The 57671-nt window shown below is 73.0% G+C and carries 44 protein-coding genes and 1 riboswitch (2 of these 45 cut by a window edge); of the genes, 31 read left to right on the plus strand and 13 right to left on the minus strand.

Translation table 11 applies throughout. The features are described 5' to 3' along the window. Both ACIO92_RS20055 and ACIO92_RS20060 read right to left on the minus strand, forming a co-directional pair. On the minus strand, positions 1-146 hold the start of the coding sequence (locus ACIO92_RS20055) for a hypothetical protein (RefSeq protein ID WP_366444250.1). 484 nt of this gene lie to the left of the window's left edge; 146 of the gene's 630 nt are visible here — the first part of the coding sequence; its start codon is at positions 144-146; its stop codon lies beyond the left edge, outside the window. A gap of 227 nt (positions 147-373) precedes the next feature. Then, positions 374-2557: a RecQ family ATP-dependent DNA helicase gene (locus ACIO92_RS20060; RefSeq protein ID WP_366444251.1), complete on the minus strand. Its 2184-nt coding sequence runs from the start codon at positions 2555-2557 to the stop codon at positions 374-376. A 141-nt stretch (positions 2558-2698) separates the two neighbouring features. Here ACIO92_RS20060 and ACIO92_RS20065 point away from each other — a divergent pair, with 141 nt between their 5' ends. The 7 genes from ACIO92_RS20065 (at position 2699) to ACIO92_RS20095 (ending at position 13137) form a co-directional block, all read left to right on the plus strand. Further along, positions 2699-4168: a DUF4192 domain-containing protein gene (locus tag ACIO92_RS20065; protein ID WP_366444252.1), complete on the plus strand. Its 1470-nt coding sequence runs from the start codon at positions 2699-2701 to the stop codon at positions 4166-4168. Positions 4169-4283: 115 nt separating this feature from the next. Then, positions 4284-6359 carry a glycogen debranching N-terminal domain-containing protein gene (locus tag ACIO92_RS20070; RefSeq protein WP_402282634.1) on the plus strand — a complete coding sequence of 692 codons (2076 nt, stop codon included), beginning with the start codon at positions 4284-4286 and terminating at the stop codon, positions 6357-6359. 109 nt (positions 6360-6468) lie between these two features. Then, positions 6469-7251 carry an NUDIX domain-containing protein gene (locus ACIO92_RS20075; RefSeq protein WP_401241249.1) on the plus strand — a complete coding sequence of 261 codons (783 nt, stop codon included), beginning with the start codon at positions 6469-6471 and terminating at the stop codon, positions 7249-7251. 122 nt (positions 7252-7373) lie between these two features. Further along, complete coding sequence (locus ACIO92_RS20080) at positions 7374-9197, plus strand: ATP-binding cassette domain-containing protein (protein WP_402282632.1); 1824 nt, start codon at positions 7374-7376, stop codon at positions 9195-9197. Positions 9198-9357: 160 nt separating this feature from the next. Then, positions 9358-10242: a FadR/GntR family transcriptional regulator gene (locus tag ACIO92_RS20085; protein WP_401241255.1), complete on the plus strand. Its 885-nt coding sequence runs from the start codon at positions 9358-9360 to the stop codon at positions 10240-10242. A 381-nt stretch (positions 10243-10623) separates the two neighbouring features. Further along, positions 10624-12165: an RNA polymerase sigma factor gene (locus ACIO92_RS20090; protein ID WP_402282629.1), complete on the plus strand. Its 1542-nt coding sequence runs from the start codon at positions 10624-10626 to the stop codon at positions 12163-12165. 153 nt (positions 12166-12318) lie between these two features. Continuing rightward, the gene (locus ACIO92_RS20095; protein WP_402282628.1) at positions 12319-13137 is read left to right on the plus strand and encodes a serine protease; all 819 of its coding nucleotides are present in this window, start codon (positions 12319-12321) and stop codon (positions 13135-13137) included. Positions 13138-13274: 137 nt separating this feature from the next. Here ACIO92_RS20095 and ACIO92_RS20100 read toward each other — a convergent pair whose 3' ends face one another. Continuing rightward, complete coding sequence (locus ACIO92_RS20100) at positions 13275-13505, minus strand: hypothetical protein (RefSeq protein WP_030211728.1); 231 nt, start codon at positions 13503-13505, stop codon at positions 13275-13277. Between the two features lie 432 nt (positions 13506-13937). Between ACIO92_RS20100 and ACIO92_RS20105 the strand changes: the two genes are divergently transcribed. The 5 genes from ACIO92_RS20105 to ACIO92_RS20125 all read left to right on the plus strand — a co-directional run bounded on the left by ACIO92_RS20105 (position 13938) and on the right by ACIO92_RS20125 (position 20318). Then, positions 13938-16055: a DNA topoisomerase IV subunit B gene (locus ACIO92_RS20105; RefSeq protein ID WP_366444259.1), complete on the plus strand. Its 2118-nt coding sequence runs from the start codon at positions 13938-13940 to the stop codon at positions 16053-16055. 97 nt (positions 16056-16152) lie between these two features. Next, complete coding sequence (locus ACIO92_RS20110) at positions 16153-17403, plus strand: histidine kinase (RefSeq protein ID WP_366444260.1); 1251 nt, start codon at positions 16153-16155, stop codon at positions 17401-17403. Then, positions 17400-18122, plus strand: a complete 723-nt coding sequence (locus ACIO92_RS20115; RefSeq protein ID WP_366444261.1) for a response regulator transcription factor — start codon at positions 17400-17402, stop codon at positions 18120-18122. Before ACIO92_RS20110 ends, ACIO92_RS20115 begins: the two co-directional genes overlap by 4 nt. A 106-nt stretch (positions 18123-18228) precedes the next feature. After that, positions 18229-18729, plus strand: coding sequence for a DUF485 domain-containing protein (locus tag ACIO92_RS20120; protein WP_402282625.1), 501 nt, complete (start codon positions 18229-18231; stop codon positions 18727-18729). Next, the gene (locus ACIO92_RS20125; RefSeq protein ID WP_402282623.1) at positions 18726-20318 is read left to right on the plus strand and encodes a cation acetate symporter; all 1593 of its coding nucleotides are present in this window, start codon (positions 18726-18728) and stop codon (positions 20316-20318) included. Before ACIO92_RS20120 ends, ACIO92_RS20125 begins: the two co-directional genes overlap by 4 nt. 142 nt (positions 20319-20460) lie before the next feature. Here ACIO92_RS20125 and ACIO92_RS20130 read toward each other — a convergent pair whose 3' ends face one another. Together ACIO92_RS20130 and ACIO92_RS20135 are read right to left on the minus strand one after the other, a co-directional pair. Next, the gene (locus ACIO92_RS20130) at positions 20461-21153 is read right to left on the minus strand and encodes a response regulator (protein ID WP_366444264.1); all 693 of its coding nucleotides are present in this window, start codon (positions 21151-21153) and stop codon (positions 20461-20463) included. Next, the gene (locus tag ACIO92_RS20135; protein ID WP_366444265.1) at positions 21150-23006 is read right to left on the minus strand and encodes a sensor histidine kinase; all 1857 of its coding nucleotides are present in this window, start codon (positions 23004-23006) and stop codon (positions 21150-21152) included. The genes ACIO92_RS20130 and ACIO92_RS20135 overlap by 4 nt, the downstream gene beginning before the upstream one ends. 885 nt (positions 23007-23891) lie before the next feature. Here ACIO92_RS20135 and ACIO92_RS20140 point away from each other — a divergent pair. After that, the gene (locus tag ACIO92_RS20140; RefSeq protein ID WP_402282620.1) at positions 23892-24953 is read left to right on the plus strand and encodes a CobW family GTP-binding protein; all 1062 of its coding nucleotides are present in this window, start codon (positions 23892-23894) and stop codon (positions 24951-24953) included. Between the two features lie 181 nt (positions 24954-25134). Here ACIO92_RS20140 and ACIO92_RS20145 read toward each other — a convergent pair whose 3' ends face one another. Beyond that, a complete protein-coding gene (locus ACIO92_RS20145) occupies positions 25135-27594 on the minus strand; it encodes a DNA topoisomerase (ATP-hydrolyzing) subunit A (RefSeq protein WP_402282618.1) in 2460 nt (819 codons plus the stop codon). A gap of 181 nt (positions 27595-27775) precedes the next feature. Here ACIO92_RS20145 and ACIO92_RS20150 point away from each other — a divergent pair, with 181 nt between their 5' ends. From ACIO92_RS20150 to ACIO92_RS20165, 4 genes are all read left to right on the plus strand, one after another. Further along, on the plus strand, positions 27776-29122 hold the full coding sequence (locus tag ACIO92_RS20150; protein WP_366444268.1) for a pitrilysin family protein: 1347 nt from the start codon (positions 27776-27778) through the stop codon (positions 29120-29122). Between the two features lie 26 nt (positions 29123-29148). Next, positions 29149-30516 carry a pitrilysin family protein gene (locus ACIO92_RS20155; RefSeq protein ID WP_366444284.1) on the plus strand — a complete coding sequence of 456 codons (1368 nt, stop codon included), beginning with the start codon at positions 29149-29151 and terminating at the stop codon, positions 30514-30516. Between the two features lie 207 nt (positions 30517-30723). After that, positions 30724-30887: riboswitch (cyclic di-AMP (ydaO/yuaA leader) on the plus strand. A gap of 12 nt (positions 30888-30899) precedes the next feature. Then, positions 30900-31670 carry a M23 family metallopeptidase gene (locus ACIO92_RS20160; RefSeq protein WP_366444269.1) on the plus strand — a complete coding sequence of 257 codons (771 nt, stop codon included), beginning with the start codon at positions 30900-30902 and terminating at the stop codon, positions 31668-31670. Positions 31671-31885: 215 nt separating this feature from the next. After that, positions 31886-32569, plus strand: a complete 684-nt coding sequence (locus tag ACIO92_RS20165; RefSeq protein WP_366444270.1) for a GntR family transcriptional regulator — start codon at positions 31886-31888, stop codon at positions 32567-32569. A gap of 510 nt (positions 32570-33079) precedes the next feature. Here the strand turns inward: ACIO92_RS20165 and ACIO92_RS20170 are convergent. Continuing rightward, positions 33080-33361 carry an HPr family phosphocarrier protein gene (locus tag ACIO92_RS20170; RefSeq protein ID WP_366444271.1) on the minus strand — a complete coding sequence of 94 codons (282 nt, stop codon included), beginning with the start codon at positions 33359-33361 and terminating at the stop codon, positions 33080-33082. Between the two features lie 196 nt (positions 33362-33557). Between ACIO92_RS20170 and ACIO92_RS20175 the strand changes: the two genes are divergently transcribed. From ACIO92_RS20175 to ACIO92_RS20190, 4 genes are all read left to right on the plus strand, one after another. Continuing rightward, a complete protein-coding gene (locus ACIO92_RS20175) occupies positions 33558-36593 on the plus strand; it encodes a GNAT family N-acetyltransferase (RefSeq protein ID WP_402282615.1) in 3036 nt (1011 codons plus the stop codon). A gap of 40 nt (positions 36594-36633) precedes the next feature. Further along, positions 36634-37230: a DUF5998 family protein gene (locus ACIO92_RS20180; protein ID WP_366444273.1), complete on the plus strand. Its 597-nt coding sequence runs from the start codon at positions 36634-36636 to the stop codon at positions 37228-37230. Then, positions 37230-38435 carry an alkaline phosphatase family protein gene (locus ACIO92_RS20185; RefSeq protein WP_402058082.1) on the plus strand — a complete coding sequence of 402 codons (1206 nt, stop codon included), beginning with the start codon at positions 37230-37232 and terminating at the stop codon, positions 38433-38435. Before ACIO92_RS20180 ends, ACIO92_RS20185 begins: the two co-directional genes overlap by 1 nt. A 79-nt stretch (positions 38436-38514) precedes the next feature. Next, positions 38515-39156: a thymidine kinase gene (locus ACIO92_RS20190; protein ID WP_366444275.1), complete on the plus strand. Its 642-nt coding sequence runs from the start codon at positions 38515-38517 to the stop codon at positions 39154-39156. A gap of 103 nt (positions 39157-39259) precedes the next feature. Here the strand turns inward: ACIO92_RS20190 and ACIO92_RS20195 are convergent, their stop codons facing one another. Further along, positions 39260-39940, minus strand: coding sequence for a TetR/AcrR family transcriptional regulator (locus tag ACIO92_RS20195; RefSeq protein ID WP_402058080.1), 681 nt, complete (start codon positions 39938-39940; stop codon positions 39260-39262). A 220-nt stretch (positions 39941-40160) separates the two neighbouring features. On the opposite strand from ACIO92_RS20195, the gene ACIO92_RS20200 reads away from it, so the two are divergent. From ACIO92_RS20200 to ACIO92_RS20215, 4 genes are all read left to right on the plus strand, one after another. Continuing rightward, the gene (locus ACIO92_RS20200; RefSeq protein WP_401239015.1) at positions 40161-40775 is read left to right on the plus strand and encodes an isochorismatase family protein; all 615 of its coding nucleotides are present in this window, start codon (positions 40161-40163) and stop codon (positions 40773-40775) included. A 137-nt stretch (positions 40776-40912) separates the two neighbouring features. Continuing rightward, positions 40913-43585 carry a YfhO family protein gene (locus tag ACIO92_RS20205; RefSeq protein ID WP_402282612.1) on the plus strand — a complete coding sequence of 891 codons (2673 nt, stop codon included), beginning with the start codon at positions 40913-40915 and terminating at the stop codon, positions 43583-43585. Positions 43586-43727: 142 nt separating this feature from the next. Further along, complete coding sequence (locus tag ACIO92_RS20210) at positions 43728-44693, plus strand: glycosyltransferase family 2 protein (RefSeq protein ID WP_402282610.1); 966 nt, start codon at positions 43728-43730, stop codon at positions 44691-44693. A 3-nt stretch (positions 44694-44696) separates the two neighbouring features. After that, entirely contained in the window at positions 44697-46073 is a 1377-nt protein-coding gene (locus tag ACIO92_RS20215; protein WP_402282608.1) for a polysialyltransferase family glycosyltransferase, read from the plus strand. A gap of 67 nt (positions 46074-46140) precedes the next feature. On the opposite strand, the gene ACIO92_RS20220 is transcribed toward ACIO92_RS20215, so the two are convergent. Next, positions 46141-46914, minus strand: a complete 774-nt coding sequence (locus tag ACIO92_RS20220; protein WP_366445660.1) for a VOC family protein — start codon at positions 46912-46914, stop codon at positions 46141-46143. 172 nt (positions 46915-47086) lie between these two features. Here ACIO92_RS20220 and ACIO92_RS20225 point away from each other — a divergent pair, with 172 nt between their 5' ends. Beyond that, a complete protein-coding gene (locus ACIO92_RS20225; protein WP_366445659.1) occupies positions 47087-47914 on the plus strand; it encodes a sulfurtransferase in 828 nt (275 codons plus the stop codon). Between the two features lie 503 nt (positions 47915-48417). Here ACIO92_RS20225 and sepH read toward each other — a convergent pair. Beyond that, on the minus strand, positions 48418-49470 hold the full coding sequence (gene sepH / locus ACIO92_RS20230) for a septation protein SepH (protein ID WP_366445658.1): 1053 nt from the start codon (positions 49468-49470) through the stop codon (positions 48418-48420). A 455-nt stretch (positions 49471-49925) separates the two neighbouring features. Here sepH and ACIO92_RS20235 point away from each other — a divergent pair, with 455 nt between their 5' ends. Next, complete coding sequence (locus ACIO92_RS20235; protein ID WP_402282605.1) at positions 49926-50879, plus strand: hypothetical protein; 954 nt, start codon at positions 49926-49928, stop codon at positions 50877-50879. 4 nt (positions 50880-50883) lie between these two features. Here ACIO92_RS20235 and ACIO92_RS20240 read toward each other — a convergent pair whose 3' ends face one another. After that, positions 50884-52230 carry a D-arabinono-1,4-lactone oxidase gene (locus ACIO92_RS20240; protein ID WP_402282603.1) on the minus strand — a complete coding sequence of 449 codons (1347 nt, stop codon included), beginning with the start codon at positions 52228-52230 and terminating at the stop codon, positions 50884-50886. Next, positions 52163-53434 (minus strand): MFS transporter, encoded by a 1272-nt coding sequence (locus ACIO92_RS20245; protein ID WP_366445655.1) that lies wholly within the window; start codon positions 53432-53434, stop codon positions 52163-52165. Before ACIO92_RS20245 ends, ACIO92_RS20240 begins: the two co-directional genes overlap by 68 nt. 172 nt (positions 53435-53606) lie before the next feature. On the opposite strand from ACIO92_RS20245, the gene ACIO92_RS20250 reads away from it, so the two are divergent. Both ACIO92_RS20250 and ACIO92_RS20255 read left to right on the plus strand, forming a co-directional pair. Continuing rightward, the gene (locus ACIO92_RS20250; protein WP_366445654.1) at positions 53607-54734 is read left to right on the plus strand and encodes a ferrochelatase; all 1128 of its coding nucleotides are present in this window, start codon (positions 53607-53609) and stop codon (positions 54732-54734) included. Positions 54735-54752: 18 nt separating this feature from the next. Beyond that, positions 54753-55571: an inositol monophosphatase family protein gene (locus ACIO92_RS20255; protein WP_402282701.1), complete on the plus strand. Its 819-nt coding sequence runs from the start codon at positions 54753-54755 to the stop codon at positions 55569-55571. A 173-nt stretch (positions 55572-55744) separates the two neighbouring features. Here the strand turns inward: ACIO92_RS20255 and ACIO92_RS20260 are convergent, their stop codons facing one another. Beyond that, a complete protein-coding gene (locus ACIO92_RS20260) occupies positions 55745-55921 on the minus strand; it encodes a hypothetical protein (RefSeq protein WP_366445667.1) in 177 nt (58 codons plus the stop codon). 370 nt (positions 55922-56291) lie between these two features. Here ACIO92_RS20260 and ACIO92_RS20265 point away from each other — a divergent pair, with 370 nt between their 5' ends. Then, positions 56292-56945 (plus strand): response regulator transcription factor, encoded by a 654-nt coding sequence (locus tag ACIO92_RS20265; protein ID WP_351793715.1) that lies wholly within the window; start codon positions 56292-56294, stop codon positions 56943-56945. A gap of 4 nt (positions 56946-56949) precedes the next feature. After that, on the plus strand, positions 56950-57671 hold the 5' portion of the coding sequence (locus ACIO92_RS20270) for an ATP-binding protein (protein ID WP_366445653.1). Its footprint extends 520 nt past the window's final position; only the first 722 of its 1242 coding nucleotides appear in the window; the start codon lies at positions 56950-56952; its stop codon lies off the right edge, out of view.

Raw genomic sequence — 57671 nt, forward strand, 5'->3', positions numbered from 1 at the left:
CCACCGACGACCTCGCGCGGGTTGCGCAGCAGGGGGATCCCCGCCGCGCTCCACTCGGAGGGCTCGAGTATCCGAGAGAGGCGGCTGGCGGACTCGGACGAAGATCTGAACGAGGTGGCTGTGGGCGGAGCGAATCCGAGGGTCACGGTCCTCCCTTCGGATACGCGCCCGCACGGCGGGCGAGGTCGGGTGAGGGCGCACCACGGCACAGTCCTTCAGGGCCGCTGAGGGCCGTGCGGGGCGGTTTCCCAATTCTTGCTGGCCCGTGCGCGGGCGGCAACGAGCAATTGAGGTCGCTGACAGGAATGCGGGGGTATGCCTCTCATATCCCTGCCCAGTTGCCCATTGTTCACTCCCCGTTTCCCCTCCTGTTTCACCCCTGGACGGCGAGTACCAACGGAAACACCCCGTCCGCTCCGGCTCGCCGCAGCAGTCGTGCCGACACCGCCAGGGTCCAGCCACTGTCCGACAGGTCGTCCACCAGCAGGACCGGCCCGTCCACCTCGGCCAGTCGACCGGCCAGCTCGGCGGAGACCGTCAGGGTCCGCTGCAGCCCCACCACCCGCTGGGCGCTGTTCGTCCGGGACAGTCTGAGGTCCTCCGCCTCCGGCACGTACTCCACCGAACCGAGCAGGGGCATCCTGCCGATCTCGGCGATCCGCTGTCCGAGCGAGCCCACCAGCCGAGGTCTGCGGTGGGAGGCCACCGTGACCACTCCGGCGGGTCTGGCCGGGGCCTCCGGCGCCCCGGAGGCCCAGCCGCCGGGTCCCTTGGCCCAGTCGGCGAGCACATGCACGACCGCCTGCACGACATCGTCCGGCACCGGCCCGTCGGCGGCCCCGTCGGCGAGCAGCGGACGCAGCCGGTTGCCCCAGCCGATGTCCGAGAGCCGTCCCAGGGCCCGTCCGCCGAAGGACTGCTCGCCCGGTGGGATGCGGCCCTTCAGGTCGACCCCCACGGCGGCGAGCCCCGTCGGCCACATCTTCCGCGGCTCGACCTCCACGCCCGGACGGCCAAGCTCCCCCTTCGCCGCGTCGAGCGCCGCGTCGGACACCTTCGGATCGAAACGGTTCCCCGCGCAGTTGTCGCAGCGACCGCACGGAGCGGCCTGCTCATCGTCCAACTGGCGTCGCAGGAACTCCATGCGGCAGCCCGTCGTCGCCGCGTAGTCGCGCATCGCCTGCTGTTCGGCGGCCCGCTGCCGCGCCACCCAGGCATACCGCTCCGTGTCGTACGACCAGGGCTGCCCGGTGCTCTCCCAGCCGCCCTTCACCCGGCGTACCGCACCGTCCACGTCCAGAACCTTGAGCATCGTCTCAAGACGTGTCCTGCGCAGCTCCACCAGCGGCTCCAGGGCGGGCAGCGACAGCGGCCGACCAGCCTGCGCGAGCACGTCGACGGTCCGCCGCACCTGCTCCTCCGGAGGGAAGGCCACCGAAGCGAAGTAGCGCCAGATCGCCTCGTCCTCCTGTCCGGGCAGGAGGAGCACCTCCGCGTGCTCGACCCCGCGCCCCGCACGGCCGACCTGCTGGTAGTAGGCGATCGGGGAGGACGGTGACCCGAGGTGGACGACGAAGCCGAGGTCCGGCTTGTCGAAGCCCATGCCGAGGGCCGAGGTCGCCACGAGCGCCTTCACCCGGTTCGCCTGCAGGTCCTCCTCCGCCTGCTGCCGATCCGCGTTCTCCGTGCGGCCCGTGTACGTGGACACGATGTGCCCGCACTGACGCAGATAGGCCGTCACCTCGTCCGCCGCCGCGACCGTGAGCGTGTAGATGATCCCGGAGCCCGGCAGCTCACCGAGGTGGTCCGCAAGCCAGGCCAGCCGGTGGGCGGCGTCCGGCAGTCTCACCACGCCCAGGCTCAGGCTCTCCCGGTCCAGCGGCCCCCGCAGGACCAGGGCGTCCGTGTCGACGCCCGTACCGAGCTGCTCGGCCACGTCGGCCGTCACCCGGGCGTTCGCCGTCGCCGTCGTGGCGAGGACCGGAACGCCCGGGGGCAGATCGGCCAGCATCGTGCGCAGCCTTCGGTAGTCAGGCCGGAAGTCGTGCCCCCAGTCCGAGATGCAGTGCGCCTCGTCGACCACCAGCAGCCCCGTGGCCGCCGCGAGCCGGGGCAGCACCTGATCGCGGAAGTCGGGATTGTTGAGCCGCTCCGGACTCACGAGCAGAACGTCCACCTCACCCGCGGTCACCTCCTCCTGGACGGTGTCCCACTCCTCCGTGTTGGAGGAGTTGATCGTGCGGGCGCGGATGCCCGCCCGCGCCGCCGCCTCCACCTGGTTGCGCATCAGCGCGAGCAGGGGAGAGACGATCACGGTCGGACCGCTGCCGCGCTCACGGAGCAGCGAGGTCGCCACGAAGTAGACCGCGGACTTGCCCCAGCCCGTCCGCTGCACCACCAGGGCCCGGCGCCGGTCGGCGACCAAGGCCTCGATGGCCCGCCACTGGTCCTCGCGCAGTCTCGCGCGGCCCGTCGGGTCCGAGACGAGACGGGCGAGCACGGTGTCGGCGGCGGTTCTGAGGGCGGCGCGGTCTTCCGGGGCAGCTGAGTGGGTCATGACTCCATGCAACCCGATGCCTCGGACATCGCGCGAACGAGGCACCGGATCTGTGGACAACCCTGCGGGCGGCGAAAGCCTCGTCCCGGAAGTTATCCACAGGGGTTTCGGAATTCGGGAGATCACGAGACGGTCCTGACCATGAACGCGAATCATCACGAAACCAGCGGACCCACCCGTACCCAGCAGATCACCCTGCGCGGCCCGGCCGAGCTGGCCGACGCCCTGCCGTTCGTGCTGGGCTTCCACCCCACCGACTCCGTCGTCCTGGTCGCCCTCCACGGCGAGCGAGGCCGCTTCGGCGGCCGGGTCAGGCTCGGCATCCCCCGCTCGCCCGGCGAATGGGAGTCGACCGCCGACCACCTCGCCGAATGCCTCGTCGAAGGGGACGCCAGGAGCGGCGGCACCCGGCCGGACGGCATCGTCGTCTTCCTCTGCCAGGACCCCGGGCCCGGCGAGACGGGCCGCCGGGTCATGGAGCGCCTCCGCCCCTTCGCCCAGCGGCTCCGCACCGCCTGTGGGGCCCTGGACATCCCCGTCTACGAGGCCCTCTGCATCACCGACGGCCTGTACTTCTCCTACTGCTGCCCGGACGCCCGCTGCTGTCCGCCCGACGGCACCCCGCTCGCGCTCAGCGGGACGACGGTGATGGCCGCCGCCGCGACCTACGCCGGAGTGCGGGTGAGGGGCTCCCTCCGGGACATGGAGAACCGGTTCAGGCCGTCTGAGGAACCCGGTGAGGAAAGGCAGCGGGCGGCGCTCGACACGGCCGCCGCCTCGATCGTCCCGAAGATCCTCACCGACACCGGAGGCGGGGGACGGGAACAGGTGCGCGAGCGGACACTGGCACTCGCCCGTGAGATCCTCCGCCGATTCGCCGGCCCGAAGGACGAAGAGAGCGCGAGCGCGGCGAAGCGCGCGGGGGGCCCGAAGGTTCCGGCGGGCCCGACCGCCCTGCCGGGTACGGGGACCCCGCCGGGCACGGGCAGGCCCGGCGGCGGCACGGCGGAGCGGGACGCGGCCGACGAGGCGCTCGTCGACGCCGAAGAGGCCGCCGCGCTCGTCCTCGGCCTCCAGGACCGCGTCACCCGGGACCGCGCCGCCGAGTGGATGGAGGGCTGGGAGGGGGCCGCGGCCCTGCGCCTCTGGCGCGTGCTCGCCCGGCGCTGTGTCACCCCCTACCAGGAACACGCCGCCGCCCCTCTCACGCTCGCCGCCTGGACCGCCTGGTCGACCGGCGACGAACCGACCGCCCGGGTCGCTCTCGGCCTCGCTCTCGACGCCGACCCCGAGTACGTCTTCGCACGCCTGCTGCACCAGGCGTGCAACGAGGGCCTCGATCCGGAGTCGCTCCGCTCCTGCCTGCGGGCCGAACGGGACTCCCGGTCCGCTGTGCAGGAGCCCGAGCCGTCCGCCGTGAGGGGAACCCGCTTCCCCGCGCACACGGCCCGTCCCAGGGGCACCCGCCAGACCCTCGCCAAGCCGGGGCGACGGACCGGGGGAGTGCGCCGCCCCGGCGCCGGGGTCAGGCCCGGCGGCCCCGCCGCCACCCGCCCCGGGAGCGGCACCGCGAAGCCCGACGGGCAGCGCGGCAGCAGGAGCGGACGGTGACGACCGTGACCCTGCCGCCCACCGACGCGTTCAGCTCTCTGGCGGAGCCGTCGCAACGGGCCCGCCGACGCCCCGCCGGCCGCCCGGTCCGCACAGAGAGCACCCTGCACCCGCCATGGCCCTCAGCCCCGCCCCGGCCCCCGGCCGCCCCACCGGACACCCCCTCGGCCCCCCGCCGGGCCGCCCCCCGGGTGGCGCCGCCGCGCCCCCGCACACGGCGGCCCGTCCCACGGAACTCCCCTCGGTGCACGGCGCGCTCCTCTGCGTCGCCCTGCCCGCCCTCGCCGTCTGCCCCGAACACGGCCAGCTCACCGGCGAAGGACCCGACGGCGTGTACGCGGCGGGCAGACGACTCCTCTCGCGGTGCGTCCTCCGGGTGGCGGGGCGCGAGCCCGTCGCCCTCCAGGGCCGGATGGCGACGGCGGACCGCGCGGTCTTCACCGGTGTCCTGCGCGCCCCCGGAGCACCCGGACCCGACCCCGGCATCACCGTCGAACGCACCCGGAGCGCCGACGGGACCGAGCGCATCACCCTGCGCAGCGCCGTCCTCCGCCCCCTCCGGCTCCCGGTGGAAATCGCCCTGGGCACGGATCTCGCGGACCTGGGCGCGGTGGCGTCCGGACAGCAGGGACCCGAACTCCCCGCGACCGTGCACGGCACCGGACTGCGCTGGACGGGAGCCGACGGACGGTCGGTCGCCGTCACGGCGGACCCGCCGCCCATGGACGCCCTGGCGGCGGCCGGAGTCCTGCGCTGGGAGGCCGAACTGGCCCCGGGAGCCGCGTTCACCGTCCGGCTGCGACTGCGCGACGAGTCCGGCCGGTCCAGCGGAGCACCGGGAGCGGGCGCCGGACGACCCGGCGGACACCTCCTCGCCGAGGCCCGCGCCGAGGGCGACGACCCGCGCCCCGGAGAGCTGCTGCGGACCTCCGTCGAAGATCTGCGGGCCCTGCTCCAGCGCGACCCCGCCCACCCGGCGGACGTCCACCTCGCGGCCGGAGTCCCCTGGCGCTGCGGACCGGTCACCGCCGAGGCCCTCTGGGCCGCGCGCATGGCGCTCCCCCTGGGCACCCGGCTCGCCGCCACCACCCTCCGCGCCCTCGGACGCACCCAGATCCCCGGCGAAGGGCCGGACTCCGGACGCGTCCAGGGCCCCCTCAGGGACGCGGGCCCCTACCTGCCGCCCCGCTGTACGGGCATCGAGTCCACCCTCGCCTTCCCCGCAGTGCTCGCCGAGGCCCGCCGGTGGGGACTCCCGGCCACGGACCTGGAGGAGCTGCTGCCGGTGGCGGAGCGGTGCCTCGGCTGGCTGCGCCGCGCGACAGGCGGGAGCGGCCTGGTGCCGGATCCGGGCCCCGGCGGCCCCTGGCGGGCCGAGACCCAGGCCCACGCGCACCGCGCGGCCCTTCTCGGCGCGGACCTGCTCGACGCGTGCGGCCGGCCGGGAGGAGACGCGCTGCGGGAGACGGCGGGCAGACTGCGCGAGCGGTTCCGGCACGAGTTCTGGCTCGACGACCCGGCCGGAGGGCGCCCCGCCGCGGCCCGCACGCCCGAGGGCCGGACCTGGACCCAGCTGGGCGGTTGGGCCGCGCACCTGCTCGACACCGGACTGCTCGGCGGTGGCCGGTACGCGCCGGGTCTTCTCGACGAGACCCGGACCGGCCAGGTGGCCCGACTGCTCGGCACCCCCGCCCTCGACTCAGGTTGGGGCCTGCGCGGTCTGGGGACCAAGGAGCCCGGCCACAACCCCTTCGGACACCGGGCGGGCGCGGTGCGCGTCCACGAGACGGCGGTCGCCGTCGCCGGGCTCGCCGTCGCCGGACACGAGAAGGAAGCCGCCTCGCTGCTGCGCGGGCTGCTCGACGCGGCGGAGACGTTCGACCGTCGACTGCCCGAGATGTACGCGGGGGAGCAGCGCACGGCGGGCACCCGGCCGGTACCGCACCCGGCGGCCTGCCGTCCGGCGGCCGTCGCGGCGGCAGGCGCGGTGCACGCCCTGCTGGCCCTCGCGGGAATCCGGCCCGACGCCCCGGGCCGGTCCGTGTCGACGCATCCGATGCGCTCGGCCCCGTGGGGCTCGATCCGTTTCTCGGGGCTCGTGGTCGCGGGCGAACCCTTCGCCGTACGCGTGGGCCGACTGGGCCTCGGAATGGTCGAGGAGGCCGCCGAGGGCCTTCAGCTGGGGGTGTGAGGGAATGCCGGGAACGGACACGAGGCAGGCCCCGGGACACGGTGGGGAAGTCCTCGCCGGTGCCCCCACCAGGCGTGTTTATCGTCAGGAAGACGACTATGATCGGCGCATGTCTCCCTACGACCCGTCGGCTTTTCCGCCCTTCGCCGTCACCGTCGATCTGGTCGTGCTCACCGTGCGGCACCACGCGCTCTGCACCCTGGTCGTGCGTCGGGGCGAGGAGCCCTACGAGGGGCACTGGGCACTGCCCGGAGGCTTCGTACGGGCCGAGGAGGACCTCGGGGCCGCCGCCGCCCGCGAACTGGTCGAGGAGACCGGGCTCCGCGCCCACGACCCCGCCGCCCCGCCGCCGGTTCCGAGCAACGGCGCCCACCTGGAGCAGCTCGCGACCTACGGGGCGCCCGACCGGGACCCGCGGATGCGGGTGGTGAGCGTGGCCCACCTGGCTCTCGCGCCCGACCTTCCCGCACCGAGGGCGGGCGGAGACGCGGACAGCGCCCGCTGGGCGCCCGTCGAGGAACTGCTCGGCGGCGCGGACACGGTCGGAGTCGCCGGAGCCGAAGGGGCCGGAGCCGCAGGTGCGCTCGCCTTCGACCACGGCCGGATTCTCGCCGACGGTGTGGAGCGCGCCCGTTCCAAGATCGAGTACTCCTCGCTCGCCACGGCCTTCTGCCCGCCGGAATTCACTGTCGGAGAGCTGCGGCGCGTCTACGAGGCCGTCTGGGGGGTGTCCCTGGATCCCCGCAACTTTCACCGGAAGGTGACCGGCACGCCCGGCTTTCTCGTTCCGGCCGGAGGTACCACGACCCGTCAGGGCGGGCGCCCCGCACAGCTCTTCAGGGCAGGTGGGGCCACCCTCCTCAACCCGCCGATGCTGCGGCCCGAGGTCTGACGGACGGGCGCATCCGGCACCCCAAGGCATCAATCCTGCGCTGAAAGTCCGAAATGTAGCGTTATCTTGCTGCGGTAGCGCCGCCCTGCCGCGGAGCGGTGTCACCTACCGCGAGAGAAGCGATGCTCCAGGCAATCGGACTGACCAGCCTTCCCCGCCGCGATCGCCCGGCCGCCGTGGACGATCTGACCTTCGAGGCCCGGCCGGGCGCCGTGACGGCTCTCCTCGGCCCCCGGGGCTCCGGCAAGACCACCACTCTCCGCCTCATGCTCGAACTCGAGCCGGGCCGTGGGACCACCTACTTCCGAGGGCGTCCGCTGCATCGGATCGCCCATCCGCAGAGCGAGGTCGGCGTCCTCCTCGGAGACGTCCCCGGACACCCGTCCCGCACGCTCCGAGGCCAGCTCCGGATGCTCTGCGCCGCCACCGGGGTCCCGGCCTCGCGGGCCGACGAACTGACACGGACCGTGGGCCTCACCGGCCTGGAGCACCGGAGGATCGGCACGCTGCCGGTCGGCGCCGACCGCCGACTCGGCATCGCCTCGGCCCTGTTGGGCGCCCCCCACACCCTGCTGCTCGACCAGCCGGGCGCAGGGCTCTCCACCTCCGAGGGCGCGTGGCTGCACGAACTGCTGCGTTCCCACGCCTCCGACGGAGGAACCGTCCTTTACACGACGGACGACCCCAAGGACGCGGCCCGCAACGCCCATCGCGTCGTCACCCTCGACCGGGGCAGGCTCGTCGCCGACCAGGACGCCGTCGAGTTCGCCCGCACCCGGCTGCGCCCCCGGGTAGCCGTCCGCACCCCCCAGGCCGCCCGGCTGGCCGCCGTGGTCACCCAGGAGGCCAGGGCGGCCCGGCGTCCGGTCGAGGTCGTCGCCGAGGAGGGCAACCGGCTCTCCGTGTACGGGAGCGACTGCGCGTCCGTCGGCGACACCGCGTTCCGCCACGGTGTCCCGATCCACCGGCTCACCGCCGAGACGGGGGACGCCGGCCCCCTCCGGCGGACTTCCGGGACGACAGCCCCCGAGGCGCCGGGCTCCGGTCCCGCTCCGGACCGCGCCTCCGCCGCTTCCCCCGGGGCGGGGTCACCGTCCGCCGGTACGGGTTCGTCGTCCCGGCGGGTCTCGGTCGGGTGCGCTCCCCGAGGCGCGTCCGTCGCGCGACGGCCCGTCCGCTCACCCCTCCGTCCGCTCCGGTACGAGCTCCACCGCCTCCTGGGAGTGCCCTCCACGCCACTCGTCGTCGGCGGAGTCCTGCTCGTCTCCGTGACGCTGGCCCTGCTCCTCGGGCGAGGTGGCCGGGTCGCCCTGCCCGCCGTCCTGACCGGCTGGCCGGGCATCTCCCCGCTGCCGCCCGCCGCTCTCGGGGCGGGACTGCTCGGCGCCTTCTCGTTCGGCGAGGAGTACCGCCATCCCGCGCTGACCACGGGGCGGGGGGCCGTGCCCCGCAGATCCGGCCTGCTGCTGGCGAAGCTCGCGGTCTCGGCCCTCGTCGCGCTGCTGATCGGAGTGCTCGTGGTGGTGGCGGACCTGGAGGCCCTGAGGCTCGTCCACGGCGCCGAGTTGATCCCCGTACCGAAGAACTGGCCTGCTCTCGGAGCGAGTTGGCTGGGTCTGCTGGTCGGATGCGCCTGGGCCGGATTGCTCGGGGCGGGGGTGTTCCGCGCGGCGGCGGCCGGGGTGGCCGCCGTGCTCGCGGTGCCGGTCGCCCTCGTCCCGCTGCTGCAGAAGGTGCTGACGGGGTCGACGGTCCGGTCCGCCGCCGGACTCCCCGCGCGGCTGCGCGAGTTCGCCGGACCGCAGTGGTCCCCGGGTGCGGAGCGCTGGCTCGCGGGGGCGCTGCGCGTGCTGGGGCAGCCCGCCGGAGTGGCGCTCTCGCTCACGCTGACAGCGCTGTTCTGTGCCTATGTGTTCACGGGCCTTCGTCGTAAGGCTCGTTGGTGACCGTATGTGGAGTGAAATAGTCCACTCTCGCTTCAACTTCCCTGGAATATGCGACTTATGTCCGACTAATCGTCAATTGTGTAGGGGGTGGCGATCACCCTTTCGTGTGCTTTTCACCAAAGACCTCAAGGGTCACTGAAGCAACGCCGACAAAGGATGCGTGAGTACCCTTGCGCACACCATGATGACCGCCGCCCGCCCCGTCGACTCCGGTATCGGAGCCCCGGGCGAGCTCGACCGCTACCCCTACGTGGAGGCTTCCGCCGCCGGCCGCGTGGGCCCGCCCTCCTGGGAGGGGGTGGACACCGACCTGGGCCGGGTCGGCCGCCGGAGTGGCAGCCGGGGCCGCGGCCTGCACGGGCAGCTCGTCCAGCAGCTCGGCCAGATGATCGTCTCCGGCGACCTCGGGGCCGACCGCCCGCTGGTCCCCGAGGAGATCGGTCAGCGGTTCGAGGTCTCGCGCACCGTAGTGCGCGAGTCGCTGCGCGTCCTGGAGGCCAAGGGGCTCGTCAGTGCCCGCCCCAACGTCGGCACCAGGGTCCGGCCCGTCAGTGACTGGAACCTCCTCGACCCGGACATCATCGAGTGGCGTGCCTTCGGCCCGCAGCGCGACGACCAGCGCCGCGAGCTGAGCGAGCTCCGTTGGACGATCGAGCCCCTGGCCGCGCGCCTCGCCGCCGGGCACGGCCGGGAGGACGTTCAGCAGCGGCTCGCCGACATGGTCGAGATCATGGGGCACGCGTTCGCCCAAGGGGACGGCATCACCTTCTCCCGTGCCGACGCGGAGTTCCACTCCCTCCTCATCCAGCTGGCCGGGAACCGGATGCTGGAGCACCTCTCCGGGATCGTCGCTGCCGCGCTCCAGGTGTCCGGCGGCCCCGTCACGGGCTGCGACCGCCCCAGTGAGGCGGGCCTCTCCCACCACGCCCGGATCGTGGACGCCCTGGCCGCCGGGGACGCGCTCGGCGCCGAGACGGCCATGCGGCAGCTGCTCCTGGTCCACCCCGAGGTGGACCGCGTCGTTCCCGCTCCCCGCGAGCACTGACCGGCGGGTCGTGGCCGGGAGCCTCGGAGGCATGGGCACCGCCCGCCGCCGGACGCGCGTGCCACCGGGGGGAGCCCGTGAGGGATTCCCCCGGGTGGCGCCGGGAATCTACTCGCGAGAATGTACGCTTATCTACTCCTCTGCGTCATATGCCCCACATGAGGTGTGACTCGGGCCACGAAGATTGGGCGTAACACTCCTCCGGGCCGTGCGATGACCTAAGAGGTGACGGTCGAGGAAGGAATACAGCAGCCGATGGAGGCGCTGTGCAGTTCCCCGGTCCAACCCGCGCCGTCGACACATTCCCCGTCGACGGTCGTCGGCTCCAACCCGATCCCGGGTGGGGCCGGAAGCCGTTTCCATCGTTCCGAGAGGTTGTTCGTGTCGGCCAGCACATCCCGTATGCTCCCGCCGGAGATCGCCGAGTCCGAGTCTGTGATGGCGCTCATCGAGCGGGGAAAGGCTGATGGGCAGATCGCCGGCGATGACGTGCGTCGGGCCTTCGAGGCTGACCAGATTCCGCCAACCCAGTGGAAGAATGTTCTGCGCAGCCTCAATCAGATCCTCGAGGAAGAGGGTGTGACGCTGATGGTCAGTGCAGCGGAGTCGCCGAAGCGCGCCCGCAAGAGCGTCGCAGCGAAGAGCCCGGTCAAGCGCACCGCCACCAAGACCGTCACCGCCAGGACGACCGTGACGAAGACCACCGTCTCGGCCACGACCGTCGGTGCTGCCGAGGGCGTCGACCCTGACGAGGCCGGTTCGTCCGCCAAGAAGGCGGCTGCGAAGAAGACCGTCGCCAAGAAGGCGGTGGCCAAGAAGACCGTCGCCAAGAAGGCGACGGCCAAGAAGGCCACGTCCAAGAAGGACGCCGACGACCTGGCCGAGGGCGAGGAGCTCGAGGACGTCGCGCCCGGCAAGGGCGAGGAGGAGGAGACCGAGGGCGAGAGCAAGGGCTTCGTCCTGTCCGACGAGGACGAGGACGACGCACCGGCCCAGCAGGTCGCCGTCGCCGGTGCCACCGCCGACCCGGTCAAGGACTACCTGAAGCAGATCGGCAAGGTCCCCCTGCTCAACGCCGAGCAGGAGGTCGAGCTCGCCAAGCGCATCGAGGCCGGGCTGTTCGCCGAGGACAAGCTCGCGAACTCCGACAAGCTCGCGCCCAAGCTCAAGCGCGAGCTGGAGATCATCGCCGAGGACGGCCGCCGGGCCAAGAACCACCTCCTGGAGGCCAACCTCCGTCTGGTGGTCTCTCTGGCCAAGCGTTACACCGGCCGCGGAATGCTCTTCCTGGACCTGATCCAGGAGGGCAACCTGGGTCTGATCCGCGCGGTCGAGAAGTTCGACTACACCAAGGGCTACAAGTTCTCCACGTACGCCACCTGGTGGATCCGTCAGGCCATCACCCGCGCCATGGCCGACCAGGCCCGCACCATCCGTATCCCGGTGCACATGGTCGAGGTCATCAACAAGCTCGCCCGTGTGCAGCGCCAGATGCTCCAGGACCTGGGTCGCGAGCCCACCCCGGAGGAGCTGGCCAAGGAACTCGACATGACCCCCGAGAAGGTCATCGAGGTCCAGAAGTACGGTCGTGAGCCGATCTCCCTCCACACCCCGCTGGGTGAGGACGGCGACAGCGAGTTCGGCGACCTGATCGAGGACTCCGAGGCGGTCGTCCCGGCCGACGCGGTGAGCTTCACGCTCCTCCAGGAGCAGCTGCACTCCGTGCTCGACACCCTCTCCGAGCGAGAGGCGGGCGTCGTCTCGATGCGCTTCGGTCTCACCGACGGCCAGCCGAAGACGCTGGACGAGATCGGCAAGGTCTACGGCGTGACCCGTGAGCGGATCCGTCAGATCGAGTCGAAGACGATGTCGAAGCTGCGCCACCCGTCGCGCTCGCAGGTGCTGCGCGACTACCTCGACTGATCCGTCCCGCCGTCGGGCGAGGCACGGAGCGGTACGCGGAAGGGCCCGGTTCCCCCAGGGGAGCCGGGCCCTCCGGCTGTCCGCGCGGGTGCACGCCGCGGGCGCGTGGTGGACGCTGGGTGAACCGACATCACCGGAGAGTCAGGAGACTCCATGCGCGGTTCCCTCCCCCGAGCTGTGACGGGCGCCCTGGGCGTGATCGCCGTGGCGGCCGGGCAATTCGCCTCCGCCGCCCCCGTCGCAGCCGACAGCGTCGTGGTGGGGGGCCGTGAGGCCCAGATCACGGAAGCGCCGTGGGTCGTGGCGCTCTCCAGCCGTGACCGGTTCGGAGGTACGCGCGCGGGGCAGTTCTGCGGAGGCGTGGTCGTCGCGCCGACCAAGGTGCTCACGGCGGCCCACTGTGTGGGCCGTGAGGCGCTCGGCGGCGAACCGTGGGAGGTGCGGGACCTCGCCGTCATCGCGGGCCGTACGGCGCTGCGCGGGCAGGGCGGCGAGGAGGTCCGGATCTCGGACACCTGGGTGAACCCGGACTACGACCCGACGACCAACGCGGGCGATCTCGCAGTGCTGACGCTGGCGAGCCCGCTGCCGCAGTCGTACGCGATCGGCGTCGCCCGTGCGGGGGACGCGGCGGAGGCTCCGGGCACCGAGGCCGACGTGTACGGCTGGGGGGACGTGAGCGGCGACGGGGCCTACTCCTCCACCCTGCGGACGGCGCGCGTGCAGGTGCTGCCGGACAGAGCGTGCGAACGGGCGTACCCGGACGGCTCCGGCGCCGGGTACCGGGGCCGGACGATGTTGTGCGCGGGTGATCCGGGGGGCGGCAAGGACGCCTGCCAGGGCGACAGCGGCGGGCCGCTGGTGGCCCGGGGCGTGCTCATCGGCCTGGTGTCCTGGGGGAACGGCTGCGGGCAGGCGGAGAACCCCGGGGTGTACACGCGGGTCTCGGCGGTGCTTCCGGCACGCTTCTGAGCGCTCGGGCCGGGCATTTCTGAAGGGCGCCGCCAGGAGCGGACACGAGAGCGGGCGGTCACCCCCCTGGAACTTCGGGGGTGACCGCCCACCGTCCGGTCATTGGCCGGATCTGAGCTCGTCGTGGTTGCGAAGCGTCAGTGCTCGTCGCCCACCGTGCGGGCCGGCACATCCGTCAGCCGGTCCGTCTCATCCTGTATCTCAACGGCGATCTTCTTGAGTTCCGGCTCGAACTTGCGTCCGTGGTGGGCGCAGAAGAGCAAGTCACCTCCGCTGGTCAGGACGACACGCAGGTATGCCTGGGCGCCGCAGCGGTCGCAGCGGTCAGCGGCCGTCAGGGGGCTCGCGGGGGTCAGAACAGTAGTCACGTCGCCTCTTCTCTAGCTCGACGAGCTGTCGTACCAGGGTCAACATCCAACCAGGCCGAAAACGTTCCCGCTCGCGGCTTTTCCTCGAAACTTCTTCCTAGGTGGCTGTTTGCTGCCGGTTGGCGGCGAATGAGCCGTATTGCTTCGCTCTACGGATTTCGCGTTGCTTGTGTGGGTCGGCCCTCCCGGCGCGGTTGCCGGTTGTTCATGAGGACGTGCCCGGAGCCTAAATGGTTCATGCCTGGAAGGGAACGTGATGTTCGCGTCACCCCCTCGAGGGATCGAACATTCATACGACTCTGGACTAGCATGAGGAATCGGGGTGGGTGGCGTGACAACGGCTCTACCAGGCATCGGTACCCTCTGACCCGTGAGCGACGCCGGGCCCTACCCCACGGGGCCCGATTTCAAATTCAGCGAGGAGCGAACCGCGTGACCGCCGAAACGTCCGTGCCGTCCAGTGCGCTGCTGACCGCAGACCGTGACGCTTCCAACTACACCGCGCGGCACCTGCTCGTACTCGAAGGGCTCGAAGCGGTCCGCAAGCGCCCCGGTATGTACATCGGGTCGACCGACAGCCGCGGCCTGATGCACTGCATCTGGGAGATCATCGACAACTCCGTCGACGAGGCCCTCGGAGGCTTCTGCGACCACATCGACGTCGTCCTCCACGACGACGGCTCCGTCGAGGTCCGGGACAACGGCCGTGGCATCCCGGTCGACGTCGAGCCGAAGACCGGCCTCTCCGGTGTCGAGGTCGTCATGACCAAACTGCACGCCGGCGGCAAGTTCGGCGGCGGGTCGTACGCGGCCTCCGGCGGTCTGCACGGTGTCGGCGCCTCCGTGGTCAACGCCCTGTCGGCGCGCCTCGACGTCGAGGTCGACCGGAACAGCGCCACCCACACCATCAGCTTCCGCCGCGGCGTCCCCGGAGTCTTCACCGAGCAGGGCCCCGACAGCCCCTTCGACCCGGGCAACGGCCTTCGCAAGAGCAAGCGCGTACCCAAGAACCGCACCGGCACGCGCGTGCGCTACTGGGCCGACCGGCAGATCTTCCTCAAGGACGCCAAGCTGTCCCTGGAGACGCTGTACCAGCGCGCCCGGCAGACGGCCTTCCTCGTGCCCGGCCTCACCATCGTCGTCCGCGACGAGCGGGACCTCGCGGGCATCGGCAAGAGCGAGGAGACGTTCCGCTTCGACGGCGGCATCAGCGAGTTCTGCGAGTACCTCGCGCAGGACAAGGCCGTCTGCGACATCCAGCGCCTCACCGGACAGGGCACGTTCAAGGAGACCGTGCCCGTCCTCGACGAGCGCGGGCACATGACCCCGACCGAGGTCACCCGTGAGCTGGCCGTCGACATCGCCCTCCGCTGGGGCACCGGCTACGACACCGCGGTCAAGTCCTTCGTCAACATCATCGCCACCCCCAAGGGCGGCACCCACGTCTCGGGCTTCGAGCAGGCCGTCACCAAGACCGTGAACGAGGTGCTGCGCTCCGCCAAGATGCTGCGCGTCGCCGAGGACGACATCGTCAAGGACGACGCCCTCGAAGGGCTCACGGCCGTAGTGACGGTCCGCCTCGCCGAGCCGCAGTTCGAGGGCCAGACCAAGGAGGTCCTCGGTACGTCCGCCGCCCGGCGGATCGTGGCGAACGTGGTCGCCAAGGAACTGAAGGCCTTCCTCACCTCGACCAAGCGGGACGCCAAGGCGCAGGCCCGCGCCGTCCTGGAGAAGGCCGTCGCGGCGGCCCGCACCCGGATCGCGGCGCGCCAGCACAAGGACGCGCAGCGCCGGAAGACCGCGCTGGAGTCCTCCTCGCTCCCGGCGAAGCTGGCCGACTGTCGCAGCGACGACGTGGAGCGCAGCGAGCTCTTCATCGTCGAGGGCGACTCCGCCCTCGGTACGGCCAAGCTTGCCCGCAACAGCGAGTTCCAGGCGCTCCTGCCGATCCGGGGCAAGATCCTCAACGTGCAGAAGTCGTCCGTCTCGGACATGCTCAAGAACGCCGAGTGCGGCGCGATCATCCAGGTCATAGGAGCGGGCTCGGGCCGCACCTTCGACATCGACGCGGCCCGTTACGGGAAGATCGTCCTCCTGGTCGACGCCGACGTCGACGGCGCGCACATCCGCTGCCTGTTGCTGACGCTCTTCCAGCGGTACATGCGGCCCATGGTCGAGGCCGGGCGCGTCTTCGCCGCCGTGCCCCCGCTGCACCGCATCGAGCTCGTCCAGCCCAAGAAGGGCCAGGACAAGTACGTCTACACGTACTCGGACAACGAGCTGCGGCAGACCATGCTGGAGTTCCAGCGCAAGGGGGTCCGCTACAAGGACTCCATCCAGCGGTACAAGGGCCTCGGAGAGATGGACGCCGACCAGCTCGCGGAGACCACGATGGACCCCCGCCACCGCACCCTGCGCCGGATCAACATCGGCGATCTGGACGCGGCGGAGCAGGTCTTCGACCTCCTGATGGGCAATGACGTGGCGCCCCGCAAGGAGTTCATCACCGGCTCGGCGGCCACTCTCGACCGCTCGCGCATCGACGCCTGAGGCCTCCACCCGTGGGTGGATCCGGACGCTCCACCCACGGGCCGATCACACCGCAGTCGACCCTCCGTAGCATGGTGATGACGGAGGGGGACGGATCATGGTGGAAACGCTCGACCGGGAATCGACGGGGAACGGGCTGGTCAAAGGGGCTCTCTGGGGGGCCTGGCCGTCGCGCGAGGCGCTCACCCGGGTCGGGGTGCCCCGAGGGCGCATCGTCCTCGACCACTTCCTGATCGCGGCCCTGAGCGTCTGGGTGCTGGCCGGCTGCTACACCTCGGGGGCGTTCGACGGCTGGTACGCGCTGGTGCCTCCGATCGCCTTCGGGCTCTGCGTGGTGGCGGCGCTCGGCTACCACCACACGACCCTTGACCACCGGGCGGCGTCGTCGCTGGGTCTGCTCGCGGTCATGGCCCTCTGTGGTCTGGGGGCCTATACGGCCGGAGCGCCGACGTCGGCGACCGTGTTGTGGATAGTCGTCTCGGTCATGGCGATGGAACGGCTGCCGCTCCGGATGGGCCTGGCCGCCGTGGCGGTGCTCGTCACCGGCTTCGTCGAGGCCGACGAGACCGGACTGCTCGGTGCGGGCGTCACCACGGCGGCCGTGCTCCTCGCGGGGTACTCGCTCCGGCTGGACGCCCAGGCCAGAGGTGCGGGGTTCCAGCTGCTGGCCCAGGAACGGCTCGCCCGGGAGGCCGAGGCCGCGTCGGCGGCCCTCGCCGAGCGGGCCAGGATCGCCAGAGAGATACACGACGTGCTTGCCCACAGCCTCTCCGCGCAGATGGTGCACCTGGAGGTCGCCCGGCTCAAGATCGAGTCGGGGGCGGAGCGGGCCGAGATACTCAAGCTCGTGACCTCCGCGCGCGCCATGGCCAGGGAGGGCCTCGCGGAGACCCGTCACGCCCTGTCCGCGCTACGCGGGGACATGGTGCCGGTCGAGGACTACCTGCGTGACCTGGCGCGGGAGGGCCGGACCCTGGTCGAGGTCACGGGGGAGCACCGGGAACTGCCCGCCGAGGCCTCCCAGGCGGTACGGCGGGTGGCCCAGGAAGCCCTCACCAATGTGCGCAAACACGCCCCCGGGGCCCGTACGAGGATCCTGCTCGCCTATGAGACGGACCGGATCTCCCTGGAGATACGCGATTCAGGGCCGCCGCCTACGGTGACGGCCGACGAGGACGGAGGCAGGCGTGACGGGGACGGGGATGACGGGGGCGGGCTCGGGCTCGGTTCCTCCGGCTCCGGGTACGGGCTGCGCGGTATGAGGGAGCGCGCCGAACTGCTCGGAGGCAGTCTGGACGCGGGGCCCGAGGGAGCCGGGTTCGCGGTGCGGCTGCGGGTACCGGCATGAGCGCCACGGAGCGGACCGACAGTGGCCGGGCGGAGACGCCCGGACGGGAGGGCGCGGACGTCCCCGCACTGCGGGTGGTTGTCGCCGACGACCAGGCCGTCGTGCGGGAGGGGATCGTGATGCTGCTGGGGTTGCTCCCCGGGGTGGAGGTCGTGGGGGCGGCACGGGACGGCGAGGAGGCCGTCGCGCTCACCGCCGAGGTCAAGCCCGACGTGGTCCTGATGGACCTGCGGATGCCCCGGTGCGACGGGGTCGAGGCCACCCGCAGGATCCATGAGGGGCACCCGGGGACGGAGGTCGTCGTGCTCACCACGTACGCCGACGACGACTCGCTGTTCCCCGCGCTGCGGGCCGGTGCGCGGGGCTATCTCACCAAGGACGCGGGAGGAGAGGAGATTCTGCGGGCGCTGCGGGACGTGACCGACGGGCGGGCCGGGCTCTCGCCCACCGTGCAGCGGCGGCTGATCGAGCAGCTCCTGGAGGCCCCGGCGGGGCCGTCCGTTCCACGGGCGGAAGGGCTCACCGAACGGGAGACGGAGGTGATCGCGCTGGTCGCGGACGGACTTTCCAATCAGGAGATCGCGAGCAGACTGCGGATCTCGACGGCGACCGTGAAGACCCACATCAACAATCTCTTCGCGAAGACCGGAGTGCGGGACCGGGCGCAGGCGGTGCGATACGCATATCAGCACGGTCTGGTCAGGCCCCCTGGGGGATGAGTCACCTGATGGGGTGAAGACGGAGGGGAGAAGAGTCCGGGATGTTCCCGCTCTGTCCATCCTTGGCACGCGGCCGAAACGGTTCGCTGACAAGGAGAGTTGGTCGGTGGAGCAGGTGGACGAACAGGAGGGGCTCGACGCTTCGGCGGTACGGGTCGAGGACACCCCCTGGCACGAGGCGGCGCCCCCCGGCCGGGGCGCGTTGTCAGACGGCACCGGGATGCCCGGCGCGGTCGGTCCGGGACGACCGGACACGGTGCCGGGGCAGCGGGTCCACAGTGCGGCGGAGATCTATCTGGAGGTCCAGCGGAGCCCCGCCTTCCAGGAAGTCCGGGGCCGCTACCGAAGGTTCGTCTTTCCGGCGACCGCCGCGTTCCTCCTCTGGTACCTCGCCTATGTGGTGGCGGCGACCGTCGCGCCGGGGCTGATGGCCCGGCCGCTCGTCGGAGTGGTGAACGTGGCGATGGCCGCCGGACTCGGACAGTTCCTCACCACCTTCCTGCTGACCTGGGCCTACGCGCGGCACGCACGGCTCCGCAGGGACTGGGCCGCGCTCCAACTGCGCTGGGACACACAGGAGATGACGAGAGGAGCGACGCGGTCGTGATCCGTGACCACCAGACCCTGGCGATCGTGCTGTTCAGTGTCTTCGTCGCCGTCACGCTGGGCATCACCACCTGGGTGAGCCGACACCGGCACGGCTCGGTGGAGGAGTTCTACGCGGGGGGCAGGCTGTTCTCCCCTCTGGAGAACGGGTTCGCCATCGCGGGCGACTACATGTCGGCCGCCTCGTTCCTCGGGATCTCCGGGCTGATCGCGCTCTACGGCTACGACGGGATGCTCTACTCCGTCGGGTTCCTCGTCGCCTGGCTGGTCGTGCTGCTGCTCGTGGCTGAACTCGTGCGGAACTGCGGACGGTTCACGCTCGCCGACGTCGTCGCCGCGCGGATGGCCGAACGGCCGGTGCGGATCGCCGCAGGAACGTCCTCGGTGGCCGTCTCCGTGCTCTATCTCGTCGCCCAGATGGTGGGCGCGGGAAGCCTGGTCGCGCTGCTCCTCGGCGGGACCGGCGAGGCTGCCCGGTCCTGGACGGTCGTCGGTGTGGGCGCGCTGATGGTGATCTACGTGTCGCTCGGCGGTATGCGGGCCACCACCTGGATCCAGATCGTCAAGGCGGTCCTGCTCATGGCGGGGACGATCGCGCTCACCGTCCTCGTCCTGCTCCGCTTCCACGGCGACGTGAACCAGCTGCTGTCCACCGCCGCCGAACGCAGCGGCCACGGAATCGACTTCCTCGCACCGGGACTGCGCTACGGCGGGGACTGGACGGCCCGGCTGGACTTCATCAGCCTCGGGCTCGCCCTGGTGCTCGGCACGGCCGGGCTGCCGCACATCCTGTCCCGCTTCTACACCGTGCCCACCGCGCGGGCCGCCCGCCGGTCGGTCGTCTGGTCCATCGGGCTCATCGGGAGCTTCTACCTGATGACCATCGTGCTCGGCTTCGGGGCGGCGGCCCTGATCGGCTCCGACGAGGTCCGCGCGTCCAACGCGTCGGGCAACACGGCTGTACCCCTGCTCGCCCTCGACCTCGGCGGGGGAGCGGGGTCCACCGGTGGCGCCGTGCTCTTCGCGGTGGTGGCCGCCGTCGCGTTCGCCACCATCCTCGCGGTCGTCGCGGGGATCACCCTCGCCTCCTCGGCCTCGGTGGCCCACGACCTCTACGCCTCGCTGCGTCGGCGGCACGGGAAGCCGTACCGCGAGGTGACCGTGGCGCGGTTCGCGGCGGCGGGCATCGGCGCCGCCGCCATCGGTCTCGGACTGCTCGCCCGTGACCTCAACGTGGCCTTCCTCGTCGGCCTGGCCTTCGCGGTGGCCGCCTCCGCCAATCTGCCGGTGCTGCTCTACTCGCTGTTCTGGCGGAAGTTCACCACCCGGGGCGCGGTCTCCTCGGTGTACGGCGGGCTGATTCCCGCCGTACTGCTCGTGCTGTTCTCGCCGGTGGTCTCCGGCAGCCCCGAATCGCTGTTCCCCGGTGCGGACTTCCACTTGTTCCCGCTCCAGAACCCCGGGCTGGTCTCGATCCCGCTCGGATTCCTCGCGGGCTGGATCGGGACGGTCCTGTCGCCGGAGCCGCCCGACGAGGCACGGCACGCCGAGACCGAGGTGAGGTCGCTGACCGGAGCGGGGGCCGTCTGACGGGCCCGGCCATGCCGTCGGCCATCCGGTCACGCCACCCGTGGACCACCCGGCAGGGCAGGCGCGCCAGCCCCATGGCACCCGGTCGGGCCCGCCGCCTCCGGCCCGTGGAATACCCGTTCCCGTCAGGCGTGGGCCCGTTTCAGCCGGTGGCGGGTGGGGAGGCGGCCCAGGCGTACCGGTGTTCGGGGCGGCCCGTCTCGCCGTATCGGAGCGAGAGACGCACCCGGCCGGTGCGTTCGAGGAGCTTCAGATAGCGCTGGGCCGTCTGTCGGCTGACGCCCGCGCGTTCGGCTATCTCCTGCGCGGAGAGCGGGCCCTCGGCGGCGAGGAGGACCTGCCGGACCAGTTCCGCCGTGGTGGGGGAGTGCCCCTTGGGCAGGTCGGGGGCGACGGAGCCCGCCGACAGGACACCGAAGATCCGGTCCACCTCGGCCTGCTCCGCCTCGCCGCCGCTCTCCAGGGTCCGGCGGAGCGTCGCGTACGCCTCCAGTTTGGCGCGCAGCCCGGCGAAGTTGAAGGGTTTCACCAGGTACTGCAGGGCGCCGTGCCGCATCGCCGCCTGCACGGTGGCGACGTCACGGGCCGCCGTCACCATGATCACGTCGCACTGGTGTCCGCGCGCGCGGAGCTCCCGTACGGCGGCGAGTCCGTTCTCGTCCGGCAGGTAGTGGTCGAGGAGGATCAGGTCCACCGGCTGACCGTCGAGGGCGGCGAGCGCCTCTGCGGTGGAGTGGGCGGTGGCGGCGACCCGGAAGCCGGGCGTCTTGGTGACATAGGCGGCGTTGATCCGGGCGACCAGTACGTCGTCGTCCACCACGAGCACGTCGATCATCGTGTCTCCTCCACGGGCCCCGTCGCCGCGCCGTCGGGCCAGGTGGCCTGTCCGGTCGGGGCGTCCGGGGCGTTCGGATCGATCAGGGTGCCGGGCCGGGGCAGACCGTGCGGCCGGTTCGGGTCGGCCGGGTCGACCCGGTCGGTCGGGGAGTACCGCCCGGCCAGGGAGCGATATCCGGTCAGAGGGTCGTGCGCGGTCGGAGAGTGACGCCCGGTCCGGGAGTCGGGTTCGGTCAGGACGTCCGGGAGGACGACGGTGAACGCGGCTCCGCCGTCGGGCCCGTCGGTCACCCCGGCGGAGCCGCCCCGCCGCTCCGCCAGCCGACGGACCAGGGGCAGCCCGATGCCCCGCTTGCCGTGGGACGGGAGGGCCTTCGTCGTCCAGCCCTCGGTGAAGATCAGCTCCCGGTGCTCCGCCGGGACGCCCGGACCACTGTCCGTGACCCGCAGCACGACCGTACGGCCCTCGGCGCGGAAGGCGATGTCGATCCGGGCGTCATGGGTGCCCGCGACGGCGTCCAGGGCGTTGTCGACCAGATTGCCGACGACGGTGACCAGCTCGCGGGGCTCGACGAGCCGGTCGGGCAGCAGCGCGTCGGGGGTGAGGCGCAGGGAGACGCCCCGCTCGGCGGCGACGGTGCCCTTGCCGACCAGGAGCGCCGCGAGCAGCGGATCGTGGACCTTCTCCGTGACCTGCTCGGCGGTGGCCCGGTGCACCCCGACCACCTCGGTGACGAACTCGACGGCCTCCTCGTGCATCTCCAGTTCGAGGAGGCCGAGAAGGGTGTGCATTCGGTTGGCGTGCTCATGATCCTGGGCGCGGAGGGCGTCGATCAGGCCCCGGGTGGAGTCCAGCTCGCGTCCGAGCCGTTCCAGTTCGGTGCGGTCGCGGAGGGTCGCCACCGCGCCGCCGTCGTCCGTCGGCATCCGGTTGGCGATCAGCACCCGCTGCCCCCGTACCGTGAGCAGGTCCTCGCCCGTCACCCGGCCCGCGAGGACATCGGCGGTACGGCCGTCGCCGAGGAGTTCGTCGAGTGGCCGTCCCGCCGCCTCGGGGCCGAGCCCGAGCAGTCGCTGGGCCTCGTCGTTCATGAGCCGTACCGAGCCGCGCTTGTCCAGGGCGACGACCCCCTCGCGGATGCCGTGCAGCATCGCCTCGCGCTCCGCGAGCAGTGCGGAGATGTCGGAGAAGGCCAGGTCATGGGTCTGCCGCTGGAGGCGCCGGGAGATCAGATACGCGGCCAGGGCGCCGACGGCGAGCGCCCCGCCCGCGTAGGCCAGAAGCCCGGGAACGGCGGCCACGACCCGGTCGCGGACGCTCTCGTACGCGATGCCGACCGAGACCGCCCCGACGATCCGCCCGTCCGCGTCGCGCAGCGGCATCTTGCCGCGCGCGGAACGGCCCAGGGTGCCGCTGTCGATCTCCATCACCTCGTGCCCGGCGAGGACGTCGCTCGGGTCGGTGGAGACGAGCCGGCCGATCTCACCGGGGTCGGTGTGCGACCAGCGCACCCCCCGGGTGTCCATGACCACGACGTACTCGGCTCCGGTGGCGTTCCGGATGCGTTCGGCCTCCCTCTGCACCGGGCCGAGCGCGGACGCCGGTGTGCCGGTCAGGTCGGCGGCGAGCCGGGGAGACGCGGTGGTCCCGGCGATGGCCAGGGCCCTTCGCATCGCCTGGTCGTCGAGCAGGGCGCTCAACGGCGCCAGGAAGAGTCCCGTCGCGAGCACGGTCACACCGGTGGCGATGAACAACTGCATCAGCAGGACCTGCGAGAACACCCGCCGGGGCCAGCCGAACCGCCGTGGGCGCGTCCGGGGGCGCGGAGGGGTGGTCTGTGCGGGGCTCATGCCGGAAACGGTAAGCGGACGCGCCCCGGGACCGGAAACGCGTCCGAGGCGGAACGGCGGCGCGGGGCGGAGATACGGGTCACAAAACCCGCCCTGTCGGGAGGTGGGCCCGGGGGCGAGAGCGGGGTTCCGGGCCGGTTCCGGGCGGAGCGGGGCGGGTGCCGCGTTCGGCCGGGAGCCGGGAGCCGGGAGTACGGCCCCTGGGCGGTGAGCAGGGTCTCTGGGGCGAGGAGCGGAGCCCCTGGCCGGTTCGGAGCCAGCCCGAGGCAGTCGTACGTCCCTCGGAAGCCAGCCCGGACGCCGGGCCGGAAGGCGGAGGAGGCCCCCGGGAGCGAGGGGCCTGTCAGGCCCGTCAGCCCGTCAGTACGTGCGGGCCTTGTACCTACTGGCGGGAAGCGGGCCGAGAGGGCGGGGGGCGGGCAGGAGGCTCCGGAAGCGGGGGCCGGACCTTCAGGCCAGGGAGGCCTTGGTTCTACCGGCCTGGACCGGCTTGGACACCGGCCTGGACCGGCTTGGACACCGGCTTGGACACCGGCTTGGACACCGGCCTGGACCGGCTTGGACACCGGCTTGGACACCGGCCTGGACCGGCGAGGACTGGCCTGGACCGGCCCGAGGCAGCTGAATTCCTTCGGGTGGTCCCGCCCTCTCTTTGGGCGGGACGCCCGAGAGGCGGGGGCGGCCGTGGCCCGCTCGCCGGACCGCCACAAGTCCGATGCGCGGCCCGGGGCCGCGCGGTGTGGCGGCCTCCGGTCGGACCGGGTGGAGTCCGGCTCCGACCGGCGTGCCCGGACCAGGGGCGCGGGAGCCGTGGGCGGGCGGTGCCTATGGTGGAGCCTTCCCACGGACGTGGGGCACGCACGCAGGAAACCGGAGGCACGTCCCTTGAGTACGCAGCAGATCCCCGTCGTCGTTCTGGCCGGGTTCCTCGGCGCGGGGAAGACCACGCTCCTCAACCATCTGCTGCGCAGCGCCCGGGGCACCCGTATCGGCGTGATGGTCAACGACTTCGGCGACATCGGCATCGACGCCATGAGCGTCGCCGGGCAGGTCGGTTCCACGGTCTCCCTCGGCAACGGCTGTCTGTGCTGCGCGGTCGACGCGAGCGAGCTCGACGAGTACCTGGAGGTGCTCACCCGCCCCGAGTCCCGGCTCGATGTGATCGTGATCGAGGCGAGCGGCCTCGCCGAACCCCAGGAACTGGTCCGCATGGTCCTGGCCAGCGACAACACCCGGATCGTCTACGGCGGGCTCGTCCAGGTCGTCGACGCGGCCGAGTTCTCCGCCACGCGGCAGCGGCACCCCGAGACCGACCGGCACCTGCCGATCGCCGACTTCGTGGTGGTGAACAAGGCCGACCGGGTCACCGGGGCCGAGCTGCGGGCCGTCCACCGGACGGTCGGCGAACTGGCGGGCAGGGCCGTGGTGGTCGAGGCCACGCACGGGCGGATCGACCCCGAGCTGCTCTTCGACCGGGTGGTCCCGGACGGGGAGATCGAGGGCCAGATGTCCATCGAGGACATCCTGTACGGCACGGACGGCGACGACGGTCCGCACGCCCACCCGCACACCGCGTACGAGACGGTCTCGCTGAGCGCCGCGCGACCGCTCCATCCGCGTCGGCTGATGGCCTTCCTCGACGGACGGCCCGAGGGCCTCTACCGGATCAAGGGCTTCGTCGACTTCGGCACCGCCGACCCGGACAACCGCTACACCGTGCACGCGGTCGGCCGCTTCCTGCGCTTCTACCCGGAGCGGTGGCCCGAGGGCGAGGAGCGGCTCACCCAGCTCGTCCTGATCGGCTCGGGCGTCGACGCGGCCGCCCTGCGCAAGGAACTCGCGGCCTGCGAGCTCGACGGGCCGGGGGACGCCCCCGACGAGCACAGCATGTGGGGCGTCCTGCGGTACGTGCCGCAGACGGAGGAGGAACCGGAGACCCGCGACTGAGGCGGGACCGCAGGTCCCCCACCGAGGCGGAGCAGGACGCCCGCCACCGTGGCGGGGCCGGACACCGCGCCCGAGGCCGGGCAGCGGATCCGTACCCCCGGCAGGGCCGGACACCGCCACCGTGGCGGGGCCGTGGAGCCGGAGAGCGGCACCCCGTCCGGGGGCCGCACTCCGGCTCCCGTCAGCTCGCCGGGCCCGCCACCACGTCCACCGGCTGGGCGAGCGGCGTGCCCGAACCGTCGCGGCGCGGGTCCGTCTCGGGCAGCGCCACCGGGGCGCCACTCTTCTGCGCGGCACGGGCCGGGGTGGCGCCCGCCCAGGCCAGGATCAGCAGGTCCTCGCCCTTCAGGAAGCGCTGGCAACGCACGCCGCCGGTCGCACGGCCCTTGCGCGGGTACTGGTCGAAGGGCGTCAGCTTCGCCGACGTACCCGCCGAGGAGTCCAGGGTCCCCGTGGCGCCCGCGACGGTGAAGACCACGGCTTCCGTCGCCGGATCGACGGCGGAGAACGCGATCACGTCCGCGCCCGCCGTCAGCTTGACGCCCGCCATGCCACCGGCGGGGCGGCCCTGCGGCCGTACCTGCGCGGCCGGGTAGCGCAGCAGCTGGGCGTCGGAGGTGATGAACACCAGGTCCTCCTCGCCGGTCCGCAGCTCGGTCGCGCCGACGATCCGGTCACCGTCCTTGAGGGTGATGACCTCCAGCTCGTCCTTGTTGGCCGGATAGTCCGGGACCACCCGCTTGACCACGCCCTGGAGCGTGCCGAGGGCGAGGCCCTGCGAGGACTCGTCGAGCGTGGTGAGGCAGACCACGGTCTCGTCCGCCGCCAGGGACAGGAACTCGGAGAGCGGCGCGCCGCCCGCCAGGTTCGGGGTGGCCGCCGTGTCCGGCAGCCTCGGCAGATCGATCACCGAGAGCCGCAGCAGCCGTCCGGCCGAGGTCACCGCGCCGATGTCGCCGCGCTGGGTGGCGGCCACCGACGACAGGATCAGGTCGTGCTTGGCGCGGGGCGCGTCCGGGTCCACCGGAGGCAGCTCCGCCGTCGCCGTGCGCGCCAGGAGCCCGGTGGAGGACAGCAGCACCCGGCACGGGTCGTCCGCGACCTCCAGGGACACCGCCGTGACCGGGGCGCCGGCCGATTCGAGCAGGACCGTGCGCCGGTCCGTGGCGAACTTCTTGGTGACCGAGGCCAGTTCCGCCGAGACCAGCTTGCGCAGCTCCGCGTCCGAGTCCAGGATCCCGGTCAGCTCGTCGATCTCGCCGTTGAGCCGGTCGCGCTCGGACTCCAGCTCGACGCGGTCGAACTTGGTGAGACGGCGCAGCGGGGTGTCCAGGATGTACTGCGTCTGGATCTCGCTCAGCGAGAAGCGCTCCATCAGGCGCTCCTTGGCCTGCGCCGAGTTCTCGCTGTCCCGGATCAGCCGGATGACCTCGTCGATGTCGAGGAGCGCGACGAGCAGGCCCTCCACCAGGTGGAGCCGGTCGCGCTTCTTGCCGCGACGGAACTCGGAGCGCCGCCGGACCACCTCGAAGCGGTGGTCGAGATAGACCTCCAGGAGTTCCTTGAGGCCGAGGGTGAGGGGCTGTCCGTCGACCAGCGCCACGTTGTTGATGCCGAAGGACTCCTCCATCGGCGTCAGCTTGTAGAGCTGTTCGAGGACGGCCTCGGGCACGAAGCCGTTCTTGATCTCGATGACGAGACGCAGGCCGTGGGTGCGGTCGGTCAGGTCCTTGACGTCCGCGATGCCCTGGAGCCTCTTGGAGCCGACCAGGTCCTTGATCTTGGAGATGACCTTCTCGGGGCCGACCGTGAAGGGCAGCTCGGTCACGACGATGCCCTTGCGGCGCGCCGTGACGGTCTCCACGCTGGTCGTGGCGCGGATCTTGAAGGTCCCGCGGCCCGTCTCGTACGCGTCCTTGATGCCGGACAGGCCGACGATCCGGCCTCCGGTCGGCAGGTCGGGGCCGGGCACGAAACGCATCAGCGTCTCCAGGTCGGCACCGGGGTGGCGGATCAGGTGGCGGGCGGCGGCGACGACCTCGCCGAGGTTGTGCGGGGGCATGTTCGTCGCCATGCCGACCGCGATTCCCGAAGCGCCGTTGACCAGCAGGTTCGGATAGGCGGCGGGCAGGGCGACCGGCTCCCGCTCCTGTCCGTCGTAGTTCGGGCTGAAGTCGACCGTGTCCTCGTCGATGGACTCGGTCATCAGGAGTGCGGCGGGCGCCATCCGCGACTCGGTGTACCGCATGGCGGCCGGCGGGTCGTCGTTGCCGAGGGAACCGAAGTTCCCGTGGCCGTCGACGAGGGGCAGCCGCATGGAGAACGGCTGTGCCATGCGGACCATGGCGTCGTAGATGGAGGCGTCGCCGTGCGGATGCAGCTTGCCCATCACCTCGCCGACGACCCGGGCGCACTTGACGAAGCCGCGCTCGGGCCTGAGCCCCATCTCGTTCATCTGGAACACGATGCGGCGCTGAACGGGCTTCATGCCGTCGCGGGCGTCGGGCAGGGCGCGCGAGTAGATCACCGAGTACGCGTACTCGAGGAAGGAGCCCTGCATCTCGTCGACGACGTCGATGTCGAGGATTCGCTCCTCGAACGCGTCGTCCGGCGGCGGTGTCTTCGTGCTGCGGCGGGCCATCGCGGCTGCGGCTCCTTCACCAACAAGGTTGATCTGACGCGGACCATTGTGGACCGTGCCACCGACAACGCCGACCGCGACCCGGACGAGGGACATCTCGAACGGGCGGGAACTTCGCCAGGTGTCGGCGCGCTTGCATACAGTGGCAGGACCTTTTCACATCGCGATCGAAGGGACGTACATGCCCATGGGTCACACGGCCACGGCCGAGGCCGGCTCCGGCGGGCTGACGGCGACCGAGCACCGGCTGCCGAACGGTCTGCGCGTGGTGCTGTCCGAGGACCACCTGACCCCGGTCGCCGCGGTCTGCCTCTGGTACGACGTCGGCTCGCGCCACGAGGTCGAGGGCCGCACGGGCCTCGCCCACCTCTTCGAGCACCTCATGTTCCAGGGCTCGAAGCAGGTCCACGGCAACGGGCACTTCGAGCTGGTGCAGGGCGCGGGCGGTTCGCTCAACGGCACGACGAGCTTCGAGCGCACCAACTACTTCGAGACCATGCCCACCCACCAGCTGGAGCTCGCGCTCTGGCTGGAGGCCGACCGCATGGGCTCGCTGCTCGCCGCCCTGGACGACGAGTCCATGGAGAACCAGCGGGACGTCGTCAAGAACGAGCGCCGCCAGCGCTACGACAACGTGCCGTACGGCACGGCCTTCGAGAAGCTGGTCGCCCTCGCGTACCCGGAGGGCCACCCCTACCACCACACGCCGATCGGTTCCATGGAGGACCTCGACGCGGCCACCCTGGAGGACGCGCGGAACTTCTTCCGCACGTACTACGCCCCGAACAACGCGGTGCTGTCCGTGGTCGGAGACATCGACCCGGAGCAGACCCTCGCCTGGATCGAGAAGTACTTCGGCTCGATCCCGTCCCACGACGGCAAGCGGCCGCCGCGCGACGGTTCGCTGCCCGAGGTCATCGGCGGGCAGCTGCGCGAGGTCGTCGAGGAGGAGGTCCCGGCGCGCGCGCTGATGGCCGCCTACCGGCTGCCGCACGACGGCACGCGCGCGTGCGACGCGGCCGACCTGGCGCTGACCGTGCTCGGCGGCGGCGAGTCCTCGCGGCTGCACAACCGGCTGGTCCGCCGCGACCGCACGGCCGTCGCCGCGGGCTTCGGTCTGCTGCGGCTCGCCGGTGCTCCCTCCCTCGGCTGGCTGGACGTCAAGACCTCCGGGGGCGTCGAGGTCCCCCGGATCGAGGCGGCCGTCGACGAGGAGCTGGCCCGGTTCGCCGCCGAGGGTCCGACGCCCGAGGAGATGGAGCGCGCCCAGGCCCAGTTGGAGCGCGAGTGGCTGGACCGGCTCGGCACCGTCGCGGGCCGTGCCGACGAACTGTGCCGCTTCGCGGTGCTCTTCGGCGACCCGCAGCTCGCCCTGACGGCGGTGGACCGCGTCCTCGACGTCACGGCCGAGGAGGTCCGGGCCGCCGCCGCGGCCGCCCTGCGCCCCGACAACCGCGCGGTGCTCGTCTACGAGCCCCTGGCGACCGAACAGAGCGACAGCGACGAGGAAGAGGGGGCGGACCAGTGACCGACGCTGCCGCGTCTTTGACGAGCATGGACTTCCACCCCCGGCCCGCCCCCGGCGTGGCCCGGCCCTGGGCCTTCCCGGCCCCGGACCGCAGCACCCTGGACAACGGTCTGACGCTGCTCACCAGTCACCGTCCCGGCCAGCAGGTGGTGGCTGTGGAGGTCTTCCTGCCCGCCCCGCTGGACGCCGAGCCGGCCGGTCTCGACGGCGTCGCGACCATCATGGCCCGCGCGCTCTCCGAGGGCACGGACCAGCACGGCGCCGAGGAGTTCGCGGCCGAGCTGGAGCGCTGCGGCGCCACGCTCGACGCGCACGCGGACCACCCGGGCGTACGGGTCTCCCTGGAGGTTCCCGTCTCCCGGCTGTCCAAGGCGCTCGGGCTGCTCGCCGAGGCGCTGATCGCCCCGGCGTTCCTGGACACCGAGGTCGAGCGGCTGGTGCGCAACCGGCTGGACGAGATCCCGCACGAGTCGGCCAACCCGGGCCGCCGCGCCGCGAAGCAGCTCTCCAAGGAGCTGTTCCCGGCCGAGTCCCGGCTGTCCCGGCCGCGCCAGGGCACCGAGGAGACCGTCGAGGGGATCGACGCCGCCGCGGTCCGCGCCTTCTACGAGGCGCACGTCCGGCCCGCCACCGCCACCGCCGTGGTCGTCGGCGACCTGACGGGCATCGACCTGGACAAGGTCCTCGCCGAGACGCTGGGCGCCTGGACCGGCGAGCGGGCGGAGCCGCTGCCGATGCCGCCGATCACCGCCGACGACACCGGACGGGTCGTCGTCGTCGACCGTCCCGGCGCCGTCCAGACCCAGTTGCTGATCGGCCGGATCGGCCCCGACCGGCACGCGCGTGTCTGGCCCGCGCAGGTCCTGGGCGCGTACTGCCTCGGTGGCACGCTCACCTCGCGGCTCGACCGGGTCCTGCGCGAGGAGAAGGGCTACACGTACGGCGTGCGGGCCTTCGGGCAGGTGCTCCGTTCCGACGCGGGGGGCAACGGCGCCTCGATGCTCGGCATCAGCGGTTCCGTGGACACCCCCAACACCGGTCCGGCCCTCGAAGACCTGTGGAAGGTGCTGCGGACGCTGGCCGCCGAGGGGCTCACCGACGCGGAGCGCGAGACGGCCGTGCAGAACCTGGTGGGGGTGGCGCCGCTCCGGTACGAGACGGCCGCCTCGGTCGCCGGGACGCTCGCCGACCAGGTCGAGCAGCACCTCCCGGACGACTACCAGGCCCAGTTGTACGCGCGGCTCGCCGAGACCGGCACCGTCGAGGCGACGGCCGCCGTGGTCAGCGCCTTCCCGGTGGACCGGCTCGTCACCGTGCTGGTGGGTGACGCGGCGGTGATCGCGGAGCCCGTACGGGCGCTCGGCATCGGTGAAGTGACGGTCGTGACGGGCTGATTCAGGCCCGCTCCACCCCCGATCCGGCAGGGAGAACCCCGACGGCACCGCCCGTCGGGGTTCTCTTTTTGTCCGTATTGACGGAAAGAATGACTGTATGCCCTGTGGTAAGTCTTACAAAAATCGCGTCCAGTTGGTGATCGACAGGCGATCCGCATAGCGTCGGTGCGGCTGTTCGTCAGTTGCACCCGCCGCACCCGCGGCATCGGACAGTCATCGCCGAGTCCCCGTCAGGCGCGAGCCTGGGGAGCCGGGGACCCATACGTAGTCCCTGGGGTGAATCGGACGCCTTCGCCGTGCGGAGGGGCCCGTAGGAGACCTTCCTGCTCCGAACCCGTCAGCTAACCCGGTAGGCGAGAAGGAAGGAAAGGACCAGCCACTTCATGGCGTTCACCCGTGCCACCGGGAAGCACCGTGCTCCGAGCCGGACGGCGCGCCGCGGCGCGGGCTTCGCCGGAGCGGCGACGCTCGCCACCACCGGCGTCATCGGAACCCTCGCCTCCCCGGCGCTCGCCGCCGACGCGGAGCCCCGTTCCCCCGAGGACACCGGCCTCACCCGGGTGATCACCGAGGAGTCCCTCGTGGACCGCCTCAACGCCCAGGCGGCCGCCCAGGAGCGGCAGGCCTTCGAAGCCGTCGCCAAGGCGAAGGCGCAGGCCGAGGCGAAGCGCAAGGCCGAGGCCCGCGCCAAGGAGATCCGCGAGGCCGAGGAGCGCGCCGCCCGCGACGCCGAGCGACGCCGTCTGGCCTCCTTCCAGCTCCCCGTCGCCGGGACCTACGTGTCGACCGGCTACAAGACCGGCGGCTCCCTGTGGTCCTCCGGCAGCCACTCCGGCATCGACTTCCACGCCGCCTACGGCAGCACGGTCGTCTCCGTCGGCTCCGGCACCGTCGTCGAGGCGGGCTGGGGCGGCGCGTACGGCAACAACATCGTCATCCGGATGCACGACGGCACGTACACCCAGTACGGCCACCTGTCCTCCATCGGCGTCCACATCGGCCAGACCGTCGAGCCGGGCCAGCGGATCGGCGTCTCCGGCTCGTCCGGCAACTCGACCGGCCCCCACCTGCACTTCGAGGCGCGCACCAGCGCCGACTACGGCTCCGACATCAGCCCGGTCTCGTATCTGCGCGCCCGAGGCGTCCAGGTCTGACCCGGGCGTCCGCGCCGCGACCGCCAGGACGCGGCGCGGACCGCACGTCGCAAAAGCCCCGGCTCGTACAGAGCCGGGGCTTTTCCCATGGCCGTTCCGGTCGGCATGTTCCGGTGGGGCATCGGAAATTCCGGCGTACTGCAATAGAGTCGCGGAGAGTGCGCGAGAAAAGCGCCGCTCGAATTGTCTCGAAGCGACCAAGGCGGAGGTCGGACATGCGCATTCCCGCGCACTCGGTGTGCACGGCGATCCGGGACGACATCGTTTCCGGGGTCTTCGGGCGGGGGAGCCGGCTCACCGAGGACCAGCTCGCCCGCCGTTACGGGGTCTCCCGCGTCCCGGTCCGCGAAGCCCTGCGCACCCTGGAGTCGGAGGGCTTCGTCGTCACCCGCAGACACGCGGGCGCGCAGGTCGCCGAGCCCACCGAGCGGGAGGCCGCCGATCTGCTCGACATGCGGGCGCTCCTCGAACCGCTGGGGGCCGCACGGGCCGCCCAGCGGCGCACGGAGGCCCATCTCAAGGTCCTCAGGGGGCTGGTGAGGCTGGGGCGGGAGCGGGCCGCGCACGGCCAGGTCGAGGATCTGCGCGCGCTGGGGGGCTGGTTCCACGAGACGCTCGCACAGGCTTCCGGGAGTCCGCCGCTGACGACGCTGCTGACCCAGCTCCGGCACAAGATCGCCTGGATGTACCTGGTCGACGGGCCGGAGCGGCCGGTGGAGGCCTGGGACGCGTACGGCGCGATCGTGGACGCGGTGGCGCGCGGAGACGCCGAGCGGGCGCGGACGCTGACGGCCCTGCACGCGGAGCGCTCGCGTCCGCTGCACCGGCTCAAGCGGCCGGACCGGGGGCGCGTGAGGGTTTCGCAACATGCCGTCAACACGGCGAGTGCCCGGAATTAACGCGGGCGCCCTACAAAAGGGAGAGGAATTCCGTCCGGGGAATTTCGTGCCGGGGATTGGCCGGGCGGGTTCGCCCGGAGCGTTCGGTCTGCCGTGTTCCGGGTGCGCTGTCCGGCGTTTCGAGTTTCGCCCGCACTGTTCGACCCGCCGGATCTCGTGGCGCCCGGCGCCGTCTTTTCCGTCCGCCGTCCGCCGGGGACGGCCGACGCTCTCCCGGAGCCTCCGCGGGCCGGGCGGGCGCCCGTGGAGCGTGGGACGAGATCCCGGACGGAGCCGGAGCCGGAGGCGTACGACGCGAGAGTCGGACAGCGTGGGCCGGACAGTGAGAGCCGGACAGTACGAGGGCCGGGCGGCATGTGAGCCCGGCAGTGCGAGAGGCCGGACCGGGCGGGAGGCGCAGGGACGACACGGGGGACAGGGACGACACGGGGGACAGGGACGACGCGAGAGGCCGTGCCCACCGGATCTCCGGCGGGCACGGCCTCTCGTCGTACGGAGTGCCGCCCCGGGTCAGACGGTCTCGGGGAGCTCGTCCAGACCCTCGGCGACCAGCTTCGCCAGGCGCTCGAGCGCGGCCTCGGCGCCCTCGGCCTCGGACGCCAGGACGACCTCCTCGCCGCCCTGCGCGCCCAGACCGAGCACCGCGAGCATGGAGGCGGCGTTCACGGGGCTGCCGTCGGACTTGGCGATCGTCACCGGAACGCCGGAAGCCGTGGCGGCACGGACGAAGATGGACGCGGGGCGGGCGTGCAGGCCCTCGGCCCAGCCGACGTTGACGCGGCGCTCAGCCATGGTGTTGCCCTTCAAGTCTCAAGCGGTTGTCTAGACCAGTCTCTCACGGGTTGTTCCGCGCGCGCACCGACCTTGGGCCCGGATCGGACCGGTCTTTCGGCCCTTCGCGGGGTGCCCGGCACGTTCCCCACCTTGCACGGCCGTCCCCCGCCGCGCGACCGGTGCCACCGGCGTGTCGCGGCCGTAGGCTGACCTCATGCACAGCGCGTCGGAGCAGTCGGAAGCGGCGGACCAGCCGACACCACCGGCGCGTCCGGGGCCCCCGGACCACAGCTACCCCGACCACTGGGAAGCGGACGTGGTGCTCCGCGACGGCGGCACCGCGCGCATCCGGCCCATCACCGCCGAGGACGCCGACCGGCTGGTCAGCTTCTACGAGCAGGTCTCGGACGAGTCCAAGTACTACCGCTTCTTCGCCCCCTACCCGAGGCTCTCCGCCAAGGACGTCCACCGTTTCACGCATCACGACTTCGTGGACCGGGTGGGCCTCGCGGCGACCGTGGGCGGCGAGTTCATCGCCACCGTGCGCTACGACCGCATCGACGACCGGGGACTGCCCGCCTCAGGCTCCGCCGACGAGGCGGAGGTAGCCTTCCTCGTCCAGGACGCCCACCAGGGACGCGGGGTCGCCTCCGCCCTGCTCGAACACATCGCGGCCGTCGCCCGCGAACGCGGCATCAGGCGCTTCGCCGCCGAGGTGCTCCCCGCCAACACCAAGATGATCAAGGTGTTCACGGACGCGGGCTACACCCAGAAGCGCAGCTTCGAGGACGGCTCCGTACGGCTCCACCTCGACCTCGAACCGACCGACCGCTCCCTCGCCGTCCAGCGCGCCCGCGAGCAGCGGGCCGAGGCCCGCTCCGTACAGCGCCTCCTCACCCCCCGCTCCGTCGCCGTCGTCGGCACCGGCCGGGCACCCGGCGGCGTCGGCCGGACGGTGCTCCGCAACCTCCTGGGCACCGGATTCACCGGACGGGTGTACGCGGTCAACGCCGCGCTCACCGGGACGGCCGACGGGCCCGCCTCGCTCGACGGCGTCCCCGCCCACCCCTCCGTCGGCGCCATCGGCGAACCCGTCGACCTCGCGATCGTCGCCGTGCCCGCCGAACGGGTGCCGGAGGTCGTCGCGGACTGCGGCGAACACGGCGTTCGCGGTCTCGTCGTCCTCTCCGCCGGTTACGCCGAGAGCGGGCCGGACGGACGGGAGCGGCAGCGCGCCCTGGTCCGGCAGGCCCGCTCGTACGGGATGCGGATCATCGGCCCCAACGCCTTCGGGATCATCAACACCGCCGCCGACGTCCGCCTCGACGCCTCCCTCGCCCCGCAGATGCCCGCCGCCGGACGCATCGGGCTCTTCACCCAGTCCGGCGCCATCGGCATCGCGCTCCTCGCCGGGCTCCACCGGCGCGGCGCGGGCCTCTCCTCCTTCATCTCGGCCGGCAACCGCGCCGACGTCTCCGGCAACGACTTCCTCCAGTACGGGTACGACGATCCCGGCACCGATGTCGTCCTCCTCTATCTGGAGTCCATCGGCAACCCCCGGAAGTTCACCCGGCTCGCCCGCCGCACCGCCGCCGTCAAGCCGGTCGTCGTCGTCAAGGGCGCCCGGCACAGCGGCAGCGCCCCGCCCGGCCACCGGGTCCCCGTCACCCGCATACCCCACGCCACGGTCTCCGCGCTGCTCCGCCAGGCGGGTGTCATCCGGGTCGACACCGTCACCGAACTGGTGGACGCCGGACTGCTGCTCGCCGCCCAGCCGCTGCCCGCCGGGCCCCGGGTCACGATCCTCGGCAACTCCGAGTCGCTCGGCCTCCTCACGTACGACGCGTGCCTCACGGAGGGGCTGCGGCCCCTGCGGCCGCTCGACCTGACCACGGGGGCGGTGCCCGCCGACTTCCGCGACGCGCTCGCGGCGGCGCTCGCCGACGAGGCCTCGGACGCGGTCGTCGTCACCGCGATCCCCCGGGTGGGGGAGGACGGGGCCCCCGAGTTCGGCGACGGCGAGGTCCTCGCCGCCGCCCTGCGCGAGGCCGTCGCCTCCGCGCCCCTCCCCGCCAAGCCGGTCGTCGTCGTGCACGTCGAGATGGGCGGTCTCGCGGAGGCCCTGGCGGTCGCGACCAGCACCCGCCCGACGGCTCCGGGCCGCCCCACCGGGACCGCGCCGGACCCCCGCCCGGCCGGAACGCCCCCCGGCCGGGCAGCCGCACCGGACCGGGACCAGGGCGGTGACCGGAACCAAGGCGGTGACCGGAACCAAGGCGGCACGGGCACGCCCACCACCACGCCCACCACCGTCACACCCGCCACCACCACCGGCACCCTCCAGGAAGCCCCCGCGCCGGACGGTCCCGCCGCCGTTCCGGCCATCCCCGCGTACCCGGCCGCCGAGCGGGCCGTACGGGCCCTGGCCGAGGCCGTGCGGTACGGGCAGTGGCGGCGGCAGGCCGCCGAGCCCGGACGGGTGCCCGAGTACGACGACATCGACGAGGCGGGGGCCGCCGCCCTCGTCGAGCGGCTGCTCGGCGGCGCCGAGGCCGACGCCCGGGGTGTGACCCTCGACACCCGGCAGGCCGGTGAACTCCTCGCCCGGTACGGCATTGCCGTCCGCCCGGCCCTGCCCGCGCCCACCCCCGACGCCGCCGCCGCGGCCGCCGCCCGCCTCGGCTACCCGGTGGCCCTCAAGACGACCGCTCCGCATCTGCGCCACCGCCCCGACCTGGGCGGAGTCCGGCTGGACCTGGCGACCGAGGGACAGCTCAGGACCGCGTACGCCGAGCTGACCGAGGTCCTCGGCCGGGCGGCCGAGCTCCAGCCGGTCGTCCAGGCCATGGCACCCCGGGGCGTGGACACCGTGGTCCGCGCCGCCATCGACCCGGCGGTCGGCGCCGTCCTCTCCTTCGGCCTGGCGGGCGCCGCCTCCGAACTGCTGGGCGACGTCGCCCACCGGCTGGTCCCGGCCACCGACCGGGACGTCGCCGAGCAGGTCCGTTCCCTGCGCACCGCACCCCTGCTCTTCGGCTGGCGCGGGGCCGCGCCCGTCGACACCCCGGCCCTCGAAGAGGTGCTGCTGAGGGTCTCCCGGCTCGTCGACGCCCACCCCGAGGTGGTCGCCGTCTCCCTGGAGCCGGTGGTCGTGGCACCGCACGGCCTCTCCGTCCTCGGCGCCACCGTGCGGCTGGCCCCACCGGCCCCCCGCACCGACCTCGGCCCCCGCAGCCTGCCGAGGTACTGAGGGACCTGAGGGGCCCCCACCGCCCCGTAGAATGGAGTCCATGGCAAAGAGCGGTACGACGACCCAGGGGCTGCGCGCGGCGATCGAGCGCAGCGGCTACTACCCGGCCCTCGTGGCCGAGGCGGTGGAGTCCGCCGTCGGCGGCGAGGCCGTCGCGTCGTACGTGGTGCACCAGGAGACCACCTTCGACGCGAACGAGGTCCGTCGCCACGTCACCGTCCTCGTCCTGACGCCGCACCGCTTCATCGTCAGCCACACCGACGAGCAGACCGCCGACAGCAGCTCCCCGACGCCGTACGCCACGACGTCCACCGAGTCCGTGAAGCTCGACCGGATCTCGTCGGTCGTCGTCAGCCGGGTGGTAGCCAACCCCGAGTCGTACACGCCGGGCACCCTGCCCCGCGAGGTCGTGCTCACCATCGGCTGGGGCGCCGTCTCCCGGATCGACCTGGAGCCCGCCGCCTGCGGCGACCCCGACTGCGACGCCGACCACGGCTACACCGGCAATTCCACCGCCGACGACCTCAGCCTCCGGGTGAGCGACGCCGGGGACGGCCCGGACACCGTCCGGCAGACCCTCACCTTCGCCCAGGCCCTCTCCGAAGCCATCGCGGCCACCGCCGCGCCCACCCGCTGATGGCGCATCCGAGCACCGTGGCCCACGGCTGGCCCGACGATCCGGTCCCGCTCGCGCCGGAGACCGCGCCGGTCCCCGAGTACTCCTCCGGGGCCCTCGGCGACCTGCTGCCGACGCTCGTCGCCGGGCAGGGCGTGCCCGGCTTCGAGGCGCGGATCGCCGAACTCGCCCCGGCCGACCGGAACTGCGTCTTCCTGATCGACGGGCTCGGCTGGGAGCAGATCAAGGCCCATCCGGCCGAGGCCCCCTATCTGACCTCGCTCCTCGGCTCCTCCCGGGGCGGTACGGGACGGCCGGTCACCGCCGGTTTCCCCGCGACGACCGCGACCTCGCTGGCCTCCGTCGGCACCGGCCGCCACCCCGGGACCCACGGGCTGCCCGGATACACCGTGCGCAACCCGGAGACCGGCGAGCTGATGAACCAGCTGCGCTGGAAGCCGTGGACCGCGCCGCAGGCCTGGCAGCCGTACCCGACCGTCTTCCAGCTGGCGCACGAGGCGGGGATCCACACCGCGCAGGTGTCGTCCCCGATCTTCGCCCAGACGCCCCTGACCCAGATCGCGCTGAGCGGCGGAACGTTTCACGGGCGGCTCTCCGGCGACGAGCGCATGGACCTCGCCGCCGAGCAGCTCGCCGGGGGCGACCGCTCGCTGGTCTACACCTACTACAGCGAACTCGACGGCGCCGGGCACCGCTTCGGCGTCGACTCCGACGCCTGGCGCGGCCAGCTGATGTGCGTCGACCGGCTGGTGCGGCGGCTCGCGGAGCAGCTGCCGCCCCGCTCCGCGCTGTACGTCACGGCCGACCACGGCATGGTGGACGTCCCCTTCGACGAGCAGCACCGCATCGACTTCGACGAGGACTGGGAGCTGCGCGCGGGCGTCGCCCTCCTCGGCGGCGAGGGGCGCGCCCGGCACGTCTACGCGGTTCCCGGTGCCGAGACGGACGTCCTCACCTGCTGGCGCGAGGTGGTGGGCGAGCAGTTCTGGGTGGCGAGCCGCGACGAGGCCATCGCCCTGGGCTGGTTCGGCGCGGAGATCGACGAGCGGGTGTACGGCCGGATCGGTGACGTGGTCGTCGCCGCCCACGACGACGTGGCGATCACCGCGTCCGTCAACGAGCCGAACGAGTCCGCGATGGCGGGTATGCACGGCTCCATGACCCTGGCGGAGCAGTTGGTCCCGCTGCTCGAAGTGCGCACCTGACCCTTCCGGGACCCCTTCCGCCCCCGCCGCCTCCCCAAGACCGACTTCCCCCCACGACCTGAAAGGTCCCCGACCCGTCATGCCCGAGCTGGTGTTCTTCTCCGGAACCATGGACTGCGGGAAGAGCACCCTCGCTCTCCAGATCGGGCACAACCGCTCGGCCCGGGGCCTCCAGGGCGTGATCTTCACGCGTGACGACCGGGCGGGCGAGGGCAAGTTGTCCTCACGCCTCGGGCTGGTGACGGAGGCGGTCGAGGCCGGCGAGGACATGGACCTGTACGCGTACCTGGTCGCGCAGCTCTCGAAGGGCGGCCGGGCGGACTACGTCATCGTCGACGAGGCCCAGTTCCTCGCGCCCGAGCAGATCGACCAGCTCGCCCGCATCGTCGACGACCTCGACATGGACGTCTTCGCCTTCGGCATCACCACGGACTTCCGTACGAAGCTCTTCCCCGGCTCCCAGCGCCTGATCGAGCTGGCGGACCGCATCGAGCAGCTCCAGGTCGAGGCCCTGTGCTGGTGCGGCGCCCGCGCCACGCACAACGCGCGCACGGTCGGCGACGTCATGGTCGTCGAGGGCGAGCAGGTCGTCGTCGGGGACGTGAACCGCCCGGCCGAGGAGATCGGTTACGAGGTCCTCTGCCGCCGTCACCACCAGCGCCGGATGACGGCCGCCTCGGCCCGCGCCGGAGTCCTGTCCCCGGACGTCCTGCCCGTCTAGCCCGTGTTTCGATGTCCCGTCTGCCTGGCGGGCGGACGGCGCCACTTTCGAAACCCGCCCTGGCCGACCGGGCCCGTCGGGGTCCGGTCCTGTCGGCCGGTCGTCAGGACCCGTTCTCCGGGTGCGGTGGGCGGGACGGCCGGTCGAGGTCCGCGGTGCCCGGGGGCTCCGCACCGGTGAGGGTGTCGAGCAGGGCGCGGGCCAGGGCGGTCGCGGTGCCGATCCGGGTGTCCTCCGGTTCGTCGCCGGTGACCCGGCCGATCACCGCGTCCCGTACGGCAGGTGAGACGTCGGCGCCGCCGAACCGGTCGGGGAACGAGAGCGCCATCATGCACACGCCCACGTTGGCGGAGAGGATCGCCCGACCGGCGAGTTCCGGTGCCGTCCTGAGCCGTCCGGCGTCCCTGCAGCGTTCCACCGCCGTCAGGAGGATGGCCTGCGCCTCCGCGATGGCGGCCGGTCTCGCGTCGCCGGTCGGGGTGAACATCAGGCGGTAGAGGTACGGGTTGCGGAGCGCGAAGGCGACGTGGCTGTCCCAGGCCGTCCGCAGGTCCGCCACCGGGTCGTCGGTGAGCGGGTTCCGCCGCTTCTCGGCGAGGAAACGCGCGAAGCCGATGTCGGCGACGGCGGTCAGCAGCCCCTGCTTGTCGCCGAACTGGCGGTAGATCTCGGGCATTCCGACCTTCGCCCGGTCACAGATCGCGCGGGTCGAGATCGCCAGCGCGTCCTTGGTGGCGAGGAGTTCCCCGGTGGCTTCCAGGATGCGCTCTCGTGCCGTCGACATGCCCTCCACGATAACAGCGCTAACAGCCCGGACCTGGGCCGATTCATGGGGGAGGGGATGCCCCCGAAAGGGTTGGGGGAAAGAGTGACGATCTTCGATGTAATCAACGATTACGTGGTGTGTTAGCGTTGAAAACATCGGAGCCCGCGCCGCCTCCTGCGCACCCGAGAACCACCCCGTACGCGCCGGGAACCACCCCGCACCCATCGAAAGGAACCCCGTGACCGCCTCCACCACCCTCCGCGAGGTCATCGGCCTTCCCCGGGAACTGCCCGGCCTGGCCGCGTCCGCCCTGGTCATGGTCGACTTCCAGAACACCTACCGCTCCGGTGTCATGCGGCTCGACGGGGCGGAGCCTGCCCTCGCCGCCGGTGCCCGGCTGCTCGCCGCCGCCCGCGCCGCGGGCGTCCCCGTCGTCCATGTCGTCAACGACGGCGGCGAGGGAACCCCGTACGACCTCCGGGCCGAGACGGGCGCCATCAGCGACGAGGTCGCCCCGGTCGAGGGCGAGCGGGTCGTCGTCAAGCAGTTCCCCGACGCCTTCCACGGGACCGGGCTTGAGGAGGTGCTCAGGGGCCTCGGCCGGACCGACCTCGTCATCGCGGGATTCATGACGCACATGTGCGTCCTCTTCACCGCGCAGGGAGCCTTCCACCGGGGCTACCGCCCCACCGTCGTCGCCGAGGCCACCGCGACCCGCGCCCTGGCGGACCCCGACGGCACGGTCGTCCCCGCGCGGACGCTCCAGGCCACGGCCCTGACGACGGTCACCGACCTCTTCGGCACGGTGGCCCGCACCGTCGACGAGCTGGTGGCCCCGGCGCGGGCCGACTGACTCCGGGAGTTCACCCGGGGTGTACCGGAAGACCGTCCGGAGATCGGTCAGGGGTCGCCCGGTTCGGCGGTAATGGCGGTCGGCCCGTGATCGTTCCGCCCCGGGCGTTCCCGTTCCGTGCGCCCCCTGGAGGACGTGTGCCCCCCGCCGAGACCGTCCCCGACGAGGCCGGGGACCACCGTGCCGGGGGCCACCACACCGGGGACCACCGTGCCGAGGGCGGGGCGACCACACGCGATGCGGCCGAGGGAGGGACGGGCGCGGCCCACCCGGCGCCCCCACCCGACGACACCCCCCGGCTCGACACCCCCCGGTCCGACGACACCCCCCGGCCCGGCACGCCCGGCCCGTCCGGCCCGCGCCCCCACCGCACCCCGCTCGCCCCCGCCGGCCCGCTCGCCGCCGCCCTGCTCACCGCCGTCCTGTTCTGCCTCGCCACCCGGCTCGCCCGCAGCCACCCCTTCGGCCCGGTGACCAGGAACACCGTGGACCTCGGCCAGCAGTACCTGCCGTTCCACGCCTACTGGCGCTCCTTCCTCCTCGGCGAGACCCACGGCGACGCCTTCCTCAACTGGAACTCCGGCTTCGGCACCAACTTCCTCGGTGACATCGGCACCTACCTGAGCAGCCCCTTCGCCCTGCTCGTCGTGGTCTTCCCGGCCGACCACGCCGAACTCGCCCTGTACGTCGTCACCGCGGCCAAGATCACCGCCGCCGGTGCCGCCATGACCTTCCTGCTGCTGCGGCTCCGCCCCGGCCCCTGGCCCGTCGCCGCCGTCCTCGGCACCGCCTACGCGCTCTCCGGCTGGACGTTCGACTACGGCGCCACCGTGCCCATGTGGCTCGACGGACTCGTCGCCTTCCCGCTGCTCTGCCTGGTCGGCGAGTGGGCCCGCACCGCGCGCCGTCCGGTCCTCGGCCCGCTGGTCGTCGCCCTCGCCTGGACCGCCAACTTCTACACCGCGTACATGGCCACGCTCGGCGCCGCCGTCGTCCTCGCCGTACGGCTCCTCACCGCCGAGGAGACCGCCACCGCCCGGCAGCGGCTCGCCGGAGCCCTGCGCGCCGCCCGAGGGGTCCTCCTCGGCGTCGGGCTCGCCGCCCCGCTCGTCACCGTCGTCTTCCTCGCCACCCGGGCCGCCGACCCCACCCCCGTGACCACCTTCGCGCCCGCCCCCTGGACGGACCTCCTCGCCCGCTTCCTGCCCGCCACCGCGAGCGTGGCCAGCCCCGCCCTCTTCATCGGCACGCCCGCCCTCGCCCTCGCCCTCACCCTGCCCTTCAACCGGTCCGTCGCCCCGCGCGTCCGGGCCGGCTGGACCCTCGCGATCGTCCTGGTCGCGCTCTCCCTCCAGTGGGAGCCCACCCACCTCCTCTGGCACGCCGGAGCCTCACCCAACGGCATCCCGTACCGTCAGACCTTCGTCCTGTGCGGTCTGCTGCTCGTCGCGGCCTGGCTCTCGGTCTCCCGAGGGACGCCCCGGCCCGCCGCGCTGCTCGGCGGCGGCGCCCTGCTCGGCGCCCTCGCGTGGGCGGCCCGGGGCAGCGCCGACATCGACCGGTGGACCTACCCCGCCTTCGGCGCCGCCGCCGTCCTGGCGCTCGCCGCCGTCGCGCTCGCGCCGTCCGCCCGCCGCCGCGCCCCCCGGCCCCTGGCCGCGCTCGCCGCGCTCCTGCTCCTCGCCGCCCAGGCGGGCGAGACGCTCGTCACCGGCGAGCGGATCGTGGAGCAGCAGCGCGCCGAGGTCTCCTGGTCCCCCCGGATCGGCCCCTGGCACACCTCCGTCGCCGGGGCGACGGCCCGCGCGGACGCCTGGCCCCGCCACCGCACCGACCCCGGCGAGGTCCCCGGCGGCAACGACGTCCTGCTCGTCGGCGGGCAGGGCCCCGACTACTACAGCAGCCTCACCGCCGAGACGACCTCCCGCACCCTGGACGGCCTGGGCTTCGGCCACTACGCCAAGGGCCGTCACCCGGTCACCCTCGACAACCCCGTGACGGACGCCCTGTTCTCCATCGGCACCCGGGTCCGCTCCCGGCCGACGGAGCCGGTGCGCCAGGACGCACCGCCCCGCGCCACCGTGACCGTCACCACCACCCCCGTACCGCCGCTCGTCACCGTCCGCCCCCCGGGGAGACCGCCCGTCCCCGCCGGGGACTCCGCCTTCGCCGCCCAGCAACGCCTGCTCGGCGCCCCCGTGTACGAGCTGCCGCCCGTCACCCGAGCCGGACAGGTGCTCACCGCCCGCTGCCCGGCCGGGACCCAGGTCTGGTTCTGGGCGCCCGAGTACCGGGGGACGGCGGCCCTCGCCGGACGGCCGCCGGTGGGCTTCGAGGGGAAACCGCCGTCCGTCCGCGCCCCGATGCGCACCCTCGGCACCACCCCCGCCACCGGCGAGGTCCGGATCGACCTGGCCCCCGGGGCACGGCCGAAGCTGCCCCGGCAGCCGGTCGGCTGTCTGGTGCGCGCCCGCCTCGACACCGCCGTACGGGAACTGACCGCCACCGGCGCCACCCGGGTGGCGGCCGACGGGCACGGACTCACCGCCGAACTGCCCCCGGGCAGCACCGGGACCGCCGTCCTCGCCGTCACCCGCACCTCCGGCTGGCGGTGCGCCGCCGGGGACGAGCCCCCGCGCCCCGCCCGCGCGTACCAGGGCCTCCTCGCCGTCCCCCTCGACGGGCGGGCGACCACGGTCAGCTGCTCCTTCCGGCCCCCGGGACTCCGGCCGGGCTCCGCCGTCGGCGGAGCCGCCCTCCTGGCCCTGGTGGCCACGGGGCTCCTGCACCGGCGGCGGGCCGAGCGGTGACCCGTGCTCCGCGCGGGCTTTCCACGGGGGACCGCGAGAGTTCACCGGGAGTGCACGCACGGCTCGTCCGCCCGGGAGGACCCGGGACTACTCTGCCCGCCGTAGCGGCGTTTACATCGTTCGATCCAGCTGGGGATTCCGCGTGCCGAAACTTTCCGTCGTCGTACCGTTCCACAATGTCGGCGCCTATGCCCCCGACACCCTGCGCAGTCTGGCGAACAACGCGGACCCGGAATTCGAGTTCCTCCTCGTCGACGACTGCTCCACGGACGACACTCCGGAGATCCTCGAACGCTGGCGCGACCGGCTGCCGAATTCCACCGTCCTGCGCCACGAGACGAACCGGGGCGTCGCCCAGGCGCGCAACACCGGGATCGACGCGGCCCGCGGCTCCTACCTCACCTTCCTCGACGGCGACGACTGGTACGCCCCCGGCCACCTGCGCGCCGCCGTCGCCGGGATCGAGCGCCTGGGCTGCGACTTCGCCCGCACCGACCACGTCCTCTCGGAAGGCCGTAAACGGCAGATCCGATACGCCCCCGCCAGACTCCGCGACACCGTCATGGACCCCCGGGACGGAATCGCGCCCGCCAGCATGGTGACGATGGTCGACTATCCGTTCGTCCCCTTCGGAATCTACGGCGCGCGCCTCTTCGAGAACGGCGCCGCCCGTTTCGAGACCTCCCTCAGAACGGCCGAGGACCGCCTCTGGATCTGGCGGCTCCACCTCAAGGCCCGCACTTTCGCGGCGCTCTCCCTGCACGGGGTCTTCTACCGGCGGGGCGTCACCACCTCGCTCACCCAGATCACCGACAACCGGCAGCTCGACTTCATCCCCTCGTACGACCTCCTGCTCGACGAGGTCTCCCGGGACGCCGAGGCCGACCGGTTCCTCCCGAAGGCCGTCCGCACCTACTGCGCGATGATCGCCTTCCACCTGGGCAAGACCGACGTCTACGAGCCCGCCGTCGCCCGACGCCTCCGCACCGATGTCACCGACGCGCTGCGCCGAATGCCCCAGCAGGTCCTCGACGAGACCCTCGCCACCATGGACACCCCCCGCAGCACCCTCCTCCGGAGCCTGCGCGACACCGGAAGGACCGCCTGACCCATGGCCCCCGCTCCCGAAGCGGCCCCCGCCGCCGCGTCCGACGCCCGCCCGGTCCAGATCTTCCAGGTGTCCACCCTCTACGGCGCGGCCACCCTCGCGGCGGCGCTCGACGCCGGACAGTTCGGCCCCCGCGAGGACTTCCGCAGACTGCTGCTGCTCTCCCACAACACCGAGATCCCCGAGACCGCGCTGCGCCTGGAGAGCATGACCGGCTACGCGCGGATCGCCCGCCGTTTCGACGGGACCCTCGACTGGAACGAGACGATCCACCCGTACCACCCCGCCGCCTGGGCCCCCCGCCCCGAGGAGGCGCCGCTCTGGCAGCGGGTGCTGCGCACCGCGTGGGACCTCGGCCCCGCCCCGGTGGAACTGGTCGTCGAGTCCATCCAGGTCAACCCGGCCAAGGCACTGGCCGGCGCCTTCCCCGAGAGCGCCCTCCACGTCTACGCGGACGGCCTGATGAGCTACGGCCCCACCCGCTCCGACCTCGCCCAGTCGGTCGCCTGCCGCATCCGCCGGGTCCTCCACCTCGATCTGGTCCCCGGTCTGCGGCCGCTCCTCCTCGCCGAGTACGGCGTCGAGCCCGAACTCGTCCCCGACAACGCCTTCCGGGCGGTCCTCACCGAGATCGCGCGGGACGCGGCCGACGACCCGGACATCGGGCGCGCCGTCGCCGCCCGCCCCACCGCGCTCCTGCTCGGCCAGTACCTCGCCGCCCTCGCCCTCCTCACCCCCGAGGAGGAAGAGCGGCTGCACCTGCGGATGCTGCGCGGGGCGACCGCCGCGGGACACCGTTCGGTGGTCTTCAAACCGCACCCCAGCGCCCCCGCCGGATACTCCCGGGCCCTCCACGAGGAGGCCGAGCGGACCGGTGTCCGCCTCACCGTCCTCGACGGGCCGCTGCTGGCCGAGACCTTCTACGAGCGCAGCGGGCTCAAGCTCGTCGTCGGCTGCTTCTCCACGGCGATGCTCACCGCCGCCGTGTACTACGGCATCCCCGTCGCACGGGTGGGCACCGCCGACGTCCTCGCCCGGCTCACCCCCTTCGAGAACAGCAACCGGATTCCGCTCACCGTCGTCGACCACCTGGTCACGGACCTGGAGGGGGGCGGCACGCCGGAGGTCCCGGGACCGGCCCCCGACTCGCTCACATCGCTGGTCAGGGCGGTCGGCTACTGCATGAGGCACAAGGTCCATCCGGGGCTGCGCGAGGAGACCGCCCGCTTCCTGGCCGCGCACCGGGACGAGCCCGGCACGGCCCACCACTTCACCGAGGAGCGCCTCGCCGAGCTGGCTCTGTCCGGCGGACCGGCCCCGGGACGCGCCGGAACCCCGGCCCGCCTCCGCAGGAGCCTGTCCCGCGCGCGCCGCGACTGACCGCCGACCGCCGTACGGGCCCGGGGCCCCGGCCACGGACCACCGCGCCGCGCGTCGGCCGTACGGCTCAGCGCGCGGCCGACCTCACGAGGGCGAAGACCGCGCCCTCCGGGTCCGTCACCTGGGCCACCCGGCCCGTCCTGGCCTCGTACGGCGGGCGCAGCAGCTGTCCGCCCAGCTCCACGGCGAGCCGGGCGGCGGTGTCCACGTCGACGGTTTCGAAGTACGTCATCCAGTGCGGGCCCCGGTCGCGGGGCAGCGCGCTGCCGACGCCGTGCAGCGAGGCCACCGGGACCCCGTCCACGTGCAGGGTCGCCCAGTCGTGGTCGGCGGACACGACCGGCTCCACCTCGTGGCCGAAGACCGCCCGGTAGAACTTGCCGACCGAGGACGTCTCGTACGTCAGCAGCTCGTTCCACACCGGGGTGCCGGGCGGGCCCGCCGTCGCCGTGCCGTGGTGGGCGTCGGCCTCCCACACGCCGAAGACCGCGCCGACGGGGTCGGAGCAGAGCGCCATCCGGCCCGCCTCGCCCGCGTCGAGCGGGCCCACCGCCACCGTGCCTCCGCAGCACCGGATGCTCTCGGCGGTCTCGTCGGCGTCGTCGCTGGCCAGATACGGCGTCCAGGCGATCCGCAGATGCCGGTCGGGCGGCAGCTGGCCGATGCCCGCCACCTCCTCGCCGTCGAGCAGGGCGCGCACGTACGGGCCGAGGTGCTGCGGACCGGGTTCGAACTCCCATCCGAACAGTGCGCGGTAGAACTCCTGTGTGGCGTCAAGCCCGTGCACCATCAGGCTCACCCAGCAGGGTGTCCCGGGTGTGCGCCGAGTCGCCTCGGTCATCGTGACTCTCTCCTCGGACCGTCGTCGTGCCCGTCCCCCTGTCCGATGGTGTCACCCACGGGGCCCCCGCGCTCCCCGGTCGCACCAAAGAGTGGCGCGATCCCGCCGTGCTGACTCGGGCCGGGCGCCGGGTTCCTCCGCCGCGGCCCCGTGGCTGCGCGAGGATGGCCCCATGAAGCCCATCATCTCCGCAAGCGAACTGCTGAGCGAGTCGGCCGGGGCCCGGCCGCCGGTCCTCCTGGACGTCCGCTGGACCCTGGGCGGGCCGCCCGGACGGCCCGTGTACGAGGCCGGTCACCTGCCCGGAGCCGTCTACGTCGATCTGGACGGGGAACTCGCGGGCCCGCCCGGCGACGGCGGGCGCCACCCGCTGCCCGACCCGGAGTCCTTCGGGGCGGTGATGCGCCGGGCGGGCGTGTCGGCGGACACCCCGGTCGTCGTCTACGACGGCGGCCTCGGCTGGGGCGCCGCCCGCGCCTGGTGGCTGCTCCGCCGGGCGGGCCACCGTGACGTCCGGGTGCTCGACGGGGGACTCGCGGCCTGGACGGGCGAGCTGACCGAGAAGGTCCCGGCACCGGAGCCGGGCGACTTCCGGCCGGAACCGGGCGGTCCCGAGCTGCTCGACGCCGACGGCGCGGCGGCCCTCGCCCGCGCGGGGCTGCTGCTCGACGCGCGGGCGGCCGAGCGCTACCGGGGGGACGTGGAGCCGATCGACCGGGTCGGGGGGCACATCCCGGGCGCGGTCTCGGCCCCGACGACCGAGAACGTCGACGCGCGGGGGCGCTTCCTCGGCGCGGACGCGCTGCGGGCCCGCTTCACGGCCCTGGGCGCCACGGGGGACACCCCGGTCGGCGTCTACTGCGGCTCCGGCGTCTCCGGCGCCCACGAGGTGCTCGCCCTGGAGATCGCGGGCGTCCCGGCCGCGCTCTACGCCGGTTCCTGGTCGGAATGGTCCTCGGACCCCGCCCGCCCGGTGGCGACGGGCCCGGAACCGCAGTAGCCCGCAACCGCGACAGCACGGGACCCGGCGCCGCCCCCGGCGGCCGGGGGAGCCCGGAGCGGAGTGCTCCCGGCCGCGTCGGCCCCGGCCCGGACCCCGGGTCACGGGCTCGGGCGCCGACCGACCCGGCTCGTCCGCACCGGTCGGACTCGGGTCGAGCGTCAGGCGGACCGGACCGGTCGCCTCCGTTTCGGCGGGGGCCCGGGTCGCGGGCGGGCTGAGATCACGTCCGCACCCACCGGGCGAGGGTCCTCAGGAGAGGGCCCGGCGGCCGGGGCGACTCTCCGACCTGGGACAGCCCGGATCTCCCGCCTGTGGGCGTGCCCGCTCCCGTCCCGCCGGGCCTTCCCGGGGTTCTGCCGGGGTGGGGTCGGTCGCCGGGCGGGCCCGGGGTCCGGGGACGTGTCCGGCGGGCGGGCCCGGGGTGGACGGTCCCGGTCCCGTATCCCGTCCTGACGTGTCCCGTCCTGACGTGTCGCGGACGGGCGGTGGTGGAGCCGGGGTCAGTCCTGTTTCTTGCGGCGGGTGCCGAAGACGATCTCGTCCCAGCTGGGCACGGCGGCGCGGCGACCGGGGCGGACGCCGTCCGCCTCGGCCTGCCGGTCGGTGGTGCCGGTGAGCCGGTCCCGGTGGCCGGAGACCGCGCGGGGCATCAGGACGTCGGCGTACGCCGACCCGGCACCGGCCGAGGCGGCCGGTGCGGACGGTTCCTCGGACCCGGCCGTCTCCGTGTTCCCGCCGTCCGGCTGCTCCGGTACGACCATGTCGCCCCGGAAACTCGGCACGGCCTCCAGGAGGCTCGTCAGCGAGTCGCGCTCGTCCTCGGGCTCGGCGGACGCGGACGGCCGCTCCAGCTGACGGTCCAGGCTGCGGTCGAGCGGCCTGTCCCTGGGCAGCCGGGCGATGCGCGGCACGAAGGGGAAGCTCGGCTCGGGCGCGGCGGCGATCGTGTCGTCGGTCTCGCCGATCAGGGCGCGCGCCTCGTCGTCCACGGCCTGGACGAGCCGCCGGGGCGGGTCGTACGTCCAGCTGGCCGTGTGGACCTCGCTCGCGACCCGGTAGACGAGCAGCACCTCCCAGGTGCCGTCGTCGCGCCGCCACGAGTCCCACTGCACGGCGTCCTTGTCGGCACCGCGCAGCAGCAGCCGCTCCTGCACCGCCTCGCCGAGCTGCGGTCCGCTGTTCTCGCCGGGCCTGCGGACCGGGGTCTTGCGGGCCCGCTCCGCCATGAAGGCGCGCTCCGCGAGCACGGGTCCCTCGAAGCGGCGCACCCGGTCGACGGGGATGCCCGCGAGCTGGGCGACCTCCTCGGCGGAGGCACCGGCTCGTATCCGCGCCTGGATGTCCCGGGGGCGGAGGTGGCTCTCCACCTCGATCTCGATCTGGCCGAGGCGCGCGCGGTCGTTGCGCACGGCGGCGCGGAGCCGCTCGTCGATCGGAAGCGTGTACTCCGTGCTGTCAGCAGCCTTCAGCACCAGTCGTGTGCCGTCGTTGGAGACGGCCACGACACGCAGTTCGGGCATGGGGACCTCCCGGGTGGTGCCTGCCGACGTCACGTGCGTCGCTGCTTCCGCTAGTCGAGTGTGGCCTGCCCGGGTGCAGCCTGCCACTACCTTGCCGAGTTGCCCGGCGTGTCGGGCGTGGACCCTGGAACGCCGTGTGGCACGGTTGCCGGGATGACTACATGGAGTGACGGACCGTCACTCCATGTATCCGGTTCCCGTGCGGTGCCGCGGCGCCGCCGGTTTCGGGCGCCGTCTCCGACTCCCTTTCCCTTGATCCAGGGCACCCGTGAAGGCGTCCGGACCCAGGGTTCGTCAATGTACTCCATTCGGGCCACCTGGGTGGACCGGCGCGCCGCTCAACTTCTCGGGCGGTACGGGAGTTGAGTGTCCGCGCTCAGCGCCCCCACGTGTCGCTCTTCACAGAAACAGTGGAAACGGAACTAATCACTTCCCCCATTTGTCCCTTCTGGGTGCAAGCCGAACGGATGAGCCGTCAGGGGTTGGAGATGCGTCACAGGCAGGACACCGACCCGGACGGGCCGGAGAAACGGGAGCGGACCGAGGCGTCCGAGGCGTCCGGGGAGGAGAAGGACGGCCGGAAGACCGGCCGGAGGATCGACCTGAGCGTGGCCCAGGTGTCGAGCAGCGCGCTGGCCGCGGTCATCGCCGCCAAACTCGCCTCCACCCTCGGCGTGTACGGCACGATCGTCGGCGCCGGTGTGATCAGTGTCATCGCCACCTGCGGCGGCCCCCTCTTCCAGCACCTCTTCCGGCGCACCGGCGAGCAGGTGCGGGACGTGACCACGGCCGCCCGGCCCAAGTCCCGCCAGGTCCCGGTCCCCGCCGCCCCGCGCGACGACCGGACCCTGACGCCCGTCGCGGTCCACGACCCGGCACCGGGCGGGAGCGAGGAGTTCGGCGCGGCCACCACCCACGGCACCCGGGCCCGTCGCTGGAAGCGCCCGGCCGTCGCCGCCGCCCTCGTCTTCGGCGTCACCATGGGCGGCATCACCACCTACGAACTGGTCTCGGGACAGGACTTCAGCGGGACGAAGGGGACCACGACCTTCGGCTCCGTGGTCCGGGGCGGCGAGAGCGCCGGGAAGGACACCCCGGCGCCGGACGACACGGACACGGACCCCGCGCCCGCGCCGTCCGGCGCCACCGACGGCCCCGGGACGCCGACGACCGGCGGCACCCCGACCCCCGGCGACGGGGGCGGCACCGGGACCGGGGAAGGCACCGCCACCCCCTCGCCCGAGCCGACCCCCTCCGGCTCCACCGGCGTCCCGACCCCGACCCCGACCGGCCCGACGACCGGACCCACCACGGACCCGGCGGCCCCGCCCACCCCGAGCGGGGAGCCCGCCACCGGCGCCCGCCCCGAGACCCCGCGCGCCCCCGCGCCCGCGGGGGGCGGCACGGGCTCCGGAGCGGAGTCCGGGACGCCCCCGGGATGACCGGTCAGTCGCCCAGCACCCGGCGCAGGTAGTCGTTGGCGAAGAGCCGGTCCGGGTCGAGCCGGTCGCGCAGCGCCGTGAACTCGGCGAAGCGCGGATAGACCCCGGAGAAGTAGGCGGCGTCGCGGGTGTGCACCTTGCCCCAGTGGGGGCGGCCCGCGTGCGCCGTCATGATCCGCTCCACCGCCGTGAAGTACGCGTGGTGGGGCGTCCCCCGGTAGAGGTGCACGGCGATGTAGACGGTGTCCCGCCCCGAGGCCGTGGACAGCGCCATGTCGTCCGCCGGGGCGGTCCGCACCTCCACCGGGAAGCTCACCTTGAGCGGTGAGCGCTCGACCATCGCCTTCAGCTCGCGCAGCGCGCCGACCGCCGTCTCGCGCGGCAGCGCGTACTCCATCTCCAGGAAACGGACCCGGCGCGGCGAGGTGAAGACCTTGTACGGGATGTCGGTGTACGTACGGGCCGACAGGGCCCGGCTGGAGACCCTGGCGATCGAGGGGATGACCGGGGGCACGGCCCGGCCCAGCGAGCACGCCACCTGGAAGAGGCCGTTGGACAGCAGCTCGTCCTCGACCCAGCCGCTGACCCGGCCGGGAGGAGCGGCGGGCCCCGCGCTGCGGTTGTTGCGCTTGGTGTTGCAGTTGTCCGTGTGGGGGAACCAGTAGAACTCGAAGTGCTCGTTCTCCGCGTGCAGCGCGTCGAACTCCGAGGTGACCCGGTCGAAGGTCATCGGCTCCTCGCGCGCGGTGAGCAGGAAGACCGGCTCCACCGCGAAGGTGATCGCCGTGACCACGCCGAGCGCGCCCAGTCCGATCCTGGCGGCGGCGAAGACCTCCGGGTTCTCCTTCTCCGAGCAGGTCAGCAGCTCGCCCGAGGCCGTCACCAGCTCCAGCTCGCGGATCTGCGCGGCTATGGAGGCCGAATCGCGGCCGGTGCCGTGCGTCCCGGTCGAGGTGGCCCCGGCGACGGTCTGCTCCATGATGTCGCCCATGTTCGTGAGCGACAGGCCCTCCCGGGCCAGCGCCACGTTGAGCCGCTTGAGCGGGGTGCCCGACTCGACCGTGACGGTCATCGCCCCGCGGTCGATCCGCCGGATGCCGGTCAGCAGGCCCGGCCGGATCAGCACGCCGTCGGTGGCCGCGATCGAGGTGAAGGAGTGGCCGGTGCCGACCGTCTTCACCCGCAGCCCCTCGGCCGCCGCCCGGCGCACCACCTCGGCGAGCTCCTCGGCCGAGGCCGGGCTCACCTCCCGCACGGGACGGGAGGTGACGTTCCCCGCCCAGTTACGCCACGGGCTGCTCGCCGTCCCGGCGCTCCCCGACCCCGCTGACCTCGCTGTCGTCCCGCTCACGCTGCCCCTCCCGGTTCGGCGTCGGCCTGCGCAGCCGACGGTGTCCGAGGAGACCCACCGCGACCGCGAGCGCGCCCGCGACCACGGGCACCACGTACCCCGCCTCCGCGCCCGACGCGTCCACCACCCAGCCGGCGGCCGACGAGCCGAGCGCCACGCCGACCGCGAGCCCGGTACCCGTCCAGGTCATGCCCTCGGTCAGCTTGGTGCGCGGTACGTGCGCTTCGACGAGGGCCATCGTGGTCACCATCGTCGGTGCGATGGACAGGCCCGCGACAAAGAGCGCCACGGCCAGCAACGGCAGGTTCCCGGCCAGTAGGAGGGGGATCATACTCACGGCCATCGCGCAGATGCCCAGGAGCCAGCGCCTGGACGGCTCGCTCTTGAGGTGGAGCAGCCCGAAGACGGCTCCGGCCAGACAGGAACCGAGCGCGTAGACGGCCAGGACCAGGCTGGCGGCGGCCTTGTGGCCCTGCTCCTCCGCGAAGGCCACGGTCACCACGTCGACCGAGCCGAAGATGGCGCCGGTGGCGACGAAGGCGAGGGCCAGGACCTGGAGACCGGGGGAGCGGAGCGCGGAACCGCCCCGGTCCTCGCCCTTCCCGCCGTGGGGGACCGGCTCGGTGGCGCGCTGCGCGGTCAGCCAGAAGACGCCGATGGTGAGGAACACCCCGGCGAACAGCGGACCGGCCTCGGGGAACCAGACCGTCGACAGACCGATCGAGATGATCGGGCCGAAGATGAAGCACACCTCGTCGACGATCGACTCCCAGGCGTACGCGGTGTGCAGCCGCCGCGCGTCGCCCCGGTAGATCTCCGCCCAGCGGGCCCGGGTCATGGCGCCCACGCTGGGCACACAGCCGATCACCGCGGTGAACACGAAGAGCGTCCAGTCCGGGGTCCGCTGCTGCACACAGACGAGCAGACCGGCGGCGGCCACCAGTGAGACCAGGGTCACCGGGCGGAGAACCCGGCGCTGCCCGTGCCGGTCGACCAGGCGGGAGACCGCGGGGCCGAGGACGGCGGCGGACATCGCGAGCGTCGCCGAGAGGGCTCCGGCCAGCCCGTACCGGCCGGTGACCTGCGAAATCATGGTCACGATGCCGATGCCCATCATGGACAGTGGCATCCGGCCGAAGAGTCCCGCGACGGAGAAGGCGGCGGCGCCGGGCGCCGCGAATATCGCGCGGTAGGGACTGGGCAAGGAGGTCTCCGGATCTCCGCGCAGGGGCGCGGCCTCCGCGAGGTCACCCGGAGCGGGCGCCCACACGTGTAATTGAGAGCTAAAGCCTACGGCGGTGAAGTCGATGGGTCATCCCCCTTTTCCGGACGGGCCGCGCCCCGCGCCCTCCGGGCCGGGTGGGAGGATCGGTGCCATGTCCGATCAGCACGATCCCGCCCCGTACGACGCCCTGCTGCTGCTCTCGTTCGGCGGCCCCGAGGGCCCGGACGACGTGGTCCCGTTCCTGGAGAACGTGACGCGCGGCCGTGGCATCCCGAAGGAACGGCTCAAGGAGGTGGGGCAGCACTACTTCCTCTTCGGCGGCGTCTCACCGATCAACGACCAGAACCGCGCGCTCCTCGACGCGCTGCGGACGGACTTCGCCGCCGCCGGTCTCCGGCTGCCCGTCCACTGGGGGAACCGGAACTGGGCGCCGTACCTCACCGACACCCTCCGCGAGATGATCACCGACGGGCGGCGCCACATCGCCGTCCTCACCACCAGCGCGTACGGCTCCTACTCCGGCTGCCGCCAGTACCGCGAGAACCTCGCCGACGCTCTCGCCACCCTGGAAGCGGAGGGCCTCCCGCTGCCCCGGGTCGACAAGCTCCGGCACTACTTCAACCACCCCGGTTTCGTCGAGCCCATGGTCGAGGGCGTCCTCGCCTCCCTCGCCGAACTCGACCCGGCCGTGCGCGACGGGGCCCACCTCGCCTTCACCACCCACTCCATCCCCGACTCCGCCGCCGACTCCTCGGGACCCGTCACCGAGCACGGCGACGGCGGGGCCTACGTCCGCCAGCACCTCGACGTGGCCCGGACGATCGCCGACGCGGTCCGCGAGGCCACCGGCGTGGACCACCCCTGGAAGCTCGTCTACCAGTCCCGCAGCGGCGCCCCCCACATCCCCTGGCTGGAGCCCGACATCTGCGACCACCTGGAGGAGCTGGACGCCGCCGGGGCCCCCGCCGCCGTCATGGTCCCGATCGGCTTCGTCTCCGACCACATGGAGGTCCTCTACGACCTCGACACCGAGGCCACCGCCAAGGCGGCCGGACTCGGACTGCCGGTCCGGCGCTCCGCCACCGTCGGCGCCGACCCCCGCTTCGCCGCCGCCGTCCGCGACCTCCTCCTGGAGCGCGCCGCGACCGAGCGCGGGACCAGGGCCGAGCGGTGCGCGCTCGGCGCCCTCGGACCCTCCCACGACCTGTGCCCCATCGGCTGCTGCCCGGCCCGCGCGGAGCGCCCCGCCGCCGCGGGCGCCGACAGCCCCTACGCCTGAGGAGTCCCCGTGACCGACGTGACCGGGGCGAGCGCCCCGCAGGACCCGCTGCTCGCCGAACTGCTCGCCCTCGCCCTGGAGGCCGCCCGGCGGGCCGGAGCGCTGCTGCGCGACGGCCGGCCCGACGACCTCGCCGTGGCGAGGACCAAGACCAGCCCCATCGACGTCGTCACCGAGATGGACATCGCCGCCGAGAAGCTGATCACCGGCTTCCTCGCCGAGCACCGGCCGCACGACGGCTTCCTCGGCGAGGAGGGCGCGGCGAGCCCCGGCACCAGCGGCGTCCGCTGGGTCATCGACCCGCTCGACGGCACCGTGAACTACCTCTACGGCCTTCCCACCTGGGCCGTCTCCATCGCCGCCGAACGCGACGGCGAGGCCGTGGTCGGCGTCGTCGAGGCCCCGATGCGCGGCGAGACCTACCGGGCGGTCCTCGGCGGCGGGGCGTACGCGGGGGACCGGCGCCTCGCCGCCCGCCCCTCGCCCGCCCTCGACCAGGCGCTCCTCGGCACCGGCTTCGGATACGTCCAGGCCCGGCGCGCCCACCAGGCGGAGGTGGCCCGGCGGGTGATCCCGCTCGTCCGCGACGTCCGGCGCGGCGGCTCGGCCGCCGTGGACCTCTGCGACGTCGCCGCCGGACGGCTCGACGCCTACTACGAGCGCGGGCTCAACCCCTGGGACCTCGCGGCGGGGGCCCTGATCGCCCGCGAGGCGGGCGCCCTCACCGGAGGCCGCCGGGGCGAGCCGGCGTCCGGAGAACTGACCCTGGCGGCCTCCCCGGGCCTCTTCGCTCCGCTCCAGGACCTCCTGGAGGAACTGGGCGCCTGGCACGACTGACCGGCTGCCGCCCGCCGGGCGGCGGACGCACGAGGGCCCCGGTGCCGGGATCGGCGCCGGGGCCCTCGCACGTGGTGCGTCCGGAGCGGGCGGACCACTCCGGAACGGGTGGGACAGGTAAGAGCAGGTGTGGTTGGTGGGACAGGTGTGACGGGAGTGGCGGGTCCGCAGGGTCAGTGACCCGGCGCGGAGACCTCCACACCGTGCTCGGCGGCCAGCCGGTGCAGGTCGTCGAGCTCTGCCTGCTCGACCTCCACCAGGTAGTCGTCGCCCGTCTCACGAGCCCGCGTGAGGTCGGTCTGCGTGGTCCTGATGCGGTGCAGCAGTCCTGCGGTGAAAGCGTCCATCATGCGCCCCCTCGTCATGGGTCCGGCGGCACGGGGGTGTGCCGGAGGTGGGTGGATCACGCGCTGCGGCCTCTGGGGGACAGAGAGCGGTAGGTGGCGCGCCACATACAGGGCGTGATCACGGGGTGTGCATTCGTCCTCCCCAAGCCCTCCCTCGGAGAAACCTCAACTGGCCCGGAAATCCACCGGATTACCGGTGACCGGCCAACCGCCCCATGACCTTCCGCCGCCCCCCGCCCGCCCGTGGAAGACCCCCGCACAGCCGTCTTACAGCCGGTTTACGCGCGTACGGGGCAGGATGGACACGCACAGTCAGTGCTCAGGTTCCAGCCGGTCCCGTCCCGGACCGATGCTCAGCGGGAAAGGAAACGACGTGCGCGTACTCGTCGTCGAGGACGAGCAACTGCTCGCCGATGCGGTGGCCACCGGACTGCGCCGGGAGGCCATGGCCGTCGACGTCGTGTACGACGGCGCCGCTGCCCTGGAACGCGTCGGGGTGAACGACTACGACGTCGTCGTCCTCGACCGCGACCTGCCCCTCGTCCACGGGGACGACGTCTGCCGCAGGATCGTCGAGCTGGGTATGCCCACCCGCGTCCTGATGCTCACCGCCTCCGGCGACGTCAGCGACCGCGTCGAGGGCCTGGAGATCGGCGCGGACGACTACCTCCCCAAGCCCTTCGCCTTCGCCGAGCTGACCGCGCGCGTGCGCGCCCTCGGCCGCCGCACCAGCGTGCCCCTGCCGCCGGTCCTGGAGCGCGCGGGCATCAAGCTCGACCCGAACCGCCGCGAGGTCTTCCGCGAGGGCCGCGAGGTCCAGCTCGCGCCCAAGGAGTTCGCCGTCCTGGAGGTCCTCATGCGCAGCGAGGGCGCGGTCGTCTCGGCCGAGCAGCTCCTGGAGAAGGCCTGGGACGAGAACACCGACCCGTTCACCAACGTCGTGCGCGTCACCGTCATGACCCTGCGCCGCAAGCTCGGCGAGCCGCCGGTCATCGTCACGGTGCCCGGCTCCGGGTACCGGATCTGACCCGATGGCCACCACCCCCGCGCCCCATCACCCCCAGGCGCCGCCGAAACCGACCTGGGACCCCCGGGACCCGGTCAGGCCGCTGCTGCGCCCGACCATCCGGATACGGCTCACCCTGCTGTACGGCGGGATGTTCCTCATCGCGGGCATCCTGCTGCTCTCGATCATCTACCTCTTCACCGCGCAGGCCCTCACCGACAGCGTCTCCGAGCTGCCCTTCAAGGTCGTCGAGGGCAAGGTCCAGCCCACCACCTCCTGGTGCGAGCTCCCCGTGCAGGGCACCGGCGAGCAGCTGAACGACGCCGTCTCGGTCTGCCTCCGGCACCAGAGCGACCTGGCCCTGGAGGACCTCCTGCGGCGTTCGCTGTTCGCGCTGCTGGGGCTGAGCATCATCGCCTTCGCGTTCGGTTACGCGATGGCGGGCCGGGTGCTCTCGCCGCTGGGCCGGATCACCCGTACCGCGCGTCAGGTGGCCGGTTCGGACCTGTCCCGGCGGATCGAGCTGGACGGCCCGGACGACGAGCTGAAGGAGCTCGCCGACACCTTCGACGAGATGCTGGACCGCCTGGAGCGGGCCTTCAGCGCCCAGCAGCGGTTCGTCGCGAACGCCTCGCACGAGCTGCGGACCCCGCTGGCGATCAACCGCACCCTCCTGGAGGTCCACCTCTCGGACCCGGGGGGGCCGGTCGAGCTCCAGCAGCTCGGCAGGACCCTGCTGGCCACCAA

The organism is Streptomyces sp. NPDC087215, from assembly GCF_044744885.1.
Taxonomy (GTDB): Bacteria; Actinomycetota; Actinomycetes; order Streptomycetales; family Streptomycetaceae; genus Streptomyces.

Bases quoted from the DNA above. Each gene is read 5' to 3' on its own strand.
- ACIO92_RS20060 (WP_366444251.1), bottom strand. From the start codon at position 2,557: ATGACCCACTCAGCTGCCCCGGAAGACCGCGCCGCCCTCAGAACCGCC.
- ACIO92_RS20065 (WP_366444252.1), top strand. From the start codon at position 2,699: ATGAACGCGAATCATCACGAAACCAGCGGACCCACCCGTACCCAGCAG.
- ACIO92_RS20070 (WP_402282634.1), top strand. From the start codon at position 4,284: ATGGCCCTCAGCCCCGCCCCGGCCCCCGGCCGCCCCACCGGACACCCC.
- ACIO92_RS20075 (WP_401241249.1), top strand. From the start codon at position 6,469: ATGTCTCCCTACGACCCGTCGGCTTTTCCGCCCTTCGCCGTCACCGTC.
- ACIO92_RS20080 (WP_402282632.1), top strand. From the start codon at position 7,374: ATGCTCCAGGCAATCGGACTGACCAGCCTTCCCCGCCGCGATCGCCCG.
- ACIO92_RS20095 (WP_402282628.1), top strand. From the start codon at position 12,319: ATGCGCGGTTCCCTCCCCCGAGCTGTGACGGGCGCCCTGGGCGTGATC.
- ACIO92_RS20110 (WP_366444260.1), top strand. From the start codon at position 16,153: ATGGTGGAAACGCTCGACCGGGAATCGACGGGGAACGGGCTGGTCAAA.
- ACIO92_RS20115 (WP_366444261.1), top strand. From the start codon at position 17,400: ATGAGCGCCACGGAGCGGACCGACAGTGGCCGGGCGGAGACGCCCGGA.
- ACIO92_RS20130 (WP_366444264.1), bottom strand. From the start codon at position 21,153: ATGATCGACGTGCTCGTGGTGGACGACGACGTACTGGTCGCCCGGATC.
- ACIO92_RS20135 (WP_366444265.1), bottom strand. From the start codon at position 23,006: ATGAGCCCCGCACAGACCACCCCTCCGCGCCCCCGGACGCGCCCACGG.
- ACIO92_RS20145 (WP_402282618.1), bottom strand. From the start codon at position 27,594: ATGGCCCGCCGCAGCACGAAGACACCGCCGCCGGACGACGCGTTCGAG.
- ACIO92_RS20150 (WP_366444268.1), top strand. From the start codon at position 27,776: ATGCCCATGGGTCACACGGCCACGGCCGAGGCCGGCTCCGGCGGGCTG.
- ACIO92_RS20155 (WP_366444284.1), top strand. From the start codon at position 29,149: ATGGACTTCCACCCCCGGCCCGCCCCCGGCGTGGCCCGGCCCTGGGCC.
- ACIO92_RS20160 (WP_366444269.1), top strand. From the start codon at position 30,900: ATGGCGTTCACCCGTGCCACCGGGAAGCACCGTGCTCCGAGCCGGACG.
- ACIO92_RS20165 (WP_366444270.1), top strand. From the start codon at position 31,886: ATGCGCATTCCCGCGCACTCGGTGTGCACGGCGATCCGGGACGACATC.
- ACIO92_RS20170 (WP_366444271.1), bottom strand. From the start codon at position 33,361: ATGGCTGAGCGCCGCGTCAACGTCGGCTGGGCCGAGGGCCTGCACGCC.
- ACIO92_RS20175 (WP_402282615.1), top strand. From the start codon at position 33,558: ATGCACAGCGCGTCGGAGCAGTCGGAAGCGGCGGACCAGCCGACACCA.
- ACIO92_RS20180 (WP_366444273.1), top strand. From the start codon at position 36,634: ATGGCAAAGAGCGGTACGACGACCCAGGGGCTGCGCGCGGCGATCGAG.
- ACIO92_RS20185 (WP_402058082.1), top strand. From the start codon at position 37,230: ATGGCGCATCCGAGCACCGTGGCCCACGGCTGGCCCGACGATCCGGTC.
- ACIO92_RS20190 (WP_366444275.1), top strand. From the start codon at position 38,515: ATGCCCGAGCTGGTGTTCTTCTCCGGAACCATGGACTGCGGGAAGAGC.
- ACIO92_RS20195 (WP_402058080.1), bottom strand. From the start codon at position 39,940: ATGTCGACGGCACGAGAGCGCATCCTGGAAGCCACCGGGGAACTCCTC.
- ACIO92_RS20215 (WP_402282608.1), top strand. From the start codon at position 44,697: ATGGCCCCCGCTCCCGAAGCGGCCCCCGCCGCCGCGTCCGACGCCCGC.
- ACIO92_RS20220 (WP_366445660.1), bottom strand. From the start codon at position 46,914: ATGACCGAGGCGACTCGGCGCACACCCGGGACACCCTGCTGGGTGAGC.
- ACIO92_RS20225 (WP_366445659.1), top strand. From the start codon at position 47,087: ATGAAGCCCATCATCTCCGCAAGCGAACTGCTGAGCGAGTCGGCCGGG.
- ACIO92_RS20235 (WP_402282605.1), top strand. From the start codon at position 49,926: ATGCGTCACAGGCAGGACACCGACCCGGACGGGCCGGAGAAACGGGAG.
- ACIO92_RS20250 (WP_366445654.1), top strand. From the start codon at position 53,607: ATGTCCGATCAGCACGATCCCGCCCCGTACGACGCCCTGCTGCTGCTC.
- ACIO92_RS20260 (WP_366445667.1), bottom strand. From the start codon at position 55,921: ATGATGGACGCTTTCACCGCAGGACTGCTGCACCGCATCAGGACCACG.